The following is a 53398-nucleotide window of genomic DNA, read 5'->3' as shown; positions in this document are numbered from 1 at the left end:
CGCGTCGATGCCGAAACCGAGGCTGCTCACCAGCCGGACCGGCACGTCCAGTCCGGCCACGGCGGCCAGGCTGGTGATGTCCTCCACCGGGGTGCCCAGGCCGCTCTCGTCGCCGCGCAGCAGGATGTCGGTGCCGCCGTCGACGAGCACGATCGCGTCGAGGTCGAGCCGGTCGACCAGGTGCCGGTACGCCTCGCGCAGCGGCTGCACGCCCAGCGGCGGGAAGGCGTACACGGTCGACGGCAGGTCCCGGCCCGCGAGCCAGCGGGCCAGGTGCGCCTCCGGGAAGTACCAGTCCGGGCTGAGGGTGTCCGGCCGGATCGCCGCGACGTGCTCGTCCACCCACACCTGCCGGTCGAGCAGTTCCAGCTCCGAGAAGGAGAGACTGGCCAGGTGCACCCGCTTGCCGGCCTGCCAGAGCGCCAGCGCCAGCGGCAGGCCGGCGTATACGTCGAAGCCGCCGCCGGCGCCGGCGATCAGGACGTCGGTCGCCGGAGCCAGGGCGGCGAACAACGGCGGAACGGCCAACGTGTACGCGGCGGTGTCTGTCACCGGATGATGATCTCCGCTCGCGTGGCGGCCCGCTGCCCCGAGGCCGCCCGGTCGAGGCACGGCCCGGGGCCGGGGCCCGCTCGCTCAGACCGGGCGGCCGAACGTGACCGCCTCCCGGACGAGCCGTGGCGCCTTCTCCGCCAGTTGCGCGTCCGGCCGCGCGCCGAGCGCGTCGTTCACCGTGGAGAAGGCCAGCCGGAACGCGATCAGCGTGGTCGCCTCGAAGATCTCCCGGTCGCTCAGGCCGGCCTCGCGCAGGCGTCGCGTGTCGCCCTCGGTGGTGGCGTTCGGGTCCGTCACGACCCGGCGGGACCAGTCCGCGAGCGCCGTCTCCCGCTCCGACAGGTCCGCCTCGTCGCCGCGCAGCACCGCGGCGGCGGTCTCCTCGTCGCTCATCCCGGCCAGCCGCGCGCCCCACGCCAGCGAGCAGTACGAGTCGCCCCGCGCGGCGGCCGTGGCGGCGACCAGCACCGCCACCTCACGCGAGGACAGCGTGGACTCGGACAGCAGCTCGGTGCGCGTGTTCTGGAAGGACATCAGCACGTCGGGTCGCCAGCACCAGACGCGGGTGAGGTTGTTGACGTAGCCGTCGGAGGCGAGGTCGTCCTCGTACGCGGCTTTCGACGCCGGGCTCTGCGGCGGTTCGGGGAGGAAGGCGGCATTCATGCGCGCAGTCTGCGCCACCCGGGCGCCCCCCACAGGCTGATCAACGACAGTACGATCCGCGAATGATCCAGGCGGTCTTCTTCGACGTGGGCGGGACGATCCTCGACGAGACCCGCGAGTTCGCGACCTGGGCGGACTGGCTCGGCGTACCGCGGCACACGTTCTCCGCGGTCTTCGGCGCGGTGATCGCCAGAGGGCTGGACTACCAGGAGGTGTTCCGGGCGTTCCGGCCGGACTTCGACCTCACCGCCGAACTCGCGCGCCGGGTCGCGGCAGGCGACCCGGAGTCGTTCGGCGAGGAGGATCTGTACCCGGACGCGCGGGCCTGCCTGGCCGCCCTGCGGGAGCAGGGATTGCGCGTCGGCCTGGCCGGCAACCAGCCGGAGCACGCCGAGGCGACGCTGCGGGCGCTCGACCTGCCGGTGGACGTGATCGGCACGTCGGCGGCCTGGGGCGTGGCGAAGCCGGCGCCGGAGTTCTTCGACCGGGTGGTCCGCGCGGGCGGCGGCGACGCGTCGGCGATCCTGTACGTCGGTGACCGGCCGGACAACGACGCCGCCCCGGCGATGGCCGCCGGCATGACGGCGTGCCTGATCCGGCGCGGACCGTGGGGCCACATCCTCGACATGCCGGACGTGGCCGACCGGTGCCTGTTCCGCATCGGTTCGCTGGACGAGCTGCCGGCCCTGGTCGCACGGCACAACGCGGCGGGAGGCTAGTCCGGCACGTCCCCGAAGACCGAAACCCGGGTGCGGTGGTGGCGCGGCGATTCGATCTCGTCGACCACCGCGACCGCCAGATCGGCGTACGACAGGTGCGCGAGCACCCGGGCCTGCTCGCCGCCGAGGCGGTAGCGGCCGGTGCGGGGACCGTCCACGTCCAGCGCGGCGGGCGGGGTGAGCACCAGCCAGTCGACTGTGGTGTCCGTCGCGCGGAGCCGGTCGAGGCCGGCGGCGTGGCTGAGCGCGAACGGCCGCAGCTCGGCGGGCAGGACGGCCGGGTCGTCGTGGAGGGGCCGGCCGCGCACGTCGGTGAGCGTGGCGAACAGGCCGATCGCCACGAGCCGCGGCACGCCTGCGCGGGCCAGGCCGTGCAGCAGCGCGTCTGCGGCCCGGACGAAGAACTCCGGGTCGGCGCCGGCGGCGGCCAGCGTCTCCGGCCCGGACGCCGGGCTGACCGCGTGGACGACGGCGTCGTGCCCGTACCCGATGGACGTGACGGCCTCCGGGTCGGTGACGTCGCCGCGTACCGCGGAGGTGAGGTCGGGATGGCGGGCGGGGTCGCGGACGACGGGGATGACGCGGTGGCCGCGGCGGTGGGCCTCGGCGGTGATCGCGCGGCCGGCCCGGCCGCCCGCGCCGAAGACGACGATGCTGGTCATGGCGCGACGCTAGGCCGCGGGGTGCCGGTTACCGCAACGGTACCGGGGTTACGCTCGGGCGGTGACGCCGCTCGATCCGGACATGTTCCACCCCGCGTGTCCGTCGCGGATGGTGCCGGTGCAGATCGGCGACAAGTGGACCGCGATGGTGGTGCTGTGCCTGGAACACGGGCCGCGCCGGTTCACCGAGCTGCGGGTGCCGTTGCGCACGATCACGCCGAAGGTGCTGGCCGAGACGTTGCGGGCGATGGAACGCGACGGGCTGGTCACGCGTACCGCCTACGACGAGAACCCGCCGCGTGTGGAGTACGCGCTGACGCCGCTGGGCCGCAGCCTGCTGACGCTCGTCGCGGCCGCCCGGTCGTGGAGCGAGCGGCACCTGGACGAGGTGCTGACGGCCCGGAGGTCGCACGACTCACGGATGCCGTGACCACACCCGTCGGCACCGGGCGTTGTGCCGGACCGACCGGTGCGCCGATCCTGACCTCGGCCGTGGGATACGCGTTCCGTGAGCGCGATCCGGCGGCGGGCATCGTGGGCGGGCTGATCGGCGCGGGGCTCGCCGGCGCAGGCGTGGCGATGCTGGTGGCCGGACGGCGGATACGGCGGGCGGCCGACGCGTCGCCCGACGGGGATCGGCGGGCGGCTGAGCCGGGCGTCCGGCAGTAGCGTCGTACCCCCGGCATAGCCTGCTGGTCATGGGAACCGCTGAGCTGGACGAGCTGATCGTGGCCGACGCGGACGCGCTGCGCGCGTGGCTGTCCGCCCACCACGACACGTCTCCCGGTGTCTGGCTCGCCCTGACCCGCAAGGGCGGCACCGTCACCACGCTGACCTGGCAGCAGGCGGTCGACGAGGCGTTGTGCTTCGGCTGGATCGACGGGCAGGCCCGCAAGCGCGACCAGGAGAGCTCCTGGATCCGGTTCACTCCGCGCCGGGCCCGCAGTTCCTGGTCGCAGCGCAACGTCGGGCACGTGGCCCGGCTGGAAGAGCAGGGGCGGATGACACCGGCGGGCCGGGCCGCGGTGGAGGCCGCGAAGGCGGACGGCCGGTGGGCGGCGGCCTACGCGCCGCCGTCGGAGGCCGAGGTGCCGGCCGACCTGCTCGCCGCCATCGCGGCCGAGCCCGCCGCCCAGGCCATGTTCGACGTCCTGACCAGCGCCAACAGGTTCGCGCTCATCCACCGGCTGAACGCGGTCAAACGGGCGGAGACCCGGACGCGCAAGATCGGCGAGTTCGTCGCCATGCTGGCCCGCCACGAGACGTTCCACCCGCAGAAGGCGAAGCCCTCGACCAGGCCGTGACGTCACGGCCCCCTCGCCACGTCTCACGCGTGGTCCCGGACGAACGCGCGCATGAGCGCGGCGCACTCGGCCGCGTGGGTCTCCAGCAGGAGGTGGCCGCCGTCGTAGAGGTGCGCGTCCATCCGGTCGAGCGCGCGGTGGTACGCGAGCACCTCGGCCACGTCGAAGTACGCGTCGTGCCGGCCCCACAGCACGAGCGCCGGCGGCTGGTGGGCGCTGTGGTACGCGGCGATCTCGCCGAACCGGGCGACGTGGGTGGCGTAGTCGGTGAACAGCGCGAACTGCGCCTCGACGTTGCCGGGCCGGGTCATCCGCTCCCAGTCCAGGTGCCACGCCTCGGGCGCCTGCAACGGGCGTACGTGCTCGGGCAGCCCGGCGAGGTACTGGTCCCGGGTGCCGGCGAAGGTCAGCCAGTCGGGCAGTGCGGCGCGGGTGGCCTCGCCCGGGTCGGCCCAGTACGCCCGCGCGGTGTCCCACTGCGCGCCGAGCCCGTCGGCGTGCGCGTTACCGCTCTGCACGTGCAGCAGCAGCACCGCCGGGTCACCGGGGCGTCCGGCCTCGCGGAAGAACACCTCCAGGCCGTCGACGTCGGCGTGCCGGTGGCGGATCTTCTGACTGGCGCGCATCACCTCATCCTGGCGGTCCGGCCGCGCCCGTACGGCCGATTCCGGCAGCCGCGACGACCCCGCGCCCGGCGACCGGCGGGGTGAGCCGGGCGTACGCTCGAACGAGCCGACGGCAGGAGGTCGCCCGCGATGATCCCGGTGCTGATCCTGTTCGGGCTTCTCCTCGGGCGCTGGTGGCGGTCGTCGCTCGTCGCCGCCGCGCTGGGCTGGCCGGTCCTGCTGGTCGCGACCGGCGTGATGGACGTCGGCGCCGGGCTGCTCGGCGCGGCCGGGCTGGCCGTCGCGAACACCGGTGCCGGCGTGCTGCTCCACCAGGGAGCCCGCCTGGCGATCCGGAGCCTGCGGGCGTCCTGAGCCGGGCCCGTGCGCTACACGGTGCCGCCGGTGTTCCGGATCATCCGCCGGAGCACCTTGAGGGTGGTGACGTAATCGGCGTCGTCGACGCCGTCGTGGATGCGGGCCCGGATCCCCGGCGCATGCTGCTTGAGCCGGAGCCGGGCGTCCTCCCCCGCCTCGGTGATCCGTAGCCGGCCGTCCGCGTCGCGGGTCAGCCAGCCGCGTTCGCGCAGCACCTCCGCCTCGGCGTCCAGGTCGTCCTCGGCCCGCAGGTACGAGCGCATCGCGTGCCGCAGCTCGGGGGCGGTCAGTCCGCCGCCACCGGGCAGGAGGTCGTTCGGGGACAGGTTGCGCAGGAGCCAGAACTGGGGCTGGGTGAAGCCGTGCGAGGCATGCTGGGCCCGGGTGAAGGCGATGAGCGACTCGTACGCGACGCCCGTCCAGTAGGCGGCCGGCTGGCCTGCGAGGTCGGCGTCGGACAGGTGCGGTGCCGTCAGGGTGCTCTACCTCCGGGAGTGGTCGGGTGCCCACGACGCTAAGACCTCAACCACGCTTCAGATCAAGCCGCGCGGGGCATCGCGTTCCGGCCGGTCCCGGCATGATGAGCCGATGCGGGTAGCGATGGCGACCGACGCGGGGCATCCCGGCCGTACCAATGAGGATTTCGCCGGCGCCGTACCCTGCGGCCTGGTCCTGGTCGACGGCGCCGGCGGCATCGCGGGTGCGGACGAGGTCTGCCACCACGGCATCGCCTGGTACGCGACCCGGCTCGGCGGCGCGCTGCTCGGCGCGCTGGCGCAGGAGCGGAGCCTGCGCGACGTGCTGGCCGAGGGCATCCAGCGGGTCACCGACGCGCACCGCGACACGTGCGACGTCGCCCATCCGATCAGCCCGTTCGCGGCGGTGGCGCTGCTGCGGTTCTCCGGCGACAGCGTCGAGCACCTGGTCCTCGGCGACGCGGTGGCCGTCGTCGGCCGGGCGGGCGGCGAGCCGCTCGTCGCCCACGATCCGCGCGAGGTGGTGATCGCCCGGTCCTTCGAGGAGCGGCTGACGGACGTGCCGGAGGGCGGCGACGAGTACCGGCGGCTGCTGATGGAGCTGCGATCCCGCCGCAACAGCCCCGGCGGCTTCTGGGTCGCCAAGGACGACCCGGCGGTGGTGGCCGAGGCGGTCACCGGCGCGTGCCCGGCCGGCGAGGTGGGCACGGCGGCGCTGCTCAGCAACGGTGCGAGCCGGCTCGTGGACACGTTCGGCCTGACCGACTGGCCGGGGTTGCTGCGGCTGCTGGCAACCGACGGCCCGGCCGAGGTCGTCCGCCTGGTGCGCGAGGCGGAGGCACGCGGGGGCGTCGCCACCGACGACGCGACGATCGTCTGCCGCACCTGACCGGCACGACAATCCGGTTGTACTCGTGTTGACTGCGGCGATGGACCGTCAACGTCTCAGCAGCATCGCGCACTCGCACCACCCGATCGCGGCACCGCTCTCCGGTGTCAACGTCAACCGGCTGCTGCGCCGGGCCGGTCGCCGGCCGGCGGCCCGGATCCTCGACCTGGGCTGCGGCGAGGCGGCGTGGGCGTTGCAGGCTCTCGCGCACTACCCGGACGGGCACGCCGACGGCGTGGACCTCAACCCGTACGCGCTGGAACGCGCCGCGGAGGCCGCCGCCGTGCGCGGCCTCGCCGAGCGGCTCACGCTGCACGAGCGCGACGCCCGGTCGTACGTGCCGGACGGCGACTACGACCTGGTGCTCTGCGTCGGGTCGACGCACGCGTTCGGCGGGTTCGGCGGGACGCTGGAACTGGCGGGCCGGCACGTGAACGCCGACGGCATCCTGATGGTGGGCGAGGGCTTCTGGCAGGTGCCGCCGACGCCGGAGGCGCTGACCGCGCTCGGCGCGAAACCCGACGACCACACCGACCTCGCCGGTCTGGTCGCGGCCGCCGAGCGCGCCGGCTGGACCCCGGTGTACGCGCACGTGAGCGATACCGCCGAGTGGGACGACTACGAGTGGTCGTGGACCGGTTCGCTGACCGAGTGGGCACTGGACAACCCGGGTCACCCGGATGCCGCCGACGCGCTCGCCGCCGCCGGGGAGCACCGGGACCAGTGGCTGCGCGGGTACCGGGGCGTGCTGGGCTTCGCGACGCTGGTGCTGCGCCGGACCTGACCGGCGCGCTACGCGGGTCCAGCTCGGCACAGGCGGGCGGGGCACTATCGTTCGGGCGTGCAGATCCGTTTCGCCGTACCGGCCGATCCCTCCTATCCGGCCCGCGTGGCCGCCGCGCTCGCCGCCGCCCGGCTGCGCCGGTTCGGCTTCATCGGCGCGGCCCTCGCCGCGATCGGGGTGGTGGGCTGGATCGCCTCGCAGGCGTCGGCGCGGTTCGCGTCGCTGTGGACCGCGTTGATCGTGGCCGGCGTGCTGTCGATGCTGTACGCGCCGTGGGTGCGGTGGCGGGCCCGGCGCCGCTCCGGCGGGTACGCCGTCGAGGGCGGCTACGACATCGACGACCGCAACATCATGATGCGCAGCGGTTCGGAGTCCGGCGGCATCGCCTGGGACGGCGTCACGCGGGTCACCGAGACGCCGGATTTCTGGATCGTGTACGTGGGACGGATGCCCGCCACGGTGATCCCCCGGTGGCTGATGTCCGCCGAGGACGCCGGGCGGCTGCGCGCCTTCATGGTGGAGCGGCAACTGCTCGGCGACCGTTGACGATGTATTGATTGGCTGTATATGTTGCCTCGGTGACTGAGATGCGCGAGGCGACCTTCCTGATCCTGACCGCGCTGGCCGACGAGCCGCGCCACGGCTACGGGATCATCCAGGAGGTCGCCGGCCTGTCCGGAGGCCGCGTCAACCTGCTGCCGGGCACGCTCTACGCCGCCGTGGACCGGCTGGTCGCGCAGGGCCTCGTGGAACTCAGCCACGAAGAGGTGGTCGACGGCAGGCTGCGCCGGTACTACCGGCTGCGCGCCGACGGCCAGGCCGAGCTGGCACGCCAGACCGAACGGCTGCGGCAGCTCGCCGCCGCCGGCGAGGCCCGGCTGCGCGCCCTGCGGCCCCGCACCGCCTGACCCCCACCGTCGCGGCCCGTAGGGAGACACCCCATGTATCGCTGGCTGCTGCTGGCCTACCCCCGTGACTACCGCCGCACGCGCGGGGCCGAAATCCTGGAGACGGTACGGGACGTCGGCGCGGCCCACCGGCGTATCCGGGTGGCAGCGAATCTCGTACGCCACGGTCTGCGCGCCCGGCTGGGACGGCCGGCGAGCCGTACCGTGGTGGCCTGGGCGTCGGTGTTCGCGGTGGTCTGCGGTTTGTTCGCCGCGTCGTTCGGCACCTGGCTCGCGTGGCTCGGCTCCCGCCCGCTCGACCACCGGGACCTCGCCGCCGTGGTCGGCCGGCTCTACCCGGACCGGCAGGTCAGCCACCTCGACCAGGACGACCCGCCCGCCGTGTTCCTCATCTACGGCCACCCGCTCGACAAGGACCTGTTGTCCGCGTTGCTGCTCGGCGACGGCGGCGAGTACGCGCCGGCCGAGCTGACCGCGTCGTTCGACCAGGCGCCGCCCGCCGGCCTCACCGAGCTGCGGCAGCGCCTGGACGCCGCCGGCTGGGAGCAGAGCGAGCCCGTCCGGTCCGACGCGTACGGCTGCGTCCCCGGCAGTCCGCGCTGCGACCCGGCGTCCATCCCCTCCGACATCGCCGTGTACGCCGAACGCGGCGACCACATCCTCGCCGTCGAGCTCAACGCCGAGGGTTCGATGCACCTCACCCTCAGCCGCGCCACCCCCGGCGCCGCGTATCCCGCCGGGGTGATCGGCTTCGCGCTGGGCACGCTGGGCGGCTGGGTGCTGTTCGGCTGGGCCAGCCGCCGCACCGAGGGACGGCGCCCGCTGGTGCAGGGGCCGGTGAAGGTCCTGTACGGCGTCGCGATGCTGTTCTGGACCGCGCCGGTCCTGCTCGGCGCACCGATGATGCTCACGCACCACCTGGGCGAGCCGCATCCCCGCTGGCACGTGCCGTGGGAGTGGCTCGGCCAGCCCGCGCTGTCGCTGCCGTTCCTGGTCGGCGCGTTCCTGCTGATCGTCGCGCTGGGATTGGCGGCGCTGCCGCCCCGGCGAGCGGCCGGCCGTACGCTCGCCGGGGCGTCGGACCCGGCGGTCTAGCGGCGCCGAGTCAGCTCGCCGGGCATCGCGTGCCGGGGGCGGGCACCGTGAGATCGACGAGGTACCTGTCGACCACGGCAGTCGTGCAGTCGTTGCGCTGGTAGGTGCCGTGGCCCCAGCCCTCGTAGGTGACCAGACGCCCGTGCCGGCCGAGTTGCCGGGCGACGTTCACCGCCCAGGCGTGGCCGGTACGGGGATCGTGCCGGGAGTTGAGCAGCAACAGCGGCAGGCGGGTGTGCACGTTCAGCTCGTGTGGCGGATTACGGACCGGGGACGGCCAGCCCAGGCAGGTCTGCACTGCGAGCAGACCGGCGCCGTACCGGACGTCCGGGGCGGCAGCCGCGGCGTCCCGGACCAGTCCGGCGTACTCGGCGTAGTCGCGCACCTGCGCGGGCCAGTCCGCGCAGAACGCCGCGACCGAGATCGAGAGATTCACAGCCGGGGGCGGCGTGCCGGCGTCCATGTCCCGCACGATCGCGGCGAGTTGCGGCCAGCGCGGGCTGGCGAGCGTGCCGAGTGCCACGGCGGTGACGTCGAAGGCGGTACGGGGGGCGTACTCACCACTATCCGCGCGGGCCAGCACCCGTGCCCACACGGACCGTACGTCCCGTCCGTGGAGCACACAGTCCGCCGAGCTGTCGCACCAGGAGACGAACTCGTCGAACGAGTCCTGCAACGTGGCGGCCTGGGTCCGCACGAAGGACCGCACGTCGAGGCTGTGATCGAACACGCCCTCCAGCACGACGGCCCGCACGTGGCCGGGGTACCGCTCGGCGTACTGCTGGCCCAGCAGAGTGCCGTACGAGCTGCCGTGGAAGGACAGCCGCCGCTCCCCCAGCGCACGCCGCAACGCCTCGAGATCACGGACGGTGCTGAGCGTGTCGGCGTGGTCGAACACCGGGCTGGTCGGGCGGCACCTGCTCCACAGGGCCCGGTTGTAGGCCACCGCGGCGTCGAAGTCCGCCTGACCGGCAAGTGGGACGGGCGGCCTGCGCAACGCCGGATCCGCGGTACAGAAGGGCGCGGCGGTGCGGGCCACGGTGCGCGGGTCGACGCTGACCAGGTCGAACCGGTCCAGCAACTCGTCGCTGAACCGGTCGCCCCTGCGGATGCGTTCCACCCCCGAGTCGCCGGGGCCGCCCGGCCCGAACACCAGCGTGCCCACCCGCTGCTCCGGCAGGCGCGCGGACCGGCGTGCCACGGCGAGGTCGAACGTCGGGCCGTTCGGCCGGGCCCAGTCCACCGGCAGTCGGAGCCGGGCGCACCGCACGCGCGGATCCGGCGGGACGTCCGGCAGGTCGTCGGCGCACTCGCCCCAGGCGAGGCGCGGCGGCGGGGAACCGGCGCGCGCCGCGCCGGGCAGTCCCGCCAAGACGGTGAGTGCGGCCAGAGCGACGGCCACGGTACGTCGGAACACGGCACCTCCCGGTGTCTGGATGCTCGTCGATTCTTCAGCGGCATCCCGCCCGAGTCCCATACGGAAACGCCCCGATATGCCCGTCGGGCCTTTCCCCCATTCCGTCCCTGACGCCGAGGTACGGCAGGCGAGCCGTACCCGTGGCGGTCTAGCATCGGGCGATGACGTCCTCCCTGGACACCCTGCCGAAGATCGGCGCACCGGCCACGCGGGCGCTGACCGCCGCCGGCTACACCACGCTGCGACAGCTCGCCGGGGTGCCGCGCGCGGAGCTGGCGCGGCTGCACGGCATGGGGCCGAAGGCGCTGGGCGTCATCGAGGCCGCCCTCGCCGAGCACGATCTGCGGCTGAGCTGAGGAGGTGCCCCCTCTGCCACTCGGGCGACTCCACCACCTGATCGTCGACTGCCCGGATCCGATGGCCGAGGCGCGGTTCTGGAGCGCGGTCCTCGGCGACCCGATCACGTACGCGGACGACGACTTCACCGTCGTGTCGGCGAGCACGGCGGCGTCCGGGCTGGCGTTCCAGCGCGCCCCCGGGCTGGTGCCGCCGACATGGCCGGATCCGGCGGTGCCGCAGCAGATGCACCTCGACGTGATGGTCGACGACCAGGACGCGGCGGGCGAGGCGGTGCTCGCGCTGGGCGCGCGGCGGTTGCCGGGCGACCACGTGTACGCCGACCCGGCCGGTCACCCGTTCTGCCTGATCAGGCGCCCCACCTGGGCGTCGCCGGTGGATGGATCCGCGTGACCGGCGCGCGCGGCTGTCGGCCGGCCGACCGCTGGACGAGGAACGCATGGCGCACCCTGCACATCGGGGTGGCGATCACCGCGGTGTGTCTGCTCTGGTCCGTCAGCGTCCCCGGCTTCGTCTTCGTCGTGATGCTCGGCGTGATCTTCCTGTTCGCCGTGGCCGGTCTGGGCTGGGCCATCCTGGTGGGCTTCTTCGTGGTGGAGCGCCGCCGCTGGTCCTGGCGGTTCCTGGTCGCCCCAGTGATCGTCGTGCTCACGGCGGCGCTGGTCGTCGCCGGGGCGCCGTTCCAGACCCGCTGGGCGGTGAGCCGTGGTGCGTTCGACAGGGTGGTCGCCACGCTGCCCGCGGCCAGCACGCAGGACGCCGAGTGGTCGAAGGTGCGGGTGCCGCACCGGATCGGTGCCTACATCATCACCTCGGCCTACACCGTGCCCGGCGGAGTGGTGCTCTACGAGAGCAACGGGTACATGCTGGACGATGCCGGGTTCGCCTACCTGCCGCAGGGCCCCACCGAGGACCTCGCGAACGAGGACTTCGAAGCTCCGCGCTTCACGCACCTCGGTGGTCCCTGGTACAGCTGGACCGCGAGCTGGTAGGCGAACATCCGGCGTCCCTGCCCTATCTGAGGTGCCGGGCGAAGAACCGGTTCGCGGGCTCCCCCTCGAACCACGGCACGCCGGTGTGGCCGCCCATGTTGGCGTGCAGCGTCTTCTCCGCCGAGCCGAAGGCGTCGAACAGGTCCAGTGCCATCTGCCGGTCGTTGCCCTCGTCGTCCCACTGGAGCAGGACATGCAGCGGGATGGTGACCCGCCGGGCCTCCTCGAGGATGGCGCGCGGCACGAAGCTCCCGGCGAACAGGAGCGCCGCCACGATGCGGGGTTCGACGAGCGCCAGCCGTACGCCGATCGAGATCACGCCGCCGGCGTAGCCGACCGGGCCGCCGATCCCGGGCAGTGCGAGCAGGGCGTCGAGGGTGGCCCGGCACTCCGGAACCGCCTTCTCCACCAGCGGCAGGACGAGCCGGTCGACCACCTCGTCGGCGACCGGCTCACCGGCCGCCAGTGCCCGGCGCAGGTCGGCGCGGGCCTGCTCGGCGGCGGCGGACGCGGGCCGATCGCCGCTTCCGGGAAGCTCGATGGTGGCCGCGGCGAAGCCCTGCGCGACGCAGCCCTCCGCCCGGGCCACCAGGCGGGGATACATCCGGCGCAGGCCGCCGGGGTGACCGAGCAGGATCAGCGGGGCAGGTGCCGACGTGGATGCGGGCGTCCACAGGATGCCCGGGATCTCGCCGAGCGTGAATTCGCGTTCGCGCACGCCGCCGGCGAGGCGTTGTTCGGAGGTGAAGCGCATGGTCGTGCCTTTCGGGAGTGCGTCGGCGCTCCCGGACGACCTACCGCCCGGCCGTGACCCCCGAGGGGAGCACCCATGTCGATACTGCGGTCACGGGTACCACCTCCCTCGTCTTCCGGCACGGCCACCGGCAAGCTAACAGCGCTCGCCGGGGCCGGCCAACCGGTTTTATCGCGGCAGGATCCGCGCCGGACCGCCGGCCGCGCTCGAAGCCGGCGAAGACGACAGCCAGCGTCCGAGCTTGCAGATGCTCGTCCCATCCACCGTTGAGCGCGCCCTGGCACATGCCGGTGAGCAGCGCCATCACCTCGGGGAGCCGTACCGAACCGGCGACGGTTCCGGCGGCCTGGGCCTGTTCCAGCAGCCTGCCCACCGCCTCCTCCACGTGACCTACCGCCGATGGCAACGCCCGCCCTGCGGGCCACCTGCTCGGTGGAGGTACGGGTGCCGGACTCGGCGAAGACGGCCTCGGCGGCGTCCAGGATGCGTGCCCGGTTGCGTTGCGCGTCGGCGCGTAGGGGCGGACCCTCCACCAAAATGAGCCTCGGGGTGACCGCCTCCGGCCGTTCATCGGGGTGTTGCGGACCCGGGACGGAAAGCTGGCCCACTGGCGCGAATATCAGCTCACGCTCGCCATCACTCAGGCCGCCGGCCCGGTATGAGGCTGGACCACGACAGGGGCGCCGCGCTCAGGAGGACGGTGTCGGCGACGGGGCGAACGGCCACGGCTGCGGGCCGAACAGCTCCGTGCACGTGGTGAGGAGCCCGCGCTGCGCCTCGGCCATGCGCGCGTCGACCGGGCCGGTGTCCGCGTTCGGGTCGTTGCGGATGAACATGTCCCCGGATTCCTTCGCCGCGACCGCCAGTCGCTCGCCGGCGTCCCGGATGCCCGGGTCGGCCGCCTTGCGGGCACGCATGGCGATCGGCGAGTTCGAGGTGAAGCGGACGTCCTGCTGCTCGACGACCCGGGCCACCATGTTGCACGCCCCGGCCGCGACCTTGTCCGCGGGCGCGGTCGAGCCGGCCTGAGGAGCGGCCGAGGACGCCGCGGCGGACGACGACGGTGCGGTGGCGGACGACGGTGCGGGCTCCGCGGGCGCACACGCGGAGACGACGAGCAGCAGGGACAGCAGGGACAGCAGGGAGAGTGCGGCGAGTTGACGTTTCACCCTAACGAGGCTAGCGATCATGGTGGGTGTGGCTGCCGTCCGGGTGCCACACCCACCATGATCGCGTCGACATCGGACCTGTCATCGGCCCGCCGCGCGGAGCATCGCCTCCGTCTCGGGGTCGGGCATGACCTCCCGGACCTCCTGGGCGCAGCGGCACGCGGCGGCGATCTTGGCGGCCCACTTCAGCGCCTCGTCCCGGAAGGCCGTGTCGAGAACCACGAACCCGCCGATGACCTCCTTGGTCTCCGGGAACGGCCCGTCGGTGACCACCCCGTCCGTGCCGACGATGGTCGCCTGCTGGCGTTCGAGCCCGGTGCCGTACACGAACACACCAGCGTTCACGGCCTCCTGGATGACCGCGTGCGTCTCCCTGCCCACCTGGGGGATCTCCTCGGCGGGGATGTGGTCCATCGCGCCGTCGTTGAACGAGATCAGGTACCGCGGCATGCCATGACTCCCTTGTCCGGGCGGCCCGGTCCGGCCGCCTCTCACCCGTACTACGAACGAGCCGCGCCCGATCTGACATCATCCGCCGGGATGGGCACGGCGGTGCCGGTCACCGCGATCCCGGCGCCGGGGGCGGCGGGGATGCCGATGGTGAGCAGGCTCGGACGGCCCATGTCCTCACCCTGCCGCACGGTGACCGTGGCGGGCGGCCGCACCAGGCCCAGCTCGCGCAGGTAGCCGCCGAACGCGGCGGCCGCCGCGCCGGTCGCCGCGTCCTCGACCACGCCGCCGGGCGGGAACGGGTTGCGCGCGTGGAACACCAGCGGGGACTCGCGGTGCACCAGGTCGATCGTCGTCCAGTCACGTTCGGCCATCAGCGCGCTCAACGCCGCCATGTCGTAGTCCAGGTCCGCCAGGCGCCGCCGGGTGGCGGCGGCCACGATCGGATGCCAGGCCCCGGCGTACGCGACACGCGGCGGCAGCGTCGCGTCGAGATCGTCCGGCGACCAGCGCAACGCGGCGAGCAGCGCCGCCAGGTCGCCCGCGGCAAGGGGTACGGTGCGCGGCGCGACGCTTGTGAGCGTGGCGGTGGTGGCGCCGTCGGCCTGCACGCTCGTGGCGACCTCGACGAGCCCGGCGCGAGTGTCCAGGTGCAGCACACCGGGGCCGTGCCGCTGCGCGTACGCGACCGCCGACGCGATCGTCGCGTGCCCGCAGAACGGCACCTCCGCCTTGGGGCTGAAGTAGCGGACGGTGAAGCGCCCGCCCTCGCCGGTGGGCACGAGGAACGCCGTCTCGGAGTAGCCGACCTCGGCCGCCACCTGCTGCATCTCCGCGTCGCCCGCTCCGGTGGCGTCCAGCACGACACCGGCCGGGTTGCCACCGGCGGGGTCGGCGGTGAACGCGGCGTATCGGAGAACGTCCATGATCACGAGCCTAGCGACGACGCTGCGGATCGTGTGCCCCGAGACGAGCCACGCCGAACTACTCTCCGGGCATGAGCGCCTTCGAGATCATTCCGATCGGCACCGTCCGCAACGACCGGACGGACATCCAGCACAGCGACAACTGGGGCGCCGTCCGCAGCACGATCATCGTCGACGAACGCTTCGGCGAGGCGTGCCTGCAGGGCCTGGACGGGTTCTCCCACGTGGAGGTGCTGTTCGTCTTCGACGGCTTCCCGGACGGCGGTGACCACCGCGAGCCCCGCCCCTACCGGGGCCGGGCCGACCTGCCGCCGATGGGCGTGTTCGCCGGTCGTGGGCCGCGCCGGCCGAACCGGATCGGCGTGACGTGCTGCCGGATCGAGTCCGTCGACGGCCGGGAACTGACGGTGGTGGGGCTCGACGCGGTGTCCGGCACGCCCGTGATCGACCTGAAGCCGGTGCTGAAGGAGTTCGTCCCCGCCGACGTCAGGCAGCCCGAGTGGGTCAGCGGCATGATGTCCGACTACTTCCGGCCGTAGCGTCGGCGCGGCGCCTCACCGCAGCAGCCTCTCCGTGAGGTCCATCAACCGCTCGGCGTCATGGGGGTCGAGGGTCGGGAAACCGGGCGGAAGTCGCTTCCCCCTGTCGACGGCGGTCACCGGCGCGGTCGGCGGCGCGTCCAGGAACCGGTGAATCGGCGCCACCGCGTCCGCGACGGACCGGGCGGCGACAGCCGCCGCCACCGCGAGCAGCCCCCGTACCACGAGCGGGAGCGCGCTACGGTCACCGCTCCTGGTGAACCCGGGATGATAGAGCACGTATCGGGCGCGGCTACCGGACCGCTGGGCGAAGCCCACGCCGAGCAGGTCGTTGGCCCGCCCGGCCTGCAACTGCGCGGCGATGGCTGAGTAGCCCGCCGTCATCTGTGGATCGGTCCAGCGCACCTCGCCTTTCGTGACCCCGACACCGGCGACGTTCACGATCACCGGCCGGGTCGCCCGGTCCAGGGCCGGACGCAGACCGAAACTGAGCAGGTAGCGACTGACGTAGTAGAGCGCGAACGTGCGCTCCAGTCCCTCCACCGTCTCGATGCGACGGGGCGCCACAGCATTGGCGAACAGCGCCAACGCGTCCACGACCGGGTACTCGCCGAGGATGTGCTCGATGACCCGCCGCGTCTCGGCCGTGCTGGACAGATCGACGGGAAGGAAGGCGATCAGGCCGCCGGCCATCGCCTCGCCACGTTCACGACTGCGGCCGAGCACCACGACGCGGTCGCCACGTTCGGCCCGCCCCAGGGCGAACGCACGCCCCATCCCGTTCGTCCCGCCACTGACCACCACGACGCCCACGTCGCCCCCTTTATCGTTTGCTCATCGACCTGCCTCATCCTGGGCAGCAGGCCGGCGGCGGCGAAAGAAGGCACTTTCATGTCCACAGATAACATCGATGTGAGTGCCTCGCTGCGCGATCATCGGCTGCCGGTGCCGGTTCCGGCCGGCGAGTACGATCGCTGTCCGGTCACCGACCTGCTGCGGCGGATGAGCGACAAGTGGACGCTGTTGCTGATCACCCTGCTCGGCCGGCATCCGCACCGGTTCAACGAGTTGCACCGCGCCGTGGAGGGCATCAGCCCGCGCATGCTCACCCGCACGTTGCGCACGCTGGAAAGCGACGGCCTGGTCGAACGTGAGGTGTTTCCGACGTTGCCGCCGAGCGTCGAGTACCGGCTGACGCCACTCGGCGTCAGCCTCCTGGAGCCGCTCTCCGCGCTGGCCGACTGGGCGGTCGCCCACCACGCCGAGATCGTCGCGGTACGTCAGCGACCCGTCTGAGGCACCCTGCGCTCATCCGGCCGCGCGGGGGCACCCGCGACACCGGTCCGGCGGTTGTCCGCCGGGCGGCGGGCGTCGATCTGGGATGCTTCGCCTATGCCGTCCTTCCCGCCCACCTTCTCCGCCGAGGTCGTCGCGCAGCCGGCGCAGGCCCAGTTCGAGGCGTTTCTCGACGAGCAGCGCGACGCGCTCGACCAATGCCTGGACGGATTGACCGAGGAACAGGCGCGCCGGTCACTGGTGACCTCACGGACCACGCTGCTGGGTCTGGTGAAGCACGCGACCTTCGTCGAGAAGGTCTGGTTCGACGAAGCCGTCACGGGCCGGTCGCGAGCCGAGATCGGCATCCCGGAGCGGTCGGAGGACTCGTTCCTCCTCGACGACGGCGACACGATCACCGGCGTCCGGCGGGCATACCGCGACGCCCGCGACGCGTCACGCCGGGCGACCTCCACGCGGGGTCTGGACGACATCCTCACCGGGCACCGACGGGGCCCGCTTCCGCTGCGCTGGGTGTACCTCCACGTCCTGCGCGAGCTCGCGCAGCACTGCGGGCACGCGGACATCCTCCGGGAGCAGATCCTCGACGGATAGCGGGCGGCCGGCACCACCTGCCGGTGAGCGAGGCACCCGCCGCGGGAGGTCACACAGAGGTGGCCCGGGTCCGGGTCGCCGCAACCCGGCCCGGGCTCTCCGTCCTCAGTTCATCGCGAGGTAGAGCCGCTGACCGGCGGGCCGGTAGCCGACGCGTTGGTAGACCCGCCACGAGTCCTCGCCGCCGGCCTCCAGCCAGGCGACCTCCGCACCGGCGCTGAACAGCCGCCGGGTGACGTCGGCGGTGATCGCGGACGCCAGTCCCCGGCGGCGGTGGGGCGCACGAACGGCGATGCCGGCCACCTCGCTGACCGCGCCGACAGGCGCAGCCGCTCCGCCGCCGCCCGCGCAGCCACCGTCCTCGGTGACGGCCATGACGACCACGCCGCCGGCGTCCTGCTGACGCCGCAGGCGAGCCACGTCGGTCTCGGAGGCGACCGGATCGCCGCCGAACGCCTCGTTCTGCACGCTGATCAGCGCGGCGCGCTGGGAGTCGGTGCCCGGCTCACACAGGCTGAAGTGGTCCGGCACGGGTGGCGAGGCCGGCATGCTCGGCACGCAGACCAGGTAGGTGTGCCGGGCCTCCACGGTGAAGCCCGCCGCTGCCAGCAGCGCCTCCAGGTCGGGGGCACAACTGGTGACGTACTCCAGGCGGGGTCTGCGGTCGGCGGCGTGGAACGCCGCGACGAGGGCGGCGACGTCGGCCGCGGTGACGGCGGCGCCGGGACGCGGCGTCGCGTAGTTGATGTACGGGCTGGTCGTCGTCGGGTCCAGCCCGATCACGAACGGCCCCACCTCGACCGGCGCGGGCCGGCGGGACAGGTTGACGACGACTGATTGTTGGATGCGGGCATCCATGCTCAACGTGAGACCTCGATGCATGAGAGGAACTGCGACGGGCGGAAGAAACGTCGGGGCCGCCCCGCCGTGTCGCAGGCACGCGACGGTCATCCGTCGTGTGGCCGACACTCAGGCGGCCGCTCGGCCTACCCGGATCACAGGCGTCATTCCTTCATGCGGAGTGCCACGCGGTGCGCGTGGCCGACCGCAACCTTGCCCCTGGAGACCTGGCCGTGTCAATCGCGTACGGCCGGGCGTCGCGCATCAACCCGCTTGTGGTCCGAGATCGCGGGCGGGCATCCTCGTCGGATGCAATGGACGGACGACCTGACGGTGCACCTCGCTCGGGGAACATCGGTACACACCCTTGTCCGCTATCTGCGTGCGGCCGAGAAGGAGGGGACGCGCCGTCGCGATGTCCTCGCCGTTCTGACCGAGCGGTTCGCGCTGCCGTTTGATGACGCGCGGCTCGCGATGGACCGTGTCAGGGGTGGGGTGGTTCGTGCCGCGTCCGGCAACCCCGCGAACCAGCCGGATCCCGTCACGGACCCGCTGGCGTGGACCTCGTACCGGCTCGCGCTCGGACTGAAAGTCGACGACGGGGATCCCGGACCGTCGCCCGAGGAACGGGCGGCGGCGCAGGCTCTCCTGGAAGGAGCCAGGCGTGGCGAGCCCACGCGCGGCACCGAGGACGTCGCCGTGGCGCTCGAGGTCGCGCGGCTGGCCGTCGCGTCACGGGAGGGGGATCGGATCCGCTTCCATCTCCTCCTGGAAGCAGCGACGGCCCTGTCGGTCGCCGCCGAAGCCTGCATCGCTCGACTGGGGCAGCAGCCCTGCGCCGCGGAGGGTTCCCAGGAGTGGGTCGACGGTGTCGCGCTCGCCGCGGCCGCCCGTGAGGTCACCACGCAGTTCGCTGCTCAGCCCGACCCGGGGCTCGAGGAGCGTGGCCTCGATCTGGTGGGGCGCATCGTCACCCGTCTGCTGGGTCAATGTCACGCGTTCGTCGGCCGAGCGATGATCGAGTCGGCTCGCTGCGCACTGCGCAACGGCGGTCCCGACCGAGCCGCCGCCCGTGCCGAGGCGGTGGTGGCCGACTTCGCGGTTCTCCTCGATCGATTCGAGGTCGACGTTCCCGTCGACGAGGACATCGTGGCCTTGGAGTATCTGCGGGCGGCCATCGACCTCCTCATCGAGGTGCGAGGCCGTTCCGCTGAGCTCGACGCCCTTCGCGACCGGACCGAGCGACTGCTGGCCGGCTCGCCGATCGACTGAATGATCGCGGCGAAAATGTCGGTGCCGGCCGCTAACCTGCCGACGTGACGAAGGTCGATATGGAGAAGGCCGCGCTGTGTGAGTTCCTCGAGTATCAGCGTGTCAGCATCCGAGCCATCCTGGCGGATCTGGACCTAACCTCGCTGCGAACGCCTGTCCTGCCCTCCGGCTGGTCACCGCTCGGGCTGGTGGAGCATCTCGGGCACGCGGAACGCCACTGGTTCCAAGAGGTCTTCCGTGGTTCCGTAGAGCCGTTGCCCTGGCCCGACGAGAACACACCGCTGCGGACGACTCGATCGCCGTCCCAGGTCTTCGGCTTCTATCGCGACCAGTGCGACATCTCCGACGCGATCATCGCCGGGGCCCCGTTGTCGGCGACACCCGCAGGCCGGCATCCGGACGAGACGCTGGCGTCGCAGACCACCGACCTGCGACGGATCGTTCTGCACGTCATCGAGGAGACCGCCCGGCACGCCGGTCACCTGGACGCCGTGCGCGAGCTGATCGACGGGCGCACCGGGCTCGGGCCACGCTGAGCCGCGTCCGACGGGTGCGGTGTGCAGCTCGGCGTCCCGCGCAGACGGCCCGACGGGCTCGCCGAAGTGGCTCTATGCTGCCGCGATGCACCCCCGCTTGATCAACCAGGTGCGGCTTCCCGGCATTCGACATGTCATGCAGGCAACCGGCCTCGGCTGGGTGGTCACCGAACAGGACCGTCTCACGGTGAACCTGTTCGACCACGAACTGGGTCGCGTGGCGCGGTTTGCGGCCCCTCTCGACGACCCGCGAATGCAGGTCAGCGCCACCCGTCGGCTTGTCGCGGCAGGCGACGCGCATCAGATCGTCGTGCTCGACCACGACGGCGTGGTTCGGTGGCGCAGCAGCTGGGGTCGGCTCGGTGGCAGCGCCGGCGCCGACTTCCACCTCGACGGCGACCACGTCCTCTGGATCCGTCTACGCGAGACCGAGGAACTTGTCGCCGTCAACGGTGTGAGCGGCGCGGAGATCCGTCGCACGCCGCTGCCCGGTCCCGGGCCCGCCTGGTTCATATCCGCTACCGACGGCGTCTGGACCGGCTTGACACTGCTCGATCCCTGTCAATCACGCGCCATGCTGATCAGGTTCGACGCCGAGCGCATCGTGTCACGGCCGCTGGCCGGTGGCGATCTCGCCGGTTTCAGTCCGGCGGGCGGCCGCTACCTGACCCAGACGCTCGACGGCTTCCTGTCCGTCCGCGACGTCGCCCTCGACGCCGTGATCACAGCCCGGCATTTCGAAGATCTGCCGGGCACGCCACCGAGCCTCGCCGGCTGCCGACACGTGGACCGTGCGGTGTTCCTGAGCGAGGAGCTGATCCTCGCCGCTCCGAACACCGGAAGCCTGCCGAACGATGCCGAGGGCCATCTCCTGCTGTCGGCGCTCAGCCTCCGGTGCCGGTCCCAGGTGCGCTACCCGCACCATGACGGATCCGGTGCCGTCCACCCCTCGTACCAGCCGGGCCGTTGGCTCACCCGGCATCATGAGGACGATCGGCTCCGGCTGTGGCAGCTCGGTGCTCGCCTCGACGACGAGCCGATGCCGGGCCAACTCGCACTGCTCTGACCGCGGCCCGATGGTGGATCACCGATCGCGGTGGACCGGATGCGCAACGCCCGGGTCGGTCAGCGGCGCACCCGGTAGCGCAGGTGCAGCACCCGATCGCCTGGAATCACCACGTCGGGGTCCGCCAGCAGGTGCTGCGCATCGACCGAACCAAGGCGCCTCGGCGTCCAGCCCGCGGTGCCGGCCGGTTCGGCCCAACGCCCGACTGGGCGCGGATCGCCGTCAGAGGTCGCCGCCTCGGCTCGACCCGACCACCAGGAAGGCGTTGTCGGGCCACTCGTAGGAGTCGCCGTCACCCGGCGGCCCCGGCCGGAGGAGGACGATCCGCACCATGCGGGGCCACCAGCGGGTCGGCTCCGACCAGGAGCACTGCAGCCGCCGCTCACCCGTGTCGGCGCAGTCCCCGACCTGCTTCCATCCGTCGAGCTGCCCGGCGACAGCCGATCGAACCTGCTCCCAGCCGGACGCGGGCGGCAGGGCGTAGGTGTCGACCTCCGGACGACCGCGGTCGTTGCTCAGGTCGACGGAGATCTCGAGTGCCCGGTTGTCGACGACGGCCTCGTAAGCGCCTTCGGGCAGCACCGTAGACGCCCCCGCCGGGGCCGCGACGGAGACCGGTTCACCCGCCGCCGACCAGCGCACCCCGGCCACCGTCGCCGCCGCCACGCCCAGCACGACGATCGTCCCGGCTGTCGCAAGAGGAACTCGCACAGCCGGCAGCCTAGGAATGCGAGTCCAGCCGGGCGGCTCGGACGATCCCCCTCCCTACCGTCCCGGCTCCGCCGAGGATCGCGTGTTCTGCTGAGCGCAAAGAGGTCGTCGTAAGGTCGTGCCCACCGGCCATGCTGAGTCGATGGACTCGCCGAGACGCCTCGCTCCCCAGGCCCTGCTCACGAACCTCTACGCGGCCTTCAACCGGCGTGACATCCCCACGCTGCTGGCCGCCATGACGCCGGACGTCACGTGGCCCAACGGCTGGGAGGGAGGCGTCATTCGCGGCCGGGACCAGGTGGGTGCCTACTGGCGCCGGCAGTGGGACCAGCTCGATCCGACTGTCACGCCGACCGCGTTCCGCACGGAAGCCGACGGCCGCATCGCCGTCACCGTTCATCAAGTGGTCCACGACAAGGCCGGAACGACGCTCGCCGACCACACCGTCACGCACGTCTACCGCCTCGGCAACGGCCTGGTGACGGAGATGGAGATCCGGGATTGACAGTTGTCGACGGCGTCGATCGGGACGGGTGTCCGCCTCGGCGATCGTGACGTGCCACGCTTCGGCCCGCCGCCGGACATGGCAGAACTGTGTGGGTGGGCTACCCGAGGAGCGCCGCCGCGGCGGCCAGGGTGGCCAGCGACAGCGTCGTGGTCACCACCACCGCCCGGTTGGCCACCGCCTCACCGACGCCGTACTCCTGGGCGAAGATGAACGTGTTCTGCGCCGTCGGCAGGCCCGCGCACACCACCACAGCGAGCAACTGCGGCGCGGACAGGTGCAGGGCCAGTCCGGCCGCGTACGCGATGATCGGCTGTGCGACAAGCTTCAGCGCGGTGATCACGGCCAGTTCGGCGGGCTCGGCCGGCTCTGCCCGCGACGGCGCCGTGGGGTGCAGCGACGCGCCGAGCGCGACCAGCGCGGCCGGAACCGCGGCACCGGCCAGCAGCGTCAGCGACGCGTCGGCCGCCGACGGCAGGCGCAGGCCGGCGGCCGAGCACGCGACACCGAGCAGCGACGCCAGGATCACCGGATTGCGTACGGGCAGGGAGGCGATCCGGCGAACCCGAACCCGCCCGGCCGGGTCGCTGTGCCGGTCCAGGGCGACCAGGATCACGGGCGCCACCACCAGCACCTGCAGCAGCACCACCACCGCCAGGAACGACACGTCGCCGAGAACCTGCGTCGCGATCGGGATGCCGAGGTTCGCCGAGTTCACGTACCCGGCGGTCATGCCCCAGATCGGCCGTTCGCCGGGCTCGCGACCGAACAGCCGGCTCGCGCCGGCCCACCCGAACCCGACGACAGCGACGGTGCTCACCCCGAAGGCGAGCAGCGAGCGGCCGGCGAACCCGGACAGCGGCATCCGGGCCAGGGCCAGGAACAGGGCGGCCGGCATCGCGAGCTGGAACACGAACCGGCCGAGCACCGAGGCCGCCGCCTCGCCGAGCAGGCCCCAGCGGCAGGCCGCGTAACCGACAGCGGTGAGGATCCAGATGGGCACGAACGCCGACACCAGACTCATGCGGGCGTCACCGGAGAGCGCCGCGCCACGTCAGGGGCCGGCGGGCGGTCCGGGGCGTACGAGCCGAGAAGCCCCCGACGCGTCCAGCGCTCACGGCTCTGCCGATGCGGAACGGGAGCCATGGCGGGCGACACTTGGATGATCTTGCCCCGGAGACCGTGTCAGTTCCAGGTGATCGTGGCCCGTGCCCGCCAGAGATCCAGGACGGCCGCGTCCCCGCGTAGTTCGAGGCGCCCACTCCGGTTCCGGTTCCACAGCAGGAGGTAGAGCTCGGATGCTGATCCCACGATGGTCAGCTGGGCCGGCATCTCACCGGCGACCACGCGGCGCCCGGCCGGCTCGATGGAGAAGGTCCATGCCGCGTCGATGTCAGTGGGCACCAGGGCCATGCTGCGGGGTGGATCGGCCACCAGGCGCCCACCGGGCCGGCCGAAGAAGCCGTTGAGCAGTTCGTCGATGCCGTCAGCGGCGAAGGACGGCTCCCAGTACGGAACCGTGGAGACAGCCGACTCGGCATCGGCGCGGTGTACTGCGGTCTCGTGAGCCTGGCGACGTGCCCAGAACGCCAGCGGCGAGGGCGCGGGCAGAAACGTCCAACACTCGACGCTCTCGTCCGCCGCTGCCAGCGTGTCCGCGAGTGCGCGGTGGCCCTCCCGAAACCAGTCCAGGAGCTCGTCGTCAGCGACTGCGGCGAAGAACTCGGCCTCTTCCCGAGTGGAGTAGGGCTGACGGCGTCCCGTCATCACGTGGCCCCTGGCCCAGCGATGGACACCGCTGACATGGCGCAGCAGATCACGGACCTGCCAGCCGGGGCAGGTGGGCACGGGTGCGTCCAGACCCGCCCGGTCCGCCGCCTCTGCCAGCCGGACGCCTTCCTCATCCAGCGCGGCAATGTGCTCGGCGATACGCATGACGGGAGCGTCCCACGCGCCACCTACCCGCCGCCAGGCGAACGTCGTGCCATGGATAGTTCCTCGCCAGGACCGTTTGAACAGGTGCGCGCTCATGCCGCCGAGCTGGCGCGCCAGAAGCAGGAGCCTCTGCCATCGACCGACACATCGAGGAACACTTCGGGCCCGTCGAGTTCGTCTACCACGAGATCGCCTCACACCTGGTCGGTGTGCATGTCCATGTCGTGGCGCCGACCGAGGAACGCCCGTACCGGACGCTGATCACTTCAGGGATGAGTGAGCTGCCGATGACGGTCCCGGAGGGTCACGACATCAGCCCGTACGCCGAACTGATGCTCAGTCTGCCGGCAGATTGGCCGCTGACCGAGGTAGCCGGTTTCGGCGACGAAACCGGGTGGCCGCTGCGAATCCTCAAGCAGGTAGCTCGGCTGCCGCACGAGTATGGAACCTGGATCGGCGAATGGCATTCCGTGCCGAACGGCGATCCCGCGCAGCCGTACGCTACGGGCACCCCGTTCGCCGGAGTCGTCGTCGCGCCGATGCTGCGGGTGCCGCCCGAGGCGCGGACGATCGACGTCGGCGGCGGCATCCGAATCGCGTTGCTCGCGCTGATCCCTCTGCACCCAGAGGAGATTGCAGTCAAGGTCGAACGCGGTACCGACGCACTCATCGAAGTCCTCGACCGTGGCCGCATCACCGAGTTGCTGGACCCGCGCCGGCCCTCGTACGCCTGACAGCTCGACCGGACGCGCTGACCAAGGTCACGTGCGCGCCTCTGCGGCCGCGCGAGCGCCCTGGCTAGGCGTCCTCCTGGTCAAACGGCTCGTCACTCCACCGCCACCACGCCTCGTTGCCATCGATGTGGAGGAGGAACTCAGGAACCTCCTGGCCCTCCGGGTACCGAAGCGTCACGGCGTTTCGGACTGCGTCGTATGCGCGCTCCCATGACTCGACATCCTCATCGATGCCATCGAGCAGCCGCAGTTCCTCGGCGAAGAGCGGCCGGACTTCTGCGAGCCCCTCCCTCGGGTCGACACGAGCGTTAAGCCACGGGAGGTCGCCACCGGTCACCACGAGATCAGCAAGTAACCCGCCGTCGTCGCGCCGGTGCAGCGTCCAAGCGCCGCCGTGATGATCGCTCACGATGACGACGTTAGCGACTTCAGCGGATTCCCTGCCGACGTACCCGGCTTCGGCTTCGCCACTGGTCGCACCTCTGCCGGTATCCAGGGTCGGGCACATCCCCCACCCGATCTCGACCCGCCGAACGCCTAGGATGGTCCCGGTGACCTTCCCCGAACGGCGGCCCGCCGATGTCCCGACCGACGAAGAACGGGTCGACGCGGCCCTGCGGTTGCTGACCGGCCCGCCGGTCGCGCTCGACGTCGCCGTCAAACGGCTCGCCCGTGGCAGCGGCGTCTACGCCTGGTGGGCTGCTCCCTCGGTCCTCCCCGACCTCCCCGGACCGCCGAACGACAGCGACCCGTCGCGGCGGATGCTCTACCTCGGCCGGGCGACCAGCCTGCGGGGCCGCATCCTGCGCAACCATCTGCGACGGTCGGGCAGCTCGACGTTGCGCCGCACGCTGGCCGGGCTGCTCGTGTCCGAGGGCTTCCGGACGACCTGGACCGACCGTGTCGTCCTGGTCCCCGAGGACGAGGCACGGCTGACCGCCTGGATGCACGAAAATCTGCGCCTGACCTGGGCGGAGGATGCCGAGCCGGCGGACATCGAGGCCGAACTCGTCAGGCGTCTGCACCCGCCGCTCAACGTCCACGGCGTCGACCCCGAGCACATCCAGGCAGCAGTGGTCGCCGCCAAGAACTCGTACAACACCAGCAGCGGCCCGGCCCAGCCCTAGAGGCTCACGCCGTCAGCGCTGCCTCCAGATCACGACGGGTGAGGGCGGCGCGGAGGTGCAGCCCCTCGGCCGCCAGGTTCTCCCGGCCACCCTGCTCACGGTCGATGGCGCAGACCACCGTCTCGACCTGGGCACCGACGGACCGTAGTTGTCCGCACGAGGTCAGGAGCGCACCTCCGGTGGTCACGACGTCCTCGACCACCACCACCCGCAGACCGTCCACCGGCCCGCCCTCGGCCACCTTCGCGGTCCCGTACTCCTTGGCCTGCTTGCGCACGAAGACCGTGGGCAGCCCGGTCAGCTGTGACATCAGCGTGGCGATCGGGATGCCGCCCATCTCCATCCCCGCCAGCACGTCGCACTCCGGAAGCAGGGCCACCATCGCCTCGGCGATCTCGCGCAGCAGCTCCGGCTTCCCCTCGAACAGGTACTTGTCGAAGTACTCGTCGCTGACCTGCCCGGATCGGAGAGCGAACCGGCCGGTGAGATGGCAGGTGTCGTAGACGCGGCGCGCGAGCGGGTGAGTCACCGGATCAGTCTCGCACCCGTCACACGACCCGCCGGATGCGTACCCTCGGACGCTCGTTACGCAGATGCCCCAGCTTGTGCTGGCGGACCTGCTCCTCCCACACCTCCTGGTCGTACTCCGGATCCGGCGCCGTCCACCGGTGCGACCCGTCGCTGTAGTGGAACTTCTCGTCGCCGGCCCGCAACACGCTCACCGCACCCACCCCAGGAACCGCCGATGCAACGTCCCGGCTGGCGCCCAGCTCAGATCCGCCGTGGCCCGCACAAGCTGCGCCCCCAGGTACACCGCCAGCGACACCGGCGCATCCTCGTACTCCGCAAGAAGCTCCCGCCGCCGCGTCGCGCACGGCCACGGCGCACCGCAGCCGCCGCACGTCCAGACCGGCAGCACCGGCCCGTGGGTGCTCACCCGCGCACCCCCAGGAAGCGGGCGACGCTCGCGCGCGCCTGCCGGCTGGTCGCCCACGCGACCTGCCAGCAGGGGTACGGAGTCAGGCGCGCCCACCACAGCCGGCAACCCACGCACATCCCGTCCAGACCCCGTACGTGCACCGCCAGGATCGCCTGTTCCGCAGTCCTCACTGGTCCTCCTGCGGCGGCCAGTGACCGCGATTGATCGGTACGCGGTGGCGGTTCCGGCACGGCAGCTCCGCGCCGCAGCGGCACACCCACCGCCACTGCCGCCACGACCAGGCCGGGCGATGACGGCGTACGAGCGTCGATGCGACGGCGAGGAGGTAGCCCTCGTACGGCAGACGCCTGCGCGACCGGGAGGGTGCGACGACGTCCGCGTCCCGGTGCGGCGCACGCGCCGCTGCCGACTCGGCTGGTGCCGTCTGTGTGTGATCGGATTCGGCCAGACCGAGGATCCTTCGCTTCGCCGCCTCCCATTCGGCCTTCTGTGCTTCCTGGCCCGTGGGGCGCCAACGGTTCCGACCGCCCATCACCACCTCCGTCCGCTCCGGCGCGACGGATCCCTTCACAAGGGAGTGCGGTGCCGCGCCCGGCAGGATGAGGCGTTTCCTCACCCGAAAACGGACACTAGGGCCGCATGGTGATGGAGAAATTACCGCTGGTTATGCCGCCAGGCTGATGCCGAGGCGCCCCGCCAGCAGACGCAGCTCGTTCGGCACCGCCCGCCGCTTGGCCCGCTGCGCCATCGCGACGACGGCGTCCTGGGCGAGCGGGTTGAGCGAGAACGGCACCGGCGCGGCCTGCTCCGCGCGCACGAACGCCGCTATCGCCTCGTTGTCCCGGCGACCGGAATCGGCCAGCGCCCGCCCGAGGTCGAGCCAGTACGACATCTGCCGGATCGACGCCGCCAGCACCTGCGGTCGTACCCTGCGGGACAGCTCGATCACCCGTCCGGGCTCGCCGGACTCGGCCGCGATGGACATCTCCCACAGCGTCACGTTCGTGGGCCCGAACCCGCAGCCGTTGAACCCCATGCCGTCCGCCGGGTCGCCCAAAGTCGCCGCTTCCCGGGCGGCCTCGGTCAGATGGTCTCGCGCGGCGTCGGGGCGGCCGCTGACTGTCGAGGCCAGTGCCGCCGACAGGTGCAACTGGCCGAGCATCTGCCGGACCCGCTCGTCGGAGGCGGCAGACTGAAGCTCCGCGAGGGACCGGTCAGCCGCCCGTGCGGCGAGGGACGCCGACTCGATCGGCAGGCTCTGCGCGTACGCGAAACGGGTCGCTCCCAGCCACGCCGCCTCCTCCACGTCCTCGGCCGCCGTCACCGCCACCCGCGCCGCATTCAACGCCAGGTGGCGGTACCCGAGGTGCCGCAGGCACGCCGACGCCTGGTACGCCACCTGCGCGAGCGCCGGGCCGCCCGCCGCGGCAGCCTCCAGCAGCAGGCCGGGCAACATCTGGGCCATGGCCGGGAAGTTCGAGCGGTGGCGCAACTGCTCACTGCGGGCGATGCCCGCTGCCAACTCTTCGTGGGTACGCGTCGACGGCCGCCGCTCGCCGTCCTCGATCTCGATCAGCGCCGACCAGATCGCCGGCACGCACTCCGCCGCGCGCTCGCGTGCCGGGTCACCCGTCTCGGTGCCCTGACCGAGCAGGTCCGCGACCGTGATCTGCAACGCGGCGGCGACAGCGACCAGGGTGGAGCGCCTGTCAATCGTCTTGCGGCCGGACTCGACCTGAGAGATGTAGGACTGGCTGGCCCCGGCGAGCCCGGCGAGAACGGCCTGGCTCATCCCACCACGGCGCATCCGCCAGTAGCGGATCCGGGCACCGATCGTGTCGGCCTTGCTGGCCATGTCTCGCCTGCCTCCCAGGACGAGGGCTGGGACTTCGGCACCGGCCGGTGAGCCGGCATACCCGTCCGCCAGTGTACGTGGATCGGTGCTGTTGCATTGACGTCGAGACGTCTCCTACCTGCCGCTCCCCTGCGCTCTGTGGTCGACTGGTTGGGCTGACCGGAGGTGCCGCCGACATGCCAACGCCGCCTGCCTACCTGACGATCGCCGCCGACCTACGTGCCGCGATCCTGTCCGGAGAACTCCCCGCTGGAGCGAAGGTGCCGTCCGAGTCCGGCCTGATGCGCCAGTACGAGGTGAGCCGGACAGTCGCCAAGTGGGCCATCGCCGTCCTGAAAGGCGAGGGCGTTGTGGAGGGTCGCGCCGGATCCGGCGTCTACGTGCGAGACACCACCCGGCTGGTCCGTCACGCCCGAGGCCGCGACGTTCGCTCCGCCGATGGCCCGACTTCCCCGTTCGCCCGCGATGCGGCCGACGCCGGGCAGCACGGCACGTGGGAGCACGAAAGCCGACACGAGCGGGCCGATGAGCGGATTGCCGCCCGGCTCGGCATCGAGCCGGGCGCACCGGTGATGCGGACGTCATACCGCTTCCTCGCCGACGGCGACCCGATACAGCTCTCCGTGTCGTACGAGCCACGTGCCCTCACCAAGGGCACTCCGGTCGAGTGGCCCGAGGACGGAGAGATCAAGGGCGTCGTCGCACGCATGGACACCATCGGCGTACGGGTCGACGAGGTCGTGGAGCGTGTCAGCCTTCGATCAGCGACAGCCAGCGGCACGCCGGTGGAGACGGCCGACATCGTGCTACCGGGCGGGCGATACGACCTCGTCTACCGTCTCCCCATCGACTGACGAGACGGCGAGGGTGATGCGATATCGACAAGCTCGCCGGATGGGAGGGCGCTTCCGATGACCGACGATCCGCACGCGGGAGCCATGAGCTTCATTTTCGAGGCGGGCGTGCTCAAGCGCGCAGCGCGCACCGGATGGTGGTTCGCCGGAGTGAAGCACCCCGAGTCGATCGCCGAACACTCGTTCCGCACGGCGCTCATCGGCATGATGCTCGCGGCCATGGAGGGCGCCGACCCGGGTCGCGTCTCGATGTTGTGCGTCCTGCACGACACCCAGGAGACCCGGATCACCGACATCCCCCACATCGCCAAGCGCTATCTCACGGCCGCACCCAACACCGCCGTCACCGCCGACCAGGTCGCCGCCTGCCCGCCCGCCGTAGCCGACGTGATCACCGCTGTCGTCGCCGAGTACGAGGCCGGCGAAACCCTGGAAGCCATCGTGGCCCGCGACGCGGACAAGTTGGAGTGCCTCGTCCAAGCGGTCGAGTACCGGCATCAGGGTGTCGCGGACGTGCAGCGCTGGATCGACAGCTCACGAGCTGCGCTCAAGACATCGTCTGCCCATCGTCTCGCCGACGTCGCCCTCACCGGCGCTCCAATGGCATGGTTGAATCCGCCCGCCAGCCCGCCCGTGACGTAGACGTCAGAGGACACCACGGCCCTGTGCGGTGACACCCTGCCCGCACGATGGAACCTGACGTCCGGCTGACGGCGTCCGGCACCAAGTCGGCGAACGAGGCTCTGTCGGTGCCAAGCAGGTTCCCCTGACTACCGCTTGATGCCGGTTTCGCCAGGCTGGAGCGCGGCGGCGACGAGGCGGAGTTGTTCCGGCGACAGTTCACCTCCGTGACGGCGGTAGGTAGCCGATCCGAGGCCGACGAGGACGTCGTCCACGTACGTCCATCGGCACGGCCCCCAGTACCTGGGGCTGGTGAGCAGTTCTTCACTGAGCTGACGCACACCGGACCGGGCGCCGAGGGTGGTCAGGGCTTCCGCTGTCATGTCGACCGCCGTGTCCGGGCGGCTGCTGTCGGCACAGGCCGGAACGAGCAGGAGCAACCGCTCGGCCGGCGTGTGGTCCGGATCCGGCTGCCGCGCTGCGGCGACCACCTCCTGCCAGGCGAACGCCGGCCCTCGGAAATGTCCCTCCATCGCGGCGAGGGGGATCGACCCGTCGCCGGGGTCGAGCACGTAGTCGACGCCCCCGTCGCCCTCGTAGTTGCGCAGGACGACGTGCAGGCGACAGCCCTCGGCGAGCCGGTAGCGAGAACACCGGCCATCGGTCCGGGTCGAGGAATGCGTCGACGATCGGTTCCAGATCGGCTGGATCGACGCCGAAGGCGTCCGGTGCCGACGCGGCTCCGCCGACGGTGGCGAGGAAGGCGGGCCAGAACGTCGCCTGCGCCATCAGGTCTGACCCGTCGACCAGCGGCGACCGCGGGATCGGCGGTTCGTAGCCGTCCAGGTATCCGGGGATGATCACCTCGCCATCATGGCGGCGCGGTAGCCGCCTGGTGGACCGGTGCCGTTTGTCGCACCGCCCCGGCCGCTGGTGAAGCGGTAGTGGAAGTGCACCGCCGGACCTCGCTCGGGCGCCCGCGGGTGAACGGTGGTCTTCCAGGCTGTCACCTCGGCGGTCACCGGGTAGGTCCGCTCTCCTCGGACGACAGTGACCTCTCGGGCTGCCGCCCCCGGTTCCGGAGTGAAGGGGCGGTGGTCAGTGCCGCACGCTACGACGGCAGTCGTGACGAGGATGCCGACGCGGCCAAGGCGGGACCACGAAGCCATGCGTGACATCGTCGACGGGCAGGCCGGCGGGCTCCGGCCGGTAACGGTCAGCCAGGCAGTCGGGACCGGGCTTCCGCCTCCGCGGCCGACACGATCTGTTCCGCGAGACGCGTCGTCTTCACCGTCTCCGGATGCTCCTGCCCGAGCACCTCGACCCGTTTCCTCACCGTCTCCCGGCAAAGGGTCAGGGCCTCAGCGGTGCGACCGGCGGCAACCAGATCGATCACCACGTCGTAGGCCGAGAGCAGTGTATGGGGATGGTCGTCGCCGAGCACTCTCCGCCGACGCACGTAGGTCTCCTGGTTGAGGGCAAGGCTCTCCTCGTGCAGCCCGAGTGCCCGGAAATCCAGAGCCAGGTTGTGCGCGGTTCCCAGTGTCTCCAGGTGCTCCTCGCCGAAGATCCTCGCTTTCCGCTGCAAGGTGTCCTCGTGCAGGGCACGCGCGTCTCGGGGCTTCCCGAGTTCACGGAGGGTGGACGCGAAGAGATCCGCTGCGTTGAGGGTGAGCAGCTGGTCCTCGCCGAAGGCTCGGCAGCTCCGCCTGTACACCTCGACAGCCATGGCCTGACACTCCGCGTACCGTGCCTGCCGCCAGAGGGCACCGCCCACGGTGTGACCGGCGGAAAGAGTTTGCCGATCATCAGGCCCGAGGGAGACCCGCCAGTGCTCGTAGAGGCTGGCGGCAAGCTCCTGCCCGCGTTCCAGCTCGCCGCGCTCGAGCAGATACCAGGCCGCCGCATGAGCGGCGAATCGCAGCGGTGTTGATCGGGTCGCGACGAGGTCGCTCGCCAGCAGGTGCGGCATCAGCCGGTCCCAGAGTTCCCACGACGACGTGCTCTTGCTGTCGGCCGGGCAGAGGTTCCCGAGGACGTCATCGGCCCTTCGGCGGATCTCCGGGCGGCGTTCCGCGTCGATGCTCCCGCTGATCACCAGTTGCACGAGCCGGTGCAGCAGAATCGACTTCCCGTCGACCCGCGCCAGGCCGTAGCGCGAGATCCAGCCGAGCGTCCGGCGCATCCCCAGCGTCGTCTGCAACTGCGCCGCCAGCGGCTCCTCCAGGACGGCGGCCGCCTCCGGGCTGAACAACTCCACGGGGATCGGCTCGGCCGCCATCATCGAACAGATCTCGAGAAGCTGTACGGCCGCCGGGGATTCCTCCTCCATCCGCCGGAGAGCAGTCACCACCACCTGCGTCAGCGGCGTGGGGTACGTGGGCAGACGCCCGTCCTCCAGTAGGTCCCTACCGTTGCGGTCCAACTCTTTGAGGTACTCCGCCGCGGACATGCCTGTCTCGTTCATGAGGGAGCACGCCTGGGCGACCGCCAGGGGCAGGTCTTCCAGACGACCGGCGATGTCGTTCGCCTCAGCGCTGCTCAACGTGGGCGACAGACGCCGCATGAGAGCCACCGATTCGGCCCGCGAGAACGGGTCCACCGCAACCGGATCTCCCATCAGCTCCCAGGCGGGATTCCGGGACGTGATGATGACGTGCCCCGGCCCCTGGGGCACCCACTGCGCCAGTGCGGCCGGATCCTCCGCATTGTCGAAGATGAGCAGCCATCGATCGGTGCGGGAGAACTGGAGCCTCACCTCGCGGAGAGCGGACGGGATGTCGGCCGCCGTCTTCACCCATCCGGCCGCGACGCCCAGCGACGTCAGCTGGCCACCGATCATCGACGGCCTCTCCGCGTCGATCCACCAGACGAGGTCGTAGCGCTCCAGTCGACGATAGGCGTATTCGGTGCTCAGCGTGGTCTTTCCGACGCCGCCGATTCCATGGAGCACCCGAACGACAGGCGACGTCCGCTCCTCGATGCCGTTCTCGAAAGCCGCGAGTTGAATGTCTCGTCCCACGAAGGACGGGTTACGTGGCGGGAGGTTGTAGACGACCTCACGACGTCCATTCGACGGGTCGGAGGCGGCTACCGCCTTCTGCTCTCCCGAATGGCCGGCCCACGCAGCCAGGGCCGCACCGATGACCGGACATACGAGTGCCGCCACGGTTGCCGAAGTCTGTACGTCCAAGCCGGCCCACACCTGACACGCGAGCCAGGTCGCTGCCACCAGCAGTGCGCTGGCACCGGTGGCTACCAGCCACCGCGCGATTCCTCTCAACCGTTACCCCGCTTTCGAGGAGCGCGCCAACGGTGAACCGTGGAGTTGAGACTTTACACCTCGTCTATGGCTGTGCCGAGCCGAGGATTTCCTTTCACGACGCGAACGTCGTCCATTCCCGAGTCGGGATGCAGCCTTCGCTCACGTCCCAGCAGCCCTCGGCCCATGCTGTCGCCACCATCACCGGGCGGCTCAGCACCACATCACCGGCCCGTTGTGCCCGCAGCACCAACCCGAGCTGCGACGAACACGGATCGGCGTGCTGCGAATACCTCAGTTCGAGGCCGTGCGCCGAGAGGTGCTCGGTGAAGTCGTCCTCCAGCCGTGAGGGCCGCTGTCCCACCAGCCGCAATCCGTCCAGTGTCACCTGCGGCCCGCGCAGGGCGTCGACGGCGACACCGGCCAAGCCGTTCGACTCGTCGTAGTAGGTGGTGACCGCAGGTCCGGCCGGCGCCGCGCCCGCACTTCGCTCAAGCCAGAACTCCGCCCAACCGTCGGAGCAAGCGACACCGAGGACGCCGTGCGCAGCAGCCCGCACCTGCTCGTGCGTCATTCCGAATACCAGCGGGCCGACGTGCGCGAACGGCGTGAACGTCCAGCGCAGTCGCTGTTCATCGGTCAGAACCGCCCAGACGTCGGCTGACAATCCTCAGAACCAGCTCTCCCGCATGTCCAGCGTCGTCCGGTCCAGCCCTTCCAGCAGGTCGAACTGCGCCCCCACCTTCGGCAACTCCCACCGGTAGAAGTACCGCGCCGCCTGCCTCTTCCCCGCCAGGAACTCCCCCTCGGCCCCGTCCGGCGACCCCAGCGCCTCCACCGCCAGCACCTGCTCCAGCCACATCCACGCGATCACCACGTGCCCGACCGCCTCCAGGTACACCGACGCGTTCGCCAGCGCCAGTTCCGGATCACCAGGGGCCCACAACCGCCGCGTCACCACGGCGATCCGGTCCACCGCCGCGCCGAGCTGACCGGCCAGCTCGGAGGCCAACCCGTCGGCCTTCCACGCCCGGGTGACGGTGCCGCGGATGGTCTCCAGCAGCAGTTCCAGCGCGGCGCCGTCGCGCATGGTGACCTTGCGGCCGAGCAGGTCCAGGGCCTGGATGCCGTGGGTGCCCTCGTGGATGGCGTTGAGCCGGTTGTCGCGCCAGTGCTGCTCGACGTCGTAGTCGCGGGTGTAGCCGTACCCGCCGTGCACCTGGATGGCCAGGTCGTTGGCGGCCAGGCACCACTGCGCCGGCCAGCTCTTGGTGATCGGGGTGAGCAGGTCCAGCAGCAGTTGTGCCCGTTCGCGGTCGGCCTCGGCGGGCGCGGTCTTCTGCTCGTCGAGCAGCCGTCCGCAGTAGAGCACCAGCGCGAGCGCGCCCTCCACGTAGCTCTTCTGGGCCAGCAGCATCCGGCGTACGTCGGGGTGGGCCACGATCGGCACCTGCGGCGTGGTGGGGTCCTTGTCGGCGACCGGGCGGCCCTGCGGACGTTGCCGGGCGTACGCGACGGACTTCAGGTACGCGGTGTAGCCGAGCGCCGTGGCACCGGCCCCGATACCGATGCGCGCCTCGTTCATCATGTGGAACATGACCGCGAGCCCCTGGTGCGGCTGCCCCACCAGGTAGCCGACCGCCCCGGCCCGCCCGTACGGCCGGTGCACGCCCTCGCCGAAGTTCAGCAGCGTGTTCGTGGTGCCGCGGTAGCCGAGCTTGTGGTTGAGGCCGACCAGCACCACGTCGTTGCGCGGTCCGAGATTGCCGTCGTCGTCGAGCAGCACCTTCGGCACGATGAACAGCGACAGGCCCTTGACGCCGGGCGGTGCGCCGGGGATGCGGGCGAGGACCAGGTGGACGATGTTCTCGGCCAGTTCGTGGTCGCCGCCGGAGATCCACATCTTGGTGCCGACGATCCGGTACGTGCCGTCGTCCTGCGGCTCGGCCCGCGTGGTGAGGTCGGTCAGGGAGCTGCCGGCCTGTGGCTCGGACAGGCACATGGTGCCGAAGAACCGGCCCTCGACCATCGGGCGGACCCAGGTGTCGATCTGCTCGGCGCTGCCGTGGGCGAGCAGGAGGTTGGCGTTGCCGAGGGTCAGCATCGGGTACGCCGACGTGCCCACGTTCGCGGCCTGGAACCAGGCGAAGGCGGCGGCGGCCACCGCGTGCGGCAGTTGCAGGCCGCCGACCGACTCGTCCATGGTGGCGGCGAACAGCCCGGTCTCGGCGAACGCCTCCAGGGCGGCCTTCACCTGCGGGATGGTCCGCACGCGCTGCCCGTCGAACGTGGGCTCGCCGGTGTCGGCGGCCCGGTTGTGCGGGGCGAACCGTTCGGCGGCGACCCGGGCGGCGAGGTCGAGCACCTCGTCGACGGTTTCCCGGGTGTGCTCGGCGTAGCGGGGCCGCTCGGTCAGCCGGGTCACGTCCAGCCAGTCGTGCAGCAGGAACGCGAGGTCACGGCGGGACAGCAGCAGATCGGACGAGGACAACGTGGACTCCTTCCGGTCAGCCGCGGCGCAACCCGGCGACGGCCTCCCGCAGGTCATCCTGACCGATCGGAGCCGGTGGCGCACCCTCCGCCGCCTCCCGGAGTGCCTTGGCGAGTTGCACCCGGCGCAGCGCCTCCCGCAGGTCCGCGCCGGTCAGCCCGGCCGTGTCGGCGGCGAGCGCGGCCGGGTCGAGGTCGTCGGCGAACATCCGGAAGCCCGGCCGCTCGTGCCGCTCGATCAGCTCGCGGATCATCTTGGTGAGGATCTCCGCGCGTCCGGTCTCGTCCGGCGCCGGAATGGCGATCTTCAGGTCGAAGCGGCCGGAGCGGATCAGCGAGGCGTCGACGCGCTGCGGGAAGTTGGTGGTGGCGACCACGATGACGTCGGGGTTCTCCTCGAAAAGCGTGTTCATCTCCTGCTTGAAGATGCCCGCGACGGCGTTGACGGCCTGGCTGGCCGCGTCGCCGCCGGCACCGGCGTAGCTGATGATCGAGTCGAACTCGTCGAACAGCATCACGGTGGGCCGCCGGTAGCGGCGGGCCTCCCGGAAGATGCGCTTGATGTTGCGTTCCGAGCCGCCGAGGTACTTGTCCAGGATCTCCGGGGTGCGGATCTCCACGAAGTCCGCGCCGACCTCGTTCGCGAGCGCCCGGGCCAGCATGGTCTTGCCGGTGCCGGGCGGCCCGTACATCAGGATGCCCTGCGGCCGGCGCGCGCCCCAGCGGGCCATCGCCGCCGGGTGCCGGAACGACACCGCCACCTCGCGGAACCGCGCGACCACGTCGGGCAGGCCGCCGACCTGGTCGAGGGTCACCGCAGCGCTGCGCGGCCCGGCCGTCGCGACCGGTCGCCGCCCCACGAGGTACGTCCGGCCGCGCAGCACCGTCGGCTCCTCGCTGTCGCCGGACAGCTCGCGTACGGCCTGGAGCAGCAGGCCCAGCATCGCCCGCAGGTGCGCCGGATCCACCTCCGCGCTTGGTACGTCGGCGCGGATGCGTACCGTCCCGTTGTCCTGGTCGACGCGGGGCCGCAGCCCGGCCTCCTCGGCGGCGCGCAGCACCTCCCGGCCGGCCGGGTCGCGCGGCGGCGCGACGAGCGTGGCGACCGGCCGCGGCCAGATCCGCCGCCCGGCCTCCGCGGCGATCCGGCCCACCGCGGCGGCCGGGCCGTCGCCGCCGCGCGCGGCCAGCCGCTCGGCGAGCAGCACGCCGACCGGCCCGGCCAGCCCGAGGGCGATCAGGCCCGCCGGTGCGGCCTCCACCCGCAGGTACGCCTCGAAGCGGTGCACCGGCGGCTCGGCGGCGGTGTCGGCGCGCACGGTGCAGCGGACCTCCCGCACCGGGGCCGGGAAGTCGCCGTCGACGAGCAGTTCCACCGGCCCGTCGACGGCGGCGGCGAGCAGCCCGGCGGCGTCGGCGATGCGCACCTCGGCGCCGAGCAGCGGCACCGTCTCCTCGTCCGGCCGTACCTCGGTCATCGGCAGCCCTCTCCTCGCGGCGGCGTCCGCTTCCCTCGCGTGGCGTCCGCCTCCGAGTCTGGCACCGGCCCGGCCGGGCGGCCACCGCTGCGCCGCCGCCGCTGACCTGGCCGCCGCCCGCCCGGCCGCTGTTCAGCTCGCCTCGGCGAGCAGGCCGTCGACCAGGTCGCGGGGCAGCCCGTGGGTGTCGTGCAGCCAGTGGTAGTCGCGTTCGGTCAGCGGTCCGCGCGCCCGTACCCGGTCCACGATCGGCCGTCCGCGTCGCAGCAGTCCCCGGAAGCGGCGTTCCTCGTCCACCAGCGTCGCGTGCAGCGAGCCGACGTCGACCGGCTGGCGGAAGCGGCGCAGCGTGTCCCCGTACACCTGGGGTGGCAGATCGTTCAGGGTGCGCGCCGGATCGTCGCGCCACAACACCGTGAGCGCGCGGCGCAGCAGCCGCCGCAGCACGTACCCGCGGCCGGTGTTGCCGGGGCGTACCCCGTCACCGAGCACGACCACCGCGGATCGCAGGTGGTCGGAGACCACGCGCAGGTCCGCACCGCGCAGGTTCCACCGGTCGCGCACCGCGTCCACCCACTGCCGCAGCCCGTCGCCGGTGAACACGGACCGGTCGCCGCGCAGCACCATCTCCAGCCGTTCCAGGCCCATGCCGGTGTCGATGCTGGAGTGCGGTAGCGGCGTGAGCCGGCCGTCGGGGTGTCTGTGGTAGCGCATCTGCACGTGGTTCCACACCTCCACCCACCGCGCGTCGGTGCTCGGTGTGCCGGTGGGCGGGCCGTCGCCGGTCCACACGAAGATCTCCGAGTCCGGTCCGCAGGGGCCGGTCGGGCCGTTGGACCACCAGTTGTCCTCGCCCAGCGCCTCCACCGGGACGCCGAGCCCGGTCCAGGTGTCGCGCGCGGTGTCGTCCGGCCCTTCACCGTTGCCGCCGCCGAAGACCGTGGCGTGCAGCCTCCCCGCCGGGATGCCGAACCCGTCGGTGAGCAGCTCGAAGCCCCAGCGCAGGCTGGTCACGATGTCGTAGTCGCCGAGCGACCACGAGCCGAGCATCTGGAACACGGTGAGGTGGGTGCTGTCGCCCACCTCGTCCAGGTCCGTGGTGCGCAGGCACCGCTGCACGTTCGCCAGTCGCCGTCCGCCGGGGTGCGGGCGCCCCAGCAGGTACGGCGTGAGCGGGTGCATGCCGGACGTGGTGAACAGCACCGGGTCGCCGGGCGGCGGAACGAGCGAGCTCTCCGGCGCACGCTGATGGTCGTACCGGTGGTAGTGGTCGAAGAACGTCCGGGTGATGTCGTCGGGTGTCATGGCGGGGCGCCTTCCGGGTACGGGTGACCGGACGGCCCGCCGCGCGCGTTGGCGTCGACACGACGACGCCGGCGGACCGTTTCCGGTCGCCGGCGTGGGTGTGGGGCAGGTCAGGCGGCGGCAACCGGCGAGCGGGAAGCTCGCGCGGCCGCGGCGGTGAGATTGCGCCTGCTCTGCATGCCGCCACGGTAGCCCGGCCCGCACCGTCCCGCCCAGCCCTTTTCCGCGTGCCCCGCGCGCCCCCGCACCCCGGCCCCGCGCAAGATCGACACCACTCCCCCGAAATGGCGGGGTCACCGGCACTCGGATGCCACCACCTCGCCGAACTGGAGTTGACCATGGCCCCCGGAGGCGCGGGTGTCAGCGGGTGGGGGTGAGCAGGCGGCGGTAGAGGGCGTCCAGGCGTACGGCCTGCGCCTCCCACGTCCACCCGGGCAACGGCGAGTCCGGGCCCTCGTACGCGGCGCGGTACCGGTCCGGGTCCGCGAGCACCACCCGTACCGCGCGGGCCAGGTCGGCGGCGTCGCGGGCGCGGAACACCTCGCCCTGCCCGATGGCACGGACGGTGTCGGCCATGGTGCGGACGTCGCTGACCACGATCGGCAGCCGCGCGTGCGCGTACTCGAAGAACTTGGTGATCAGCGCGATCTCGTGGTTGGGCCAGTGGTGCAGCGGGATCAGCCCGATGTCGGCGGTGGCGAGGAACGCGACGAGCCGGCGGTGCGGCACGTACGGCAGCACGTGCACCCGGTCGCCCACCTGATGCCGGGCCGCGCGGGCGACGACCTGGCGGACGTAGGCGGCGTCCGGGTCGGCGACGACGAGCGCCAGGTGTACGCCGGGCAGCAGCGGCAACGCCTCGACCACCGTGTCCACGCCGCGCTGGACGGCCATCGCCCCGCTGTAGACGAGCAGCGGCGTGCCCGGGGACAGGCCGCAACGCTCCCGCAGGTCAGGAGCGGACATCTCCGTGGTGGCGGCGACCGGGGCGTTCAGGATCACGGTGGGGCGCTCGGGCAGGGCGTGGTCGCGTACCAGCAGGTCGGCGAGCATGTCGGAGACCGTGACGACCGCGTCGGCGTGACCGACGTACTCGCGGACGTAGCCGAGGTGCGCGGGCAGCCACCGGGCGTTGTCGCGGCGCGGTCGCGCGCCGGGCAGCCACTCGTGCGCGTCCCAGACCAGCTTCACCTCGCGCCCCTGCTCGCGGGCGCGGTCCACCGCGCGGGCGGCCACGCCGAGCATCCGGAAGTCGTGCGCGTGGATCAGCTCGGGCCGCAGCTCGTCGATGACCGGTCCGGCGACCCGTTCGTAGTCCCAGAGCCCCGGCTCCAGCCGCCGCCAGGCCCCGTCGCGCAGCCGGGCCCGCCAGTAGCGGACCTGGGCGTGCTCGACCGGCCGGCGGGCCAGCCGGGCCGCGCGCAGCGGCAGCCCGCCCCGGGCCACCAGCCGAGCCCGCAGCCCGGACACGCCGCCCAGGCTCGCGAAGCCGTCGCGCGAACCCGCACGGCCACCCGAAGCGGAACCGCCGCGCGGGCCGGCGACGACGGCCGGTGAAGCGGCGAGCGGCAGGACGCGGACCTCGGCGTCGCCGAGCCGCCAGCGGCGTTCGGCGTCGATGTGGGCGCAGCCGATCAGCGTGACGTCCCAGCCGGCGTCGGCGGCCGAGCGGGCCGCCTTCTGCACCCGCGAGTCACCCTCGACCGCGTTGTCGACGAGCATGACCACGCGCCGCATCGGCGTTCCACCCTTCACCCGTACGCCCGGACGGGCGCGAGTGTACGGGGGCACGGGACCGTCCCGACGGCCGCGAAACGGGCTCTGAGCTGCGGTGACGCCGACTGTGCAGGCGATGGTCGGGTGCCGGCCGGGGGAAGTTCACCGGCCGTGCACCGAACGGGCGGGTCAGGCCGTGCCGGAGGAGGCCAGCGGGGCCGGGGCGATCGGCTGCCGGCTGTCCTTGCGGTTGGGCAGCGACAGGCGGATGACCTTCCACCAGGCGGAGGCGACCTGCTTGGGCAGCGGGCCGGTGGTGTAGTGCAGGCCGTACCTGTCGAACAGCGCCCGTACCTGCGGGGCGATCTCCTGGTAGCGGTTGCTGGGCAGGTCGGGGAAGAGGTGGTGCTCGATCTGGTACGACAGGTTGCCGGTCATGATGTGCAGCAGCCGGCTGCCGCTGATGTTGGCCGAGCCGAGCATCTGCCGCAGGTACCACTCACCGCGGGTCTCGCCGTCGATGGAGGTCTTCTCGAACGTCTCCACCCCGTTGGGGAAGTGCCCGCACATGATCACCGAGTGGCTCCACACGTTGCGCAGCAGGTTCGCGGTGAACGTGGCGGCGAGCGTGGACAGGAACGACGGGCCGGACAGCAGCGGGTGCACCACGTAGTCCTTGAGTACCTGGCGGCGGATCTTGCGCCCGACGGCCTTCGCCTTGGCCCGGAACGTGGGGTCCTTCAGCTTGCGCTGCTTGAGGTGGTCGCCGAGCTCCATGTCGTACGCGGCGATGCCGTACTCGAAGAACATGGCGTTGATCAGGTTCCACAGCGGCTGCCCGAGGTGCATCGGGTGCCACGGCTGGTCCTCGTCGACGCGCATGATGCCGTAGCCGAGGTCGTTGTCCTTGCCGACCACGTTGGTGTACCGGTGGTGCAGCTCGTTGTGCGACTGCTTCCACTGGTCGGCCGGGGAGACGTGGTCCCACTCCCAGGTGGTGGAGTGGATCTTCGGGTCGCGCATCCAGTCCCACTGGCCGTGCAGGACGTTGTGCCCGATCTCCATGTTCTCCAGGATCTTGGCGACCGTGAGCCCGGCCGTACCGACGATCCAGGCCGGCGGGAACAGCGAGAACAGCAGCACCGCACGGCTGCTCATCTCCAGTGTCCGCTGGGTCTTGACCACCTTGCGGATGTAGCGGGCGTCCCGCTCCCCCCGGTCGGCGAGGACCCGGTCCCGGATCGCGTCCAGTTCCTTGCCGATGATCTCGATGTCCTCGGCGCTCAGGTGGGCGATCGGGTTGACGGCCTTCTTCTGGATGACGGTCACGTGGGTGGCTCCTGTCAGAGATCGATGTCGCAGGTACCGGCGGCGGCCGACACGCACGTCTGGACCAGCACGCCGTCCCCCGGTACGGCAGTGGTGACGTCGCCGTTGCGCAGGTCGCGGACAGCGCCCTGGCGCAGCGGTACGACGCAGCCGAAGCAGATGCCCATCCGGCACCCGGAAGGCATCAGCACTCCGGCGTTCTCCCCCGCGTCGAGCAGTGTGGTGGCGCCGTCGGACTCGACTGTCACGCCCGCGCCGGTGAAGGTCACCGTGCCTCCCTCGCCCGGCGTGATCACCGTCGGGCGGAACCGCTCGGTGTGCAACCGCTCGACGAGACCGTTCGAGGACCAGTAGCCCTCGACCGCGTCGAGCATGCCGATCGGCCCGCACGCCCAGGTCTCCCGGTCGAGGTGGTCGGGCACCAGGTCGGCCAGTTCGGCGACGTCGAGCAGGCCGTCGCTGTCGGTGTGCCGCTCGACCAGACGCAGCGCGCCGCGGTCGGCGAGCGCGCGTAGTTCCGTACCGAAGATGACGTCGTCGCGGGTGGGCGCGGAGTGCACGAGCACCACGTCGGCCCGGTCGGCCAGCCCGGAGCGCAGCATCCCCATGACCGGGGTGATGCCGCTGCCGGCGGTGAGGAACAGGACGCGCTCGGGCGTCGCGACGGGCAGTACGAACTCGCCCTGGGCCTGGTCGAGGTGCACGATCGTGCCGGGCCGGAGCCGGCGTACGAGGTGGTTGCTGACCTTGCCGTCGGGGATCGCCTTCACGGTGACGGAGATCCGGCCGTCGGTGGCGTCCGGCGGCGAGGTGAGCGAGTACGCGCGCCACTGCCGCACCCCGTCGACGTCCACGCCGAGGCGGATGTACTGCCCGGGCGTGTGGCCCTGCCAGGCGCGGCCGGGCTGGATCACCAGCGTCGCCGCGTCGCGGGTCTGCGGGCGGATCGCAACGATCTTGCCGCGCAGCGGGGCGCCCGCGCGCAGCGGCGCGATCAGGTCGAGATAGTCGTCGGGCAGCACCGGTGTGGTGACCGTTCCGGCCAGCCGCAGCAGCCTGTCCCGGAAGGAGACCTTCTGGGGGCGGCGGGGGGCAGTTGTGGTCATATGACCAGCGTGACCGCCCGATCGCATAACATCTTGACCGGCAAAGGTGAAACAGCCGCAGGTTTTTGTTCGGAGGGAACAACATGACGTCGGAGGCCGGCACGGGGCAGCGCGCCGCGCACCTCAACCTCGACGCCGGGGTGGCGGAGACGCTGCGCGCCCGGCTGCCGATGGTGGCCGAGCGGACGGTCTCCGCGATCACCGCCGAGGTGCCTGACTACTCCGGCGCGCTCACCGGGGCCATGCGGGCGAAGATCGAAAACGCGGTACGCATCGCGCTCGGCACGTTCCTGCAGCTCATCGAGGGTACCCAGGCGTTCGACCCGAGCACTCCCCTGGCCCCGGCGCTGGAGGCCGCGTACGCGCTGGGCAGCGGCGAGGCCCGCTCGGGGCGCAGCATGGACGCGCTGCTGGCCGCGTACCGGGTGGGCGCCCGGGTGGCCTGGCGCGAGGTGTCGACCACGACGGTCCGCAGCGGGCTGGCCGCCGAGACGGTGGCCGAGTTCGCCGAGCTGATGTTCGCCTACATCGACGAGCTGTCCGCGGCGAGCGTGGCCGGGCACGCCGACGAGCTCGCAAGCGCCGGCCGGATGCGCCGCCGCAGCCTGGAGCGGCTCACCCAGCAGTTGCTGGCGGGCGAGCCGGAGGAGTCGTTGCGGCGCAGCGCGGAGCGCGCCGACTGGCCGCCGCCGCAGACCCTCACGGTGGTGCTGCTGCCGCGCCGGCACCTGCGCGCGGTGCTGGCGCTGCTCAGCCCGTACACCCTGGAGAGCGGCGAGGACCTGCCCGGCGTGAATTCGGTCGAGGAGCTGGCCGTACTGCTGGTGCCGGACATGCACGGCGGGCGGCGCCGCCAGCTCACCCGGCTGCTGCACGGGCACCGGGCGGTGCTCGGCCCGGCCCGGCCCTGGCACCGGGTCGCCGCGTCGTACCAGCGGGCCACCCGGGCGCTCGCGCTCGGCCTCGGCGAGGTGGACGCCGGACCTGTCGACACCGAGCGCCACCTGGCGACGCTGCTGCTCAGCATGGACCCGGAGGCCCTGGCCGACCTGCGCGCGCAGGCGCTCGCACCGCTGGCCGCGCTGCCCCCGGCCACCGCGCAGCGGCTCGCCGAGACGCTGCGGTCGTGGCTGCTGCACCAGGGACGCCGCGACGACGTGGCGGCCGACCTGTTCGTGCACCCGCAGACCGTCCGCTACCGGATGGGCAAGCTGCGGGAGCTGTTCGGCGACCGGCTGCACGACCCGGCAACGGTCCTCGACCTGACCATCGCTCTGGCCGTACCCCCGGAGCCGGAGGAGGCCTGACGCCGCGCCGGGGCGCACGGCCCGGTGCGGCCGGGACCTCCGGCCCTGTCCGCCCGCGACGGCGGCGAGCAGGGTCGGAAGGGGACGAGCAACCAGGAGGGCCGCCATGAACAGCTCATCGACCCGCACCGAGCAGGACCCGAGAGTACGGGTGCTGGAGGCGGCCGCCCGGCAGTCCCTGCACGCCCCGTCGGTGTTCAACACCCAGCCCTGGCGCTGGCGGGTCACCGGCGACGCGCTGGAGCTGCGCGCCGACGCGGACCGGCAACTCGCCCACACCGACCCGGACGGCCGGCTGCTGATGCTGAGCTGCGGGGCCGCCCTGCACCACGCGCGCGTGTCGCTGACGGCGGTCGGCTGGGCGGTCACCGTGGAGCGGCTGCCCGACCCGGCCGACCCGTCGCTGCTGGCCCGGGTGCGTACCACCGGCCCGGCCGACCTGGACGTGCCGGCGGGCCGCCTGGTCGACGCCATTCCGCGCCGCCGCACCGACCGGCGGGCGTACGGGGACCGGCCGGTGCCGGAGGCGGTGCTGGCCCGTCTCGGGGACGCCGTGGAGGCCGAGGGCGCGCACCTGCACGTGGTCCGGCCGGACCAGATGCCGATGCTCGCCGTCTCCACCGGTCGCGCCGCCGACGCGGAGCTGGCCGACCCCGCGTACCGGGAGGAGCTGCACCGCTGGACCCACCGCCCGGAGGGCAGCGGCGACGGGGTGCCCGCCGCCACCGCCGTGCGGCCGTCCCCGCGCCGGGTGCCGGTGCGCGACTACGCCCCCGGTGGGGCGGCCGGGCTCAGCGCGGGCGCGGACTTCGACCGGGGCGCGGCGTACCTGATCCTGTTCGGCGAGTCCGACGAGCCGGCCGCCTGGCTGCGTGGCGGCGAGGCGCTGTCGGCGCTGCTGCTCACCGCCACCGCCGAGGGGCTGGCCAGCGCGCCGCTCAGCGACGCCGTGGAGCTGGCCTGGCCGCGCCGGATGATGCGCGACCTGCTGGCCGGCATCGGTGACCCGTACCTGGTGGTACGCGTCGGCTGGGGCCCGGACGCGGAGCTGCCGCCGGCGCCGCGCCGCGCGCCGGCCGACGTCATCGAGGTGGTGGACCAGCCGCGATGACCCGGCGCGGTCCGGCGGGCCGGCGCTGGTTCGTGAAGCGGGCCGGGACGCCCGCGGCGCGTGAGTCGCTGACCCGCGCGCTGGGCCTGCACGCCGCGGTCCGGCACCCGGCAGTGGTCCGGCCCGAGCTGGTCCGCGACGGCACCGACGGCCCGACACTGGTGTACCCGTGGTGCGACGGCGTCGTGCTCAACCACGCCACCACCGGTGGCGGCAGCGACCGGAGCGGGCTGGCCCGCTTCCAGCGGCTGCCGGTCGCCGAGGTACGCGCCGCACTGGACATCGTCCTCGACGCCCACCTGGCCGTGAGCGCGGCCGGGTACGTCGCGGTCGACCTGTACGACGGATGCTTCCTCTACGACTTCGACGCCCACCTGATGCGGCTGATCGACCTGGACGAGTACCGCCCGGGGCCGTTCGTGCTCGACTCCGACCGGCTGCCCGGCTCCCGTCGTTACCTGTCGCCCGAGGAGCTGACCCGGGGCGCGACGATCGACGAGCGCACCACGGTCCACGCGCTGGGTCGTACGCTGCACCACCTGCTCGACGGCCCGTCCGGCTGGCGGGGCACGGCCGCCGAGCGCGCGGTGGCCGACCGGGCCGGCCGGTCCGATCCGGCGCAGCGGTACGCCACTGTGGCCGCGATGGTTCGGGACTGGCGAGCCGCCTGATCCACCGGCCTCGTCAGGCCGGGTCTCGACGCCCCGCGCCCACCCTTGCGGGTAACTTTCCGTTACAGCAGCCCGAGTCGGCGGCGAATCACGGAGGGTGACGGAGATTTCCGGGGTCGAATGGGTTGAATTGTCCGCCACATGCTCCTGAACAGCGACGATGCGCGGAGAGTCGAGAGCTGGACGCATACCCCATCGCGCCCTTTGCTCTGCAGCCACGTACGCAGCAGTGGCCGTGAGTCACCGATGCGCCGATGGCTGCAGAGCAAAGGGCGCGGGGTGAGTTCCGCCCCGGAGCCGCGGAGGTTACTTTCGGTGACGGCCGATCCAGGCGGCGGCCGGACCCCGGCACGACCGGATCCCGCCCGATCGGGCGCGTGCAACCAGGCCGCACACGATCGAGCCCGGTGCGACCAAGCCCCGACGGGGTGGCGCCACGTTCGGCGGCGGGAGGCGAGGCGCCGCAGCGGCGGATCAGCGGGCCGGCAGCGACAATTCCGCATAGTCCACTGTCGGCACGGCCCGGCGCCGAACATATTCACGTCTATCTGTTGACGCGTACGGGATCGACGACAATCATTACTCTCGCTGGATCGACGTACCATGAATGTCGGATCTGGTGGCATTTCTTACCCCTCGACGGGATCGCGCCGGGACCGCGATTCCGCCGGGCGACCATGCCCGGCGCGCACCCCGGCCAATCCTACCGAGCAAATAGGAATTGTCGCCGCTCGCCCGAGGAGTCCGCCGGTGGACGGGAACAACGACGCTCCCGCACCGAGCCCGTCGAGGCCGGTGCAGAACGGCTCTGAGCTGCCCGAACAGCTCGCCTTGCAGGGCGGGCAGCCGGTGCGGCGTACGCCCTGGCCGACGTACGACAAGGGCGCGGTGTTCGTGCACAGCGAGGACGAGGACGCGGCTATTCGCGCCGTCCGCAGTCACCTCTACTTCCGATATGACCACCGGCCGCCTCATGAAACCGAATGCGGGCGGTTCGAGGACGAACTGTGTCGTTATTTCGGCACCCGGCACGCGCTGGCCGTTTCCAGCGGTACCGCCGCACTGGCGCTTGCCCTGATGGGCGCCGGAGTGCCACCGGGCTCATTGGTGGCCTGCCCCGGATTCACTTTCGTCGCCACCCCCAGCGCCATTGTGCTGGCCGGTTGCCGGCCATTACTGGTCGAGGTGGACGACGACCTGCGGATGGACCTCGACGACCTGCGCCGCCGCTGGCGGCCCGAGATCCGCGCCGTCATGGTCGTCCACATGCGCGGCTTCGCCGCCGACGTCGAGGCGCTGTCCGCGTTCGCCGCCGAGATGGGCGTGCCGCTCATCGAGGACGCGGTGCCGGCACTCGGCGCCGAACTCAACGGGCGCAAGCTCGGCACGTTCGGGGCCGCCGGGGCGTTCAGCACCCAGTCCGACAAGGCGCTCAACTGCGGTGAGGGCGGCTTCCTCATCACCGACGACAGCACGCTGTTCGCGCGGGCGGTGGCGCTGTCCGGGGCGTACGAGGGGCGGCTGCGGCGGCACTTCCCGCACGGCGAGCCGCCGCTGACCGGTCTGGACCTGCCGCTGCTGAGCCTGCGGATGGACGAGATCCGGGCGGCCCTGCTGCGCGCCGAGCTGACCCGGCTGCCACAGCGGCTGGCGCTGTTCCACCGCAACTACGCGCACGTCAGCGCCGCCCTGGCCGGGCTGCCCGGGATCGCGGTGCGGCGGCCGGTCGCGCCCGGGGCGTACCTCGGGGAGGCGTTCGTGTTCCGCGTGCCCGGCGGCGACGCGGGCTGGGGCGACGCGGGCTGGTTCGCCCGCGCGCTGCGGGCGGAGGGGATCGACGCCCGCAACATCGGCGCCGACGACGATCTGAACGTGCGGGCGTTCTGGAACTGGCGGTTCCTGTACGACAGCGCCGACCCGGGCGAGATCCGCGCGACGCTGCCGCGCACCGCACGGCTGCTGACCGAGACCGTCGACGTGCCGCTGTCGTCGAACCTCACGTCCGAGGACTGCGACGACCTGGTCCGCGCGGTCCGCAAGGTCGCCGCCGCCCGTGAGACCGCCCTGGTCGGCTCGTGACCGGCGCGCCCAGCCCGGCCCGGCCGCTGCCCCGGCTCGCGCTGGCCGGGCTGCTCGGCGGACTGTTCACCGGCTACCTCGGACTGACAGCGGTGATCCCGGTGCTGCCCGGCTTCCTGCGCGAACGGCACGACGCCGGTGACCTCACCGTCGGCGTGGTGGTCACGGTGACCGCGGTGACCGCGCTGCTGGTCCGGCCGGTCGCGGGCGCGCTCGCCGACCGGCACGGCCACCGCACGGTGATGCTGGCCGGGGCGCTCGTGGTGGCCGGCGGCGGCCTGCTCTACCTGGCCCCGCTGAGCGTGCCCGCGCTGGTCGCGGTCCGGCTGCTGCTCGGCGCCGGTGAGGCGGCGCTGTTCACCGCCGGTGCGGTGTGGATCGTGCAGCTCGCCCCGCACGAGCGGCGCGGTCAGCTCATCGGCCTGTACGGGGTGAGCATGTGGGGCGGCATCTCCGCCGGCACGTTCCTCGGCGCCACCGTGCAGCAGGCCGGCTATCAAGCGGTGTGGCTGCTCAGCGCGGCCGCCCCGGCGGTCGGCGCGGCGCTCGTCGCGCTGGTGCCCGCGCCGGCGCGTGCCGCACCCGCGGCGAAGGGCGCCGGGCTGCTGCTGCGCCCGGCGCTGCTGCCCGGCATCGCGCTCACCTTCGGCGCCGCCGGGTACGCGGGCCTGGCCGCGTTCGTCGTGCTGCACCTGGACACGCGGGGCATCGGCCACGGCGTGGTGGTGCTGAGCGTCTTCAGCGCCGTGTACGCCGGCACCCGCCTCGTCATCGGGCACCTGCCGGACCGCCTCGGCCCGCGCCGGGTGGCCACCTGGTGCGGGGTGGGCGAGGCGGTCGGCCTGCTGGTCATCGCGGTAGCGCCGAACCTGCCGGTGGCGGTGGCCGGCAGCGTGGTGATGGGCGTCGGGTTCTCCCTGCTGCACCCGTCGCTGGCGCTGATGGTGATGAACCGCACCGACCCGGCGCGGCAGGGCGCGGCGATCGGGGCGTACACCTCGTTCTGGGATCTGGGTCTTGCGGTGTGGGGGCCGGCGACCGGCCTGGTCGCGGCCGGTCTCGGCTATCCGGCGGTGTTCGTCGCGGGCGCGGCCGGCGCGGCCGTCGCCGCCGCGATGGCGCTGCGCATCGGCCGGGTCGCGCCCGCGCCGGCTCCGGCGGAGGTACGCGCGGCATGAGCACACCGGTGACCGTCCTGAGTGTCAACGGCTGGTGCCGGAACGGCAGCACCATCATCGGCAACGTCCTCGGCGAGGCACCCGGTGTGGTGCACGTCGGTGAGCTGCACTTCCTGTGGAAGAACTCGACCGGGCGCGGAGTGAACGACAGGTGCGGCTGCGGCGCCGCGCTGACCACGTGTCCGCTGTGGTCCGCGGTGCTGCCGCTGGGCCGTCCGGCCGGGACGTCGGCGGACACGCACGCCGCCGAGGTGATCCGGCGGCAACGGGCCCGGCTGCGGACCCGGCACACGTGGCGGATGCTGCGCCGGGGCGCGTACGACGCGGACACCCGGGCGCACGCCGAGCTGCTCGGCGCGGTCTACCGGGAGGTGGCCGCGCGCACCGGTGCCCGCGTCATCGTGGACAGCACCAAGATCCCCGGCGAGTCGGCGTTGCTGCCGCACGTGCCGGGCGTCGAGGCGTACTGGCTGCACCTGGTGCGCGACCCGCGTGCGGTGGCGCACTCGTGGCGGGAGCCGAAGGAGTACGTCTACGCGATGTCGGCGGCGCGCAGCACTGCGTACTGGCACGGGTTCAACCTCGCGTCGGCGGCCATTAACAGGCGGTACCCGGACCGGTCGGCGTTCCTGCGCTACGAGGACTTCACCGCCGACCCGGCCGGCACGATCGGCGACCTGCTGCGGCTGGTGGGCGTGGATCCGGCGGCCAACCCGGTGCGGGAGCGGACCGTCGAGCTGCGCGGCAACCACACGGTCACCGGCAACCCGGACCGGTTCCGGACCGGCCCGACCGTGATCCGGGACCGTGACGACGGCTGGCGGCGCACGCTGACCGGCCGGCAGCGGCTCGCCGTGGCGGCGCTGGCCTGGCCACTGTCCACTCGGTACGGCTACCGGTCTGGCGGGCCGGACGGCGACCCGGCGTACCCCGGCGCGGCGGCCCGCGTCGGCGAGACGGAGAGGTGAGGACGTGGATCTGGGGCTCAAGGGCCGGGTGGCGCTCGTCGCCGGCGGAACCAGCGGCATCGGGCTGGCCTGCGCGAAGGAGTTCGCCGCGGAGGGCGCGCACGTGGCGGTCTGCGGGCGTGACCCGCAGCGGCTGGCCGCCGCCGAGCGGGAGCTGACGGCGGTGGCCTCCGGCCGGGTCAGCGCGACCGGCGTGGACCTCGCCGACACCGGCGCCGCCGCCCGCTGGGTGGACCGGGTCGCCGCCGAACTGGGCGGCGTGGACGTGCTGCTGGTCAGCGGCGGTAGCCCACCCGTGGGCACCGCCACCGGCTTCGGCACCGACGACTACCGGGCGGCCGTCGACCGGGTGCTGCTGCCGGCGATAGCGGTGTCGCTCGCCGCGCTGCCGCACATGCGCGCCGCCGGCTGGGGCCGGCTGCTGCTGGTGGCCTCCGAGACCGCCTGCGTGCCGATCGGCCCGCTCGTGCTGTCCGGGGTGACCCGGGCGGCGCTGGTCCGCTTCGCCCAGGGCCTCGCCGTCGACGTGGGCCGCGACGGCATCACCGTGAACGTGCTGGCGCCCGGCGGGGTGCGGACTCCACCGATGGAACGCGCCGCGGCCCGGCTCGCCGGTGCGGACGGCGACGTCGAGGCGCGGCTGGCCGCGATGGGCCACCACAGCGCCGTCGGCCGGCTGGCCCGGCCAGAGGAGGTCGCCGCGGTGGCCGCGTTCCTGGCCGGTGAACGCGCGTCGTACGTGACCGCCGGGGTGCACCTGATCGACGGCGGCGCCGCCGCCACCGGCCCCGACCTGCCCCACCTCACCGGCGTCCGCAAGGACACCTACGCCTGACCCACCGACCGCCGCACAAGGGAGTGCCCATGTCCACGACCAGCCGGTTCACCGAGCGGGACGTGTCCGAGTTCTTCGACCAGACCACGCAGACGTACCTCAGCTTCTGGGACAGCGAGGGCGTGCTGCACACCGGCTACTTCACCGGGGAGGACGACGGCGACTACCACGCGGCGGCCGACCGGACCTCCGACATCCTCGCCGCCGACGCCGGGATCGACGCCTCGGCGAACGTGCTCGACGTGGGCTGCGGCTGCGGCAACTTCCTGCTGCGCCTGGCCGAGCGCACCGGATGCCGGGGCGAAGGGCTGGACCTGAGCATCGAGCGGGTGCGCTTCGCCGAGCAGCGGCGCGCCGAGCGGGGCGCCTCGCTCCCGGTGTCGTTCCGGCACGGCTCGGCCACCGCCCTGCCGTACGACGACGGCACGTTCACGCACGTGGTCAGTCAGGACGCGCTGTTCCTGGTGCCGGACAAGCCGCGCAGCCACGCCGAGATGTTCCGGGTGCTCGCCCCCGGCGGGGTGCTCGCGGTGTCCGACTTCCTCCAGCCCACCGAGCGGATCGGCGAGGCGGCCCGCCGGCACGTCTACGACCGGGTGCGCTGGAACGACGGCTACTCGCTCGACGGCTACCGCCGGGCGCTGAGCGAGGCCGGGTTCGTGGACGTCGTCGCGCGCAGTCTCGACGCGCACATCAGGCAGACGTACCGCGTGCTGGGCCGCACCGCCCGGGAGCGCGCGGAGACGACGGCGGACGAGGCGGCGCGGACCTGGATCCTCGGCTTCGCCGACTCGTGCGACGAGATCCAGGCGGCGATCGACAGGGGCGAGTTCGGCTGGGGCATGTTCGTCGCCCGCAAGCCGGCCTGAGGGAGGGACAGCAGATGTCGCAGCGCACCGACACCGTGAAGCGGACGATCGCCGAGGTGGTCGCCGAGCGGAAGACGCAGATGTCGCCCGGCGCGACGTTCGTCGAGGCGTTCGCCAAGGACGGCTTCGACACCAGCGTCGACTACGACGTGACGATCACCGACTCGCTCACCAGTTCCCGGCGCAAGCCCCGCTACCCGTCGCGGAACATGCTCAAGGTGGTGGACCTGTCCCGGGATCCGCAGGACTACTACTGGCACGAGAGCCCGCCCCGCCCGGACGATCCGGCGGTGGACGGCGCGGACCTGCGCCGGGAGGCGGCCAACCACTGCCACCGCTCCCCCATCCCGCCGCTGCTCACCACCACCGCGTGGGTGCAGGTGCCGGACACGCTGTGGGAGGATCCGGTCAGCTTCGCGCAGTTCATCGACTACCGGCTGGTGGTGCGGCTGGCGACGGCCGAGAACCACACCATCCTGCGCGGCGAGGGCGGGCTGCTGACCATGCCGGACCTGGGCCGGCTCACCGACCCGGGGCCGTTCGCGTCCACCATCCTGGCCGCGTGCAACGAGGTCGAGCAGATGGGCAGCACCGCCGACGGGCTGATCATCAACCCGGCCGACTACTACCGGCTGCTGGGCAGCGGCTCGCTGATGCGGGACGTGGAGGACAACGGCGTGTTCATCGTGCGTACCCGGCTCGTCGATCCGGGCACCGCGATCGTCGGCGACTTCGGCCACGGCGCGCTGCTGTTCGACGCCGGCCGGTCCACCATCGGGTTCGCCGAGCCGCCGCCGGGCACGTTCGCCGAACCCGGGGTGGCGCTGCGTGCCGAGATCTGGGAGCGGGTCGTGGTGAACCTGCCCACCTGCTTCTTCGTCGTGACGCTCTGACCGGCGGCGACTGATGACGACGCCGGGCCGTGCCGACCCCGACGTGCTGGTGGTCGGCGCGGGCGTGGTGGGTCTGTGCTGCGCCTGGTTCCTGCGCCGCGCCGGGCTCAGCGTGACCGTGGTGGACCGGGGCGAGGTCGGCGACCCGGCGGCCTGCTCGGCCGGGAACACCGGTTTCGTCGGCACCCAGGGCTCGGCGCCGCTGGCCGAGCCGGGGGTGCCGGCGACCGGGATCCGCTGGCTGTTCAGCCCGCAGAGCCCGTTCGCGGTCCG

Annotated in this window: 64 protein-coding genes and 1 pseudogene (2 of these 65 only partly in view); 34 read left to right on the top strand and 31 right to left on the bottom strand. The window is 72.4% G+C overall.

All coding sequences use genetic code 11. From position 1 onward, the window contains the following. Both ACPCK6_RS01700 and ACPCK6_RS01695 read right to left on the bottom strand, forming a co-directional pair. Positions 1-552 carry the 5' portion of a DUF1152 domain-containing protein gene (locus ACPCK6_RS01700; protein ID WP_396881625.1) on the bottom strand. It extends 423 nt beyond the left edge of the window, so the window shows 552 of its 975 coding nt (coding positions 1-552); the start codon lies at positions 550-552; the stop codon falls past the left edge of the window. An 84-nt stretch (positions 553-636) separates the two neighbouring features. Then, positions 637-1218 carry a carboxymuconolactone decarboxylase family protein gene (locus ACPCK6_RS01695; RefSeq protein WP_396881624.1) on the bottom strand — a complete coding sequence of 194 codons (582 nt, stop codon included), beginning with the start codon at positions 1216-1218 and terminating at the stop codon, positions 637-639. 62 nt (positions 1219-1280) lie between these two features. Here ACPCK6_RS01695 and ACPCK6_RS01690 point away from each other — a divergent pair, with 62 nt between their 5' ends. Continuing rightward, positions 1281-1937 carry an HAD family hydrolase gene (locus tag ACPCK6_RS01690; protein ID WP_396881623.1) on the top strand — a complete coding sequence of 219 codons (657 nt, stop codon included), beginning with the start codon at positions 1281-1283 and terminating at the stop codon, positions 1935-1937. Here ACPCK6_RS01690 and ACPCK6_RS01685 read toward each other — a convergent pair. Continuing rightward, positions 1934-2599 carry an NAD(P)-dependent oxidoreductase gene (locus tag ACPCK6_RS01685; protein WP_423480137.1) on the bottom strand — a complete coding sequence of 222 codons (666 nt, stop codon included), beginning with the start codon at positions 2597-2599 and terminating at the stop codon, positions 1934-1936. The two genes, ACPCK6_RS01690 and ACPCK6_RS01685, sit on opposite strands and share 4 nt — an antisense overlap. A 61-nt stretch (positions 2600-2660) precedes the next feature. On the opposite strand from ACPCK6_RS01685, the gene ACPCK6_RS01680 reads away from it, so the two are divergent. The 3 genes from ACPCK6_RS01680 to ACPCK6_RS01670 are packed head-to-tail and all read left to right on the top strand — an operon-like array spanning position 2661 to position 3903. Then, complete coding sequence (locus tag ACPCK6_RS01680; RefSeq protein WP_396881621.1) at positions 2661-3029, top strand: winged helix-turn-helix transcriptional regulator; 369 nt, start codon at positions 2661-2663, stop codon at positions 3027-3029. Then, positions 3026-3268 (top strand): hypothetical protein, encoded by a 243-nt coding sequence (locus tag ACPCK6_RS01675; protein WP_423480136.1) that lies wholly within the window; start codon positions 3026-3028, stop codon positions 3266-3268. The genes ACPCK6_RS01680 and ACPCK6_RS01675 overlap by 4 nt, the downstream gene beginning before the upstream one ends. 29 nt (positions 3269-3297) lie before the next feature. After that, positions 3298-3903 (top strand): YdeI/OmpD-associated family protein, encoded by a 606-nt coding sequence (locus ACPCK6_RS01670; RefSeq protein ID WP_396881619.1) that lies wholly within the window; start codon positions 3298-3300, stop codon positions 3901-3903. 23 nt (positions 3904-3926) lie between these two features. Here ACPCK6_RS01670 and ACPCK6_RS01665 read toward each other — a convergent pair whose 3' ends face one another. Next, positions 3927-4529, bottom strand: coding sequence for an alpha/beta fold hydrolase (locus ACPCK6_RS01665; RefSeq protein WP_423480135.1), 603 nt, complete (start codon positions 4527-4529; stop codon positions 3927-3929). A 129-nt stretch (positions 4530-4658) separates the two neighbouring features. On the opposite strand from ACPCK6_RS01665, the gene ACPCK6_RS01660 reads away from it, so the two are divergent. After that, the gene (locus ACPCK6_RS01660) at positions 4659-4883 is read left to right on the top strand and encodes a hypothetical protein (protein WP_318333776.1); all 225 of its coding nucleotides are present in this window, start codon (positions 4659-4661) and stop codon (positions 4881-4883) included. Positions 4884-4897: 14 nt separating this feature from the next. Here ACPCK6_RS01660 and ACPCK6_RS01655 read toward each other — a convergent pair whose 3' ends face one another. Next, complete coding sequence (locus tag ACPCK6_RS01655) at positions 4898-5149, bottom strand: Rossmann-fold NAD(P)-binding domain-containing protein (RefSeq protein ID WP_396881616.1); 252 nt, start codon at positions 5147-5149, stop codon at positions 4898-4900. 325 nt (positions 5150-5474) lie between these two features. Here ACPCK6_RS01655 and ACPCK6_RS01650 point away from each other — a divergent pair, with 325 nt between their 5' ends. The 5 genes from ACPCK6_RS01650 to ACPCK6_RS01630 are packed head-to-tail and all read left to right on the top strand — an operon-like array spanning position 5475 to position 9038. Next, a complete protein-coding gene (locus tag ACPCK6_RS01650) occupies positions 5475-6251 on the top strand; it encodes a hypothetical protein (RefSeq protein WP_423480134.1) in 777 nt (258 codons plus the stop codon). A 40-nt stretch (positions 6252-6291) separates the two neighbouring features. Further along, the gene (locus tag ACPCK6_RS01645; protein WP_423480133.1) at positions 6292-7035 is read left to right on the top strand and encodes an SAM-dependent methyltransferase; all 744 of its coding nucleotides are present in this window, start codon (positions 6292-6294) and stop codon (positions 7033-7035) included. Positions 7036-7092: 57 nt separating this feature from the next. Continuing rightward, positions 7093-7581 (top strand): YcxB family protein, encoded by a 489-nt coding sequence (locus ACPCK6_RS01640; protein ID WP_423480132.1) that lies wholly within the window; start codon positions 7093-7095, stop codon positions 7579-7581. A 41-nt stretch (positions 7582-7622) separates the two neighbouring features. Then, a complete protein-coding gene (locus ACPCK6_RS01635; protein WP_396881686.1) occupies positions 7623-7943 on the top strand; it encodes a PadR family transcriptional regulator in 321 nt (106 codons plus the stop codon). A gap of 33 nt (positions 7944-7976) precedes the next feature. Then, positions 7977-9038 (top strand): hypothetical protein, encoded by a 1062-nt coding sequence (locus ACPCK6_RS01630; protein ID WP_423480131.1) that lies wholly within the window; start codon positions 7977-7979, stop codon positions 9036-9038. Positions 9039-9048: 10 nt separating this feature from the next. Here the strand turns inward: ACPCK6_RS01630 and ACPCK6_RS01625 are convergent, their stop codons facing one another. Next, positions 9049-10455, bottom strand: coding sequence for an alpha/beta hydrolase (locus ACPCK6_RS01625; protein WP_423480130.1), 1407 nt, complete (start codon positions 10453-10455; stop codon positions 9049-9051). Between the two features lie 161 nt (positions 10456-10616). On the opposite strand from ACPCK6_RS01625, the gene ACPCK6_RS01620 reads away from it, so the two are divergent. The 3 genes from ACPCK6_RS01620 to ACPCK6_RS01610 all read left to right on the top strand — a co-directional run bounded on the left by ACPCK6_RS01620 (position 10617) and on the right by ACPCK6_RS01610 (position 11804). Continuing rightward, positions 10617-10811 (top strand): helix-hairpin-helix domain-containing protein, encoded by a 195-nt coding sequence (locus ACPCK6_RS01620; protein WP_423480129.1) that lies wholly within the window; start codon positions 10617-10619, stop codon positions 10809-10811. Positions 10812-10815: 4 nt separating this feature from the next. Further along, positions 10816-11205 (top strand): VOC family protein, encoded by a 390-nt coding sequence (locus ACPCK6_RS01615; protein ID WP_396881609.1) that lies wholly within the window; start codon positions 10816-10818, stop codon positions 11203-11205. A gap of 68 nt (positions 11206-11273) precedes the next feature. Then, positions 11274-11804 carry a hypothetical protein gene (locus tag ACPCK6_RS01610; protein ID WP_423480128.1) on the top strand — a complete coding sequence of 177 codons (531 nt, stop codon included), beginning with the start codon at positions 11274-11276 and terminating at the stop codon, positions 11802-11804. Between the two features lie 22 nt (positions 11805-11826). Here ACPCK6_RS01610 and ACPCK6_RS01605 read toward each other — a convergent pair whose 3' ends face one another. The 6 genes and pseudogenes from ACPCK6_RS01605 to ACPCK6_RS01580 form a co-directional block, all read right to left on the bottom strand. Further along, the gene (locus ACPCK6_RS01605; protein WP_423480127.1) at positions 11827-12558 is read right to left on the bottom strand and encodes an alpha/beta hydrolase; all 732 of its coding nucleotides are present in this window, start codon (positions 12556-12558) and stop codon (positions 11827-11829) included. A 40-nt stretch (positions 12559-12598) separates the two neighbouring features. After that, positions 12599-12931, bottom strand: a complete 333-nt coding sequence (locus ACPCK6_RS01600; RefSeq protein ID WP_396881606.1) for an SbtR family transcriptional regulator — start codon at positions 12929-12931, stop codon at positions 12599-12601. A gap of 64 nt (positions 12932-12995) precedes the next feature. After that, a pseudogene (locus tag ACPCK6_RS01595) lies at positions 12996-13091 on the bottom strand (TetR/AcrR family transcriptional regulator); the annotation flags it as partial. 156 nt (positions 13092-13247) lie between these two features. Beyond that, positions 13248-13727, bottom strand: a complete 480-nt coding sequence (locus ACPCK6_RS01590; RefSeq protein WP_423480126.1) for a hypothetical protein — start codon at positions 13725-13727, stop codon at positions 13248-13250. A gap of 81 nt (positions 13728-13808) precedes the next feature. Then, positions 13809-14177 carry a YciI family protein gene (locus ACPCK6_RS01585; RefSeq protein ID WP_423480125.1) on the bottom strand — a complete coding sequence of 123 codons (369 nt, stop codon included), beginning with the start codon at positions 14175-14177 and terminating at the stop codon, positions 13809-13811. Positions 14178-14227: 50 nt separating this feature from the next. Then, positions 14228-15103 carry a PhzF family protein gene (locus tag ACPCK6_RS01580; RefSeq protein ID WP_396881601.1) on the bottom strand — a complete coding sequence of 292 codons (876 nt, stop codon included), beginning with the start codon at positions 15101-15103 and terminating at the stop codon, positions 14228-14230. A gap of 71 nt (positions 15104-15174) precedes the next feature. On the opposite strand from ACPCK6_RS01580, the gene ACPCK6_RS01575 reads away from it, so the two are divergent. Beyond that, the gene (locus ACPCK6_RS01575) at positions 15175-15642 is read left to right on the top strand and encodes an SAM-dependent methyltransferase (RefSeq protein WP_423480124.1); all 468 of its coding nucleotides are present in this window, start codon (positions 15175-15177) and stop codon (positions 15640-15642) included. Between the two features lie 15 nt (positions 15643-15657). Here ACPCK6_RS01575 and ACPCK6_RS01570 read toward each other — a convergent pair whose 3' ends face one another. Then, complete coding sequence (locus ACPCK6_RS01570; RefSeq protein ID WP_423480123.1) at positions 15658-16455, bottom strand: SDR family NAD(P)-dependent oxidoreductase; 798 nt, start codon at positions 16453-16455, stop codon at positions 15658-15660. A gap of 78 nt (positions 16456-16533) precedes the next feature. On the opposite strand from ACPCK6_RS01570, the gene ACPCK6_RS01565 reads away from it, so the two are divergent. Both ACPCK6_RS01565 and ACPCK6_RS01560 read left to right on the top strand, forming a co-directional pair. Beyond that, entirely contained in the window at positions 16534-16938 is a 405-nt protein-coding gene (locus ACPCK6_RS01565; protein WP_423480122.1) for a winged helix-turn-helix transcriptional regulator, read from the top strand. A gap of 96 nt (positions 16939-17034) precedes the next feature. After that, positions 17035-17532, top strand: coding sequence for a DinB family protein (locus tag ACPCK6_RS01560; RefSeq protein ID WP_423480121.1), 498 nt, complete (start codon positions 17035-17037; stop codon positions 17530-17532). Between the two features lie 105 nt (positions 17533-17637). On the opposite strand, the gene ACPCK6_RS01555 is transcribed toward ACPCK6_RS01560, so the two are convergent. Beyond that, on the bottom strand, positions 17638-18390 hold the full coding sequence (locus tag ACPCK6_RS01555; RefSeq protein WP_423480120.1) for a GNAT family N-acetyltransferase: 753 nt from the start codon (positions 18388-18390) through the stop codon (positions 17638-17640). Positions 18391-18681: 291 nt separating this feature from the next. Between ACPCK6_RS01555 and ACPCK6_RS01550 the strand changes: the two genes are divergently transcribed. The 3 genes from ACPCK6_RS01550 to ACPCK6_RS01540 all read left to right on the top strand — a co-directional run bounded on the left by ACPCK6_RS01550 (position 18682) and on the right by ACPCK6_RS01540 (position 21246). Continuing rightward, positions 18682-19644, top strand: coding sequence for a hypothetical protein (locus ACPCK6_RS01550; RefSeq protein ID WP_318333754.1), 963 nt, complete (start codon positions 18682-18684; stop codon positions 19642-19644). A gap of 59 nt (positions 19645-19703) precedes the next feature. Then, positions 19704-20180: a DinB family protein gene (locus tag ACPCK6_RS01545; RefSeq protein ID WP_423480119.1), complete on the top strand. Its 477-nt coding sequence runs from the start codon at positions 19704-19706 to the stop codon at positions 20178-20180. Positions 20181-20265: 85 nt separating this feature from the next. Next, positions 20266-21246 (top strand): hypothetical protein, encoded by a 981-nt coding sequence (locus ACPCK6_RS01540; protein WP_423480118.1) that lies wholly within the window; start codon positions 20266-20268, stop codon positions 21244-21246. 222 nt (positions 21247-21468) lie between these two features. Here the strand turns inward: ACPCK6_RS01540 and ACPCK6_RS01530 are convergent, their stop codons facing one another. Continuing rightward, the gene (locus ACPCK6_RS01530) at positions 21469-21957 is read right to left on the bottom strand and encodes a hypothetical protein (RefSeq protein ID WP_423480117.1); all 489 of its coding nucleotides are present in this window, start codon (positions 21955-21957) and stop codon (positions 21469-21471) included. A 142-nt stretch (positions 21958-22099) separates the two neighbouring features. Between ACPCK6_RS01530 and ACPCK6_RS01525 the strand changes: the two genes are divergently transcribed. Further along, positions 22100-22462: a nuclear transport factor 2 family protein gene (locus tag ACPCK6_RS01525; protein ID WP_396881591.1), complete on the top strand. Its 363-nt coding sequence runs from the start codon at positions 22100-22102 to the stop codon at positions 22460-22462. A 100-nt stretch (positions 22463-22562) separates the two neighbouring features. Here ACPCK6_RS01525 and ACPCK6_RS01520 read toward each other — a convergent pair whose 3' ends face one another. Both ACPCK6_RS01520 and ACPCK6_RS01515 read right to left on the bottom strand, forming a co-directional pair. Further along, positions 22563-23486 carry an AEC family transporter gene (locus tag ACPCK6_RS01520; protein ID WP_423480116.1) on the bottom strand — a complete coding sequence of 308 codons (924 nt, stop codon included), beginning with the start codon at positions 23484-23486 and terminating at the stop codon, positions 22563-22565. Positions 23487-23647: 161 nt separating this feature from the next. Beyond that, positions 23648-24397 carry a maleylpyruvate isomerase family mycothiol-dependent enzyme gene (locus ACPCK6_RS01515; protein ID WP_423480115.1) on the bottom strand — a complete coding sequence of 250 codons (750 nt, stop codon included), beginning with the start codon at positions 24395-24397 and terminating at the stop codon, positions 23648-23650. A 209-nt stretch (positions 24398-24606) separates the two neighbouring features. Here ACPCK6_RS01515 and ACPCK6_RS01510 point away from each other — a divergent pair, with 209 nt between their 5' ends. Further along, the gene (locus ACPCK6_RS01510) at positions 24607-25131 is read left to right on the top strand and encodes a suppressor of fused domain protein (RefSeq protein ID WP_423480114.1); all 525 of its coding nucleotides are present in this window, start codon (positions 24607-24609) and stop codon (positions 25129-25131) included. A 64-nt stretch (positions 25132-25195) separates the two neighbouring features. On the opposite strand, the gene ACPCK6_RS01505 is transcribed toward ACPCK6_RS01510, so the two are convergent. Then, positions 25196-25540 (bottom strand): hypothetical protein, encoded by a 345-nt coding sequence (locus ACPCK6_RS01505; RefSeq protein WP_423480113.1) that lies wholly within the window; start codon positions 25538-25540, stop codon positions 25196-25198. 133 nt (positions 25541-25673) lie between these two features. Between ACPCK6_RS01505 and ACPCK6_RS01500 the strand changes: the two genes are divergently transcribed. Continuing rightward, the gene (locus ACPCK6_RS01500) at positions 25674-26258 is read left to right on the top strand and encodes a GIY-YIG nuclease family protein (RefSeq protein ID WP_423480112.1); all 585 of its coding nucleotides are present in this window, start codon (positions 25674-25676) and stop codon (positions 26256-26258) included. A 4-nt stretch (positions 26259-26262) separates the two neighbouring features. Here the strand turns inward: ACPCK6_RS01500 and pyrE are convergent, their stop codons facing one another. From pyrE to ACPCK6_RS01480, 4 genes are all read right to left on the bottom strand, one after another. Continuing rightward, positions 26263-26787, bottom strand: a complete 525-nt coding sequence (gene pyrE / locus ACPCK6_RS01495) for an orotate phosphoribosyltransferase (protein WP_423480111.1) — start codon at positions 26785-26787, stop codon at positions 26263-26265. Positions 26788-26806: 19 nt separating this feature from the next. Next, on the bottom strand, positions 26807-26980 hold the full coding sequence (locus ACPCK6_RS01490; protein ID WP_423480110.1) for a hypothetical protein: 174 nt from the start codon (positions 26978-26980) through the stop codon (positions 26807-26809). A 211-nt stretch (positions 26981-27191) separates the two neighbouring features. Beyond that, positions 27192-27509, bottom strand: coding sequence for a hypothetical protein (locus ACPCK6_RS01485; RefSeq protein ID WP_423480170.1), 318 nt, complete (start codon positions 27507-27509; stop codon positions 27192-27194). Between the two features lie 353 nt (positions 27510-27862). Further along, positions 27863-29053 (bottom strand): helix-turn-helix domain-containing protein, encoded by a 1191-nt coding sequence (locus ACPCK6_RS01480; RefSeq protein WP_423480109.1) that lies wholly within the window; start codon positions 29051-29053, stop codon positions 27863-27865. A 176-nt stretch (positions 29054-29229) separates the two neighbouring features. Here ACPCK6_RS01480 and ACPCK6_RS01475 point away from each other — a divergent pair, with 176 nt between their 5' ends. Both ACPCK6_RS01475 and ACPCK6_RS01470 read left to right on the top strand, forming a co-directional pair. Continuing rightward, positions 29230-29907 carry a GntR family transcriptional regulator gene (locus ACPCK6_RS01475; RefSeq protein ID WP_423480108.1) on the top strand — a complete coding sequence of 226 codons (678 nt, stop codon included), beginning with the start codon at positions 29230-29232 and terminating at the stop codon, positions 29905-29907. A gap of 57 nt (positions 29908-29964) precedes the next feature. Continuing rightward, positions 29965-30549 carry an HD domain-containing protein gene (locus tag ACPCK6_RS01470; protein ID WP_396881582.1) on the top strand — a complete coding sequence of 195 codons (585 nt, stop codon included), beginning with the start codon at positions 29965-29967 and terminating at the stop codon, positions 30547-30549. Positions 30550-30677: 128 nt separating this feature from the next. Here ACPCK6_RS01470 and ACPCK6_RS01465 read toward each other — a convergent pair whose 3' ends face one another. The 9 genes from ACPCK6_RS01465 to ACPCK6_RS01425 all read right to left on the bottom strand — a co-directional run bounded on the left by ACPCK6_RS01465 (position 30678) and on the right by ACPCK6_RS01425 (position 43214). Further along, positions 30678-31061 carry a hypothetical protein gene (locus tag ACPCK6_RS01465; protein WP_423480107.1) on the bottom strand — a complete coding sequence of 128 codons (384 nt, stop codon included), beginning with the start codon at positions 31059-31061 and terminating at the stop codon, positions 30678-30680. Positions 31062-31744: 683 nt separating this feature from the next. Continuing rightward, on the bottom strand, positions 31745-33697 hold the full coding sequence (fxsT, locus tag ACPCK6_RS01460) for an FxSxx-COOH system tetratricopeptide repeat protein (protein WP_423480106.1): 1953 nt from the start codon (positions 33695-33697) through the stop codon (positions 31745-31747). 208 nt (positions 33698-33905) lie between these two features. Beyond that, positions 33906-34457: a hypothetical protein gene (locus tag ACPCK6_RS01455; protein ID WP_396881578.1), complete on the bottom strand. Its 552-nt coding sequence runs from the start codon at positions 34455-34457 to the stop codon at positions 33906-33908. A 3-nt stretch (positions 34458-34460) separates the two neighbouring features. Further along, positions 34461-36281 (bottom strand): acyl-CoA dehydrogenase, encoded by a 1821-nt coding sequence (locus ACPCK6_RS01450; RefSeq protein WP_423480105.1) that lies wholly within the window; start codon positions 36279-36281, stop codon positions 34461-34463. 16 nt (positions 36282-36297) lie between these two features. Further along, positions 36298-37758: an ATP-binding protein gene (locus ACPCK6_RS01445; RefSeq protein ID WP_423480104.1), complete on the bottom strand. Its 1461-nt coding sequence runs from the start codon at positions 37756-37758 to the stop codon at positions 36298-36300. Between the two features lie 132 nt (positions 37759-37890). Further along, complete coding sequence (locus ACPCK6_RS01440; RefSeq protein ID WP_423480103.1) at positions 37891-39063, bottom strand: alanine--tRNA ligase-related protein; 1173 nt, start codon at positions 39061-39063, stop codon at positions 37891-37893. A gap of 360 nt (positions 39064-39423) precedes the next feature. Next, on the bottom strand, positions 39424-40785 hold the full coding sequence (locus ACPCK6_RS01435) for a glycosyltransferase (RefSeq protein ID WP_423480169.1): 1362 nt from the start codon (positions 40783-40785) through the stop codon (positions 39424-39426). A 183-nt stretch (positions 40786-40968) separates the two neighbouring features. Continuing rightward, positions 40969-42108, bottom strand: a complete 1140-nt coding sequence (locus ACPCK6_RS01430; protein ID WP_423480102.1) for a fatty acid desaturase family protein — start codon at positions 42106-42108, stop codon at positions 40969-40971. Positions 42109-42122: 14 nt separating this feature from the next. Further along, on the bottom strand, positions 42123-43214 hold the full coding sequence (locus ACPCK6_RS01425) for a ferredoxin reductase (protein WP_396881572.1): 1092 nt from the start codon (positions 43212-43214) through the stop codon (positions 42123-42125). Positions 43215-43297: 83 nt separating this feature from the next. Between ACPCK6_RS01425 and ACPCK6_RS01420 the strand changes: the two genes are divergently transcribed. The 10 genes from ACPCK6_RS01420 to ACPCK6_RS01375 all read left to right on the top strand — a co-directional run. Further along, positions 43298-44521 (top strand): PucR family transcriptional regulator, encoded by a 1224-nt coding sequence (locus tag ACPCK6_RS01420; RefSeq protein WP_423480101.1) that lies wholly within the window; start codon positions 43298-43300, stop codon positions 44519-44521. 106 nt (positions 44522-44627) lie between these two features. Then, the gene (locus ACPCK6_RS01415) at positions 44628-45632 is read left to right on the top strand and encodes an Acg family FMN-binding oxidoreductase (RefSeq protein WP_423480100.1); all 1005 of its coding nucleotides are present in this window, start codon (positions 44628-44630) and stop codon (positions 45630-45632) included. Next, entirely contained in the window at positions 45629-46303 is a 675-nt protein-coding gene (locus ACPCK6_RS01410; protein ID WP_423480099.1) for a serine/threonine-protein kinase, read from the top strand. The genes ACPCK6_RS01415 and ACPCK6_RS01410 overlap by 4 nt, the downstream gene beginning before the upstream one ends. A 750-nt stretch (positions 46304-47053) precedes the next feature. Further along, a complete protein-coding gene (locus ACPCK6_RS01405; protein ID WP_423480098.1) occupies positions 47054-48382 on the top strand; it encodes a DegT/DnrJ/EryC1/StrS family aminotransferase in 1329 nt (442 codons plus the stop codon). Beyond that, complete coding sequence (locus tag ACPCK6_RS01400) at positions 48379-49560, top strand: MFS transporter (protein WP_423480097.1); 1182 nt, start codon at positions 48379-48381, stop codon at positions 49558-49560. Before ACPCK6_RS01405 ends, ACPCK6_RS01400 begins: the two co-directional genes overlap by 4 nt. Continuing rightward, complete coding sequence (locus tag ACPCK6_RS01395) at positions 49557-50528, top strand: sulfotransferase (protein ID WP_423480096.1); 972 nt, start codon at positions 49557-49559, stop codon at positions 50526-50528. Before ACPCK6_RS01400 ends, ACPCK6_RS01395 begins: the two co-directional genes overlap by 4 nt. A 4-nt stretch (positions 50529-50532) precedes the next feature. Then, positions 50533-51363 (top strand): SDR family NAD(P)-dependent oxidoreductase, encoded by an 831-nt coding sequence (locus tag ACPCK6_RS01390; RefSeq protein ID WP_423480095.1) that lies wholly within the window; start codon positions 50533-50535, stop codon positions 51361-51363. A gap of 29 nt (positions 51364-51392) precedes the next feature. Further along, positions 51393-52232 (top strand): class I SAM-dependent methyltransferase, encoded by an 840-nt coding sequence (locus ACPCK6_RS01385; protein WP_396881564.1) that lies wholly within the window; start codon positions 51393-51395, stop codon positions 52230-52232. 14 nt (positions 52233-52246) lie between these two features. Next, positions 52247-53125, top strand: coding sequence for a family 3 encapsulin nanocompartment shell protein (locus ACPCK6_RS01380; protein ID WP_423480094.1), 879 nt, complete (start codon positions 52247-52249; stop codon positions 53123-53125). Positions 53126-53138: 13 nt separating this feature from the next. Continuing rightward, positions 53139-53398, top strand: partial view of an NAD(P)/FAD-dependent oxidoreductase gene (locus ACPCK6_RS01375; protein WP_423480093.1) — the 5' end (the start) only. It continues 1021 nt past the right edge of the window; only the first 260 of its 1281 coding nucleotides appear in the window; its start codon is at positions 53139-53141; the stop codon falls past the right edge of the window.

The organism is Micromonospora sp. AB353, assembly GCF_049538395.1.
Classification (GTDB): domain Bacteria; phylum Actinomycetota; class Actinomycetes; order Mycobacteriales; family Micromonosporaceae; genus Micromonospora; species Micromonospora aurantiaca.
This window is presented reverse-complemented; position numbering and strand designations above follow the sequence as displayed.

What these genes read in the sequence shown, in the direction of transcription:
- ACPCK6_RS01695 (WP_396881624.1), bottom strand. Translation starts at nt 1,218, where the DNA reads ATGAATGCCGCCTTCCTCCCCGAACCGCCGCAGAGCCCGGCGTCGAAA.
- ACPCK6_RS01690 (WP_396881623.1), top strand. Translation starts at nt 1,281, where the DNA reads ATGATCCAGGCGGTCTTCTTCGACGTGGGCGGGACGATCCTCGACGAG.
- ACPCK6_RS01685 (WP_423480137.1), bottom strand. Translation starts at nt 2,599, where the DNA reads ATGACCAGCATCGTCGTCTTCGGCGCGGGCGGCCGGGCCGGCCGCGCG.
- ACPCK6_RS01670 (WP_396881619.1), top strand. Translation starts at nt 3,298, where the DNA reads ATGGGAACCGCTGAGCTGGACGAGCTGATCGTGGCCGACGCGGACGCG.
- ACPCK6_RS01665 (WP_423480135.1), bottom strand. Translation starts at nt 4,529, where the DNA reads ATGCGCGCCAGTCAGAAGATCCGCCACCGGCACGCCGACGTCGACGGC.
- ACPCK6_RS01660 (WP_318333776.1), top strand. Translation starts at nt 4,659, where the DNA reads ATGATCCCGGTGCTGATCCTGTTCGGGCTTCTCCTCGGGCGCTGGTGG.
- ACPCK6_RS01655 (WP_396881616.1), bottom strand. Translation starts at nt 5,149, where the DNA reads ATGCGCTCGTACCTGCGGGCCGAGGACGACCTGGACGCCGAGGCGGAG.
- ACPCK6_RS01650 (WP_423480134.1), top strand. Translation starts at nt 5,475, where the DNA reads ATGCGGGTAGCGATGGCGACCGACGCGGGGCATCCCGGCCGTACCAAT.
- ACPCK6_RS01645 (WP_423480133.1), top strand. Translation starts at nt 6,292, where the DNA reads ATGGACCGTCAACGTCTCAGCAGCATCGCGCACTCGCACCACCCGATC.
- ACPCK6_RS01635 (WP_396881686.1), top strand. Translation starts at nt 7,623, where the DNA reads ATGCGCGAGGCGACCTTCCTGATCCTGACCGCGCTGGCCGACGAGCCG.
- ACPCK6_RS01630 (WP_423480131.1), top strand. Translation starts at nt 7,977, where the DNA reads ATGTATCGCTGGCTGCTGCTGGCCTACCCCCGTGACTACCGCCGCACG.
- ACPCK6_RS01620 (WP_423480129.1), top strand. Translation starts at nt 10,617, where the DNA reads ATGACGTCCTCCCTGGACACCCTGCCGAAGATCGGCGCACCGGCCACG.
- ACPCK6_RS01605 (WP_423480127.1), bottom strand. Translation starts at nt 12,558, where the DNA reads ATGCGCTTCACCTCCGAACAACGCCTCGCCGGCGGCGTGCGCGAACGC.
- ACPCK6_RS01585 (WP_423480125.1), bottom strand. Translation starts at nt 14,177, where the DNA reads ATGCCGCGGTACCTGATCTCGTTCAACGACGGCGCGATGGACCACATC.
- ACPCK6_RS01580 (WP_396881601.1), bottom strand. Translation starts at nt 15,103, where the DNA reads ATGGACGTTCTCCGATACGCCGCGTTCACCGCCGACCCCGCCGGTGGC.
- ACPCK6_RS01575 (WP_423480124.1), top strand. Translation starts at nt 15,175, where the DNA reads ATGAGCGCCTTCGAGATCATTCCGATCGGCACCGTCCGCAACGACCGG.
- ACPCK6_RS01565 (WP_423480122.1), top strand. Translation starts at nt 16,534, where the DNA reads ATGTCCACAGATAACATCGATGTGAGTGCCTCGCTGCGCGATCATCGG.
- ACPCK6_RS01560 (WP_423480121.1), top strand. Translation starts at nt 17,035, where the DNA reads ATGCCGTCCTTCCCGCCCACCTTCTCCGCCGAGGTCGTCGCGCAGCCG.
- ACPCK6_RS01555 (WP_423480120.1), bottom strand. Translation starts at nt 18,390, where the DNA reads ATGGATGCCCGCATCCAACAATCAGTCGTCGTCAACCTGTCCCGCCGG.
- ACPCK6_RS01550 (WP_318333754.1), top strand. Translation starts at nt 18,682, where the DNA reads ATGCAATGGACGGACGACCTGACGGTGCACCTCGCTCGGGGAACATCG.
- ACPCK6_RS01545 (WP_423480119.1), top strand. Translation starts at nt 19,704, where the DNA reads ATGGAGAAGGCCGCGCTGTGTGAGTTCCTCGAGTATCAGCGTGTCAGC.
- ACPCK6_RS01540 (WP_423480118.1), top strand. Translation starts at nt 20,266, where the DNA reads ATGCACCCCCGCTTGATCAACCAGGTGCGGCTTCCCGGCATTCGACAT.
- ACPCK6_RS01525 (WP_396881591.1), top strand. Translation starts at nt 22,100, where the DNA reads ATGGACTCGCCGAGACGCCTCGCTCCCCAGGCCCTGCTCACGAACCTC.
- ACPCK6_RS01520 (WP_423480116.1), bottom strand. Translation starts at nt 23,486, where the DNA reads ATGAGTCTGGTGTCGGCGTTCGTGCCCATCTGGATCCTCACCGCTGTC.
- ACPCK6_RS01515 (WP_423480115.1), bottom strand. Translation starts at nt 24,397, where the DNA reads ATGCGTATCGCCGAGCACATTGCCGCGCTGGATGAGGAAGGCGTCCGG.
- ACPCK6_RS01500 (WP_423480112.1), top strand. Translation starts at nt 25,674, where the DNA reads ATGGTCCCGGTGACCTTCCCCGAACGGCGGCCCGCCGATGTCCCGACC.
- ACPCK6_RS01480 (WP_423480109.1), bottom strand. Translation starts at nt 29,053, where the DNA reads ATGGCCAGCAAGGCCGACACGATCGGTGCCCGGATCCGCTACTGGCGG.
- ACPCK6_RS01475 (WP_423480108.1), top strand. Translation starts at nt 29,230, where the DNA reads ATGCCAACGCCGCCTGCCTACCTGACGATCGCCGCCGACCTACGTGCC.
- ACPCK6_RS01470 (WP_396881582.1), top strand. Translation starts at nt 29,965, where the DNA reads ATGACCGACGATCCGCACGCGGGAGCCATGAGCTTCATTTTCGAGGCG.
- ACPCK6_RS01465 (WP_423480107.1), bottom strand. Translation starts at nt 31,061, where the DNA reads ATGGAGGGACATTTCCGAGGGCCGGCGTTCGCCTGGCAGGAGGTGGTC.
- ACPCK6_RS01445 (WP_423480104.1), bottom strand. Translation starts at nt 37,758, where the DNA reads ATGACCGAGGTACGGCCGGACGAGGAGACGGTGCCGCTGCTCGGCGCC.
- ACPCK6_RS01440 (WP_423480103.1), bottom strand. Translation starts at nt 39,063, where the DNA reads ATGACACCCGACGACATCACCCGGACGTTCTTCGACCACTACCACCGG.
- ACPCK6_RS01435 (WP_423480169.1), bottom strand. Translation starts at nt 40,785, where the DNA reads ATGCTCGTCGACAACGCGGTCGAGGGTGACTCGCGGGTGCAGAAGGCG.
- ACPCK6_RS01425 (WP_396881572.1), bottom strand. Translation starts at nt 43,214, where the DNA reads ATGACCACAACTGCCCCCCGCCGCCCCCAGAAGGTCTCCTTCCGGGAC.
- ACPCK6_RS01420 (WP_423480101.1), top strand. Translation starts at nt 43,298, where the DNA reads ATGACGTCGGAGGCCGGCACGGGGCAGCGCGCCGCGCACCTCAACCTC.
- ACPCK6_RS01415 (WP_423480100.1), top strand. Translation starts at nt 44,628, where the DNA reads ATGAACAGCTCATCGACCCGCACCGAGCAGGACCCGAGAGTACGGGTG.
- ACPCK6_RS01410 (WP_423480099.1), top strand. Translation starts at nt 45,629, where the DNA reads ATGACCCGGCGCGGTCCGGCGGGCCGGCGCTGGTTCGTGAAGCGGGCC.
- ACPCK6_RS01395 (WP_423480096.1), top strand. Translation starts at nt 49,557, where the DNA reads ATGAGCACACCGGTGACCGTCCTGAGTGTCAACGGCTGGTGCCGGAAC.
- ACPCK6_RS01385 (WP_396881564.1), top strand. Translation starts at nt 51,393, where the DNA reads ATGTCCACGACCAGCCGGTTCACCGAGCGGGACGTGTCCGAGTTCTTC.
- ACPCK6_RS01380 (WP_423480094.1), top strand. Translation starts at nt 52,247, where the DNA reads ATGTCGCAGCGCACCGACACCGTGAAGCGGACGATCGCCGAGGTGGTC.